This window comes from Sphingomonas faeni, from assembly GCF_003053745.1.
In the GTDB taxonomy this organism is placed as follows: Bacteria; Pseudomonadota; Alphaproteobacteria; order Sphingomonadales; family Sphingomonadaceae; genus Sphingomonas; species Sphingomonas faeni.
On record NZ_QAYE01000008.1, the window covers coordinates 57,672 to 113,438 of the forward strand.

The window sequence follows — 55,767 nt, forward strand, 5'->3', positions numbered from 1 at the left end:
ACGCTCGGACCTAGCCTCCAACGAGCGCAGGAACGGATTGCGCACTGCCGAGGAATAGAAACCGGTCGGCGAGAACTTGTGCAGCAGCACATCGCCTTCCTCGATCTGAGTCAGCGCGTCCTTCCACCCTTGCGGGATCGGGCTTTCGCGCGTCAGCAAAGGCCGCGTGCCGAACTGAAACGCGATCGTGCCGAGCTCCGGATTGTCGATCCAGTCGTTCCAGTCGCGCAGATACCAGACGCCGCCGGCCATCACGATCGGCACGTCGTCGCTGATGCCGCCTTCGCGCATCACGTCGCGCAATTCCTTCACGCGCGGATACGGGTCCTGCGGCTTCAATGGATCCTCGGCATTCGACAGGCCGTTATGCCCGCCTGCGAGCCACGGGTCCTCGTACACCACCGCGGCGAGCCACTCGGCCGCCTTCGAATACGCCCGCTTCCACAGCGCACGGAACGCACGGCCGGAACTGACGATCGGCAGGTAGCTGACGCCGTAGGACGCGGTGATCTCGGACAGCTTGTACGGCATGCCCGCACCGCACGTGACGCCGGCAACCTTGCCGCGCGTGCGCTCGAGCACGCCGTGCAGGATCCTCTGCGCGCCGCCCATTTCCCACAGCACGTTGATGTTGATCGCGCCCTTGCCGTCGGCGATCTCGTACGCCCGCTCGACTTGCTGGACCGCGCCCTCGATCGCGTACTGGACGAGTTCCTCGTGCCGGTCGCGTCGCGTCAGCGCCGCATAGACCTGCGGGATGATCTTGCCCTCGGGATCGTAGCTGTCGGCGTTGACCGCCGAGACGGTGCCGATGCCCCCGGCGGCAGCCCAGGCGCCGGCCGACGCGTGATTGGTCGCGGCAACGCCCTTGCCGCCCTCAACCAGAGGCCAGACTTCCCGACCGTTATAGACGATAGGCTTCAGGCCCTTGAACACGACGTCACCTCTCCCGGAAAATACGGCCCCCTATATCGCAAGGACGCAGCGCGCGAGCAATATTACGACCTAGGTTAGCGCACCCGGACGGTTCAGGGCATCTTCGTACAGCGCGCGATAGCGAGCGATCATAACCTCTTCGTCGAATTCTGCGCGCGCCTTGGCCTGGTTCGCGGCACCGACCGAGGCGCGCAAGGCGGGATCGGCGACCAGCGCCTGCAACGCATCGCGCAACCGAACCTCATTGGCGATCTCGGTAACGAACGGCAAATTCTCGGGCGAGACCATCCGCGTAATGTCACCGACCGGATAGCTTGCGATCGGCAAGCCCGCAGCCATCGCCTCGACCACCGAGATCGGAAACTGCTCGCTCCGCGACGACACCGCGAGCATGTCGAAATGGCCGATATAGCGGTAAGGGCGATCCAAGAATCCTGGCAGGACCAACTTGTCCGCCATCCCCATCGCCGCGGCGGCCTGGATAATGTTCGCGCGCTCCGGCCCTTCCCCGACGATCACGAGACGTATGCGACCCGACACGCCGCCGACCGCGCGAACGAGCGCGGTAAGGTCCTTCACCTCGCGCAGACCCGCAAGCGCGCCGATCACGACTTCCTTGGCGTTGGGCGTAAACCCCGGGATCGCCTTCGGCTCGGGCTTCTGCGCATAATAGGCGGTGCCGATCCCGTTGACGATCCGGTGCACGCGGTCGCGCGGCTGCTTCCAAGTCTTCAGCGCGATGCCTTCGAGCACCTCGGACGGCACCGCCAACGCATGCGCAGCGCCCAGCGCCAGCCGCCGATAGATGTTGCGCTCGATCTTGAGCCCGCTAGCCTCGTCCGCGTTGAAGCCATCCTCGTGATGCACCAGCGGCGGCGAACCTTTCGCGAACGCGCGCCGCGCCATCGCCCCGTCGATCGCACCCCAGTTGTACGTCAGCACCAGGTCGAACCGCCGCATATACTGCGCTATCGCCTCGTAGCGCGCGACCGAAGGCTTGCCCGTCAGCGGCGGCGGGTTCTGCGCGATCTCGTAGCGCACCCCCTTCGCGATCGAGTCCCGCGCGCTCAGGGCGTCCGGCACGCCCGACACGATGGTATGCTTCGCGCGGTCCCCGAACGCATTCATCAACCGAACCGCCCGCGCCTCCTTCCCGCCTAGGTCGAACGAGGAGTGGAGGTGGAGGATGTTGACGGGAGCGGCCATGCCCGACGCGATGCCGATTTTCACGAGCGCTTTCAAGGGCGCGTGCGGACTTACCGTGCGCGAGCGCTGCCAACACGACTACCTTCGATACAGTATTGCCGTCGAATCGGACCATTCGCCTAAGTCTTTATATCGATAGCCAAGCGGAACGGACAATGTTCGAATTGAGTTGGATGTGACGCCACCCGTAAAACAGTTGGACCGGAATACCGGCAACAAAAGGATGACCGTTATGGCTGCCTATGATTTCGATCCAAAACAGATCCAGAGTGCTCTCGATGCCGCTTCGCAACACGCAAAGTCGGCCAATATTGCTTCGGTTAGTGCGGAGACCGACGTTTCCAATGGCGGTGCATTGGTACTGGCCGGCGGGTGCATCAGCGTCACGGTCAACAACGGCCAGGTCTGCGTCAATCTGCCGCTAGGGTTCGGCTCGATCTGCCTGCCCATTCCGTCGATCTTCCCCAGCGGAACCGCAGCGCAGGCTTGCCTCGACATCTGCACGACATGGGGCATCCCTACCGGCGTGAAGGTCACGATCTCGGTCGCCGGCCATGTCGTCGTTTCGAAGTCGTTCGGCCGATGCTGACCCGACTTTCCAGGAGGGAGGCCGCACACTGCGGCCTCCCTCCTGGCTAGCGCTCAACCGGCGAACACGGCCTTCGCGATATGCGTGATCCTGCATGCGAGGTCGGCCTCGCCGCTGGCCACCACGTAGAAGTCACCCGCGTCGGCGATGCCCGTCGTGAAGACGACGTTGTCGAGGTACATGCTGTCCTTCAGCGGCTCGGTCAGCGCCGGGTTCGGCTCCAGCAATGCGGTATGCTCGGTCGCCACCGTGATCGACGGATCGTCCTTGTCGAGGATCGACCAATAGGTCCTGTAGATGCCGACCACGCCGGATGGCTCGACGCCGTGCCACAAGGTTAGCCACCCGCGATCGGTCAGGATCGGAGGCGCGCCGCCGCCCATCCGCGCGGTCGCGACGGTGGCAGCGTGTGGCCGGATGCCGGGCTTGTCGTGCGGCTTCCAGTGAAGCGCATCGGGTGAGCGCGACAGGTTGATCGACGGCCCGCTGCGCCATTCGCTGCCTGGTGGATAGGCGAAATACAGGTCGCCGAGCGGCCGGGTCTGCGCCCAATACTGCCCGTCGATCAGGCCTTCGAAGATCAGCATGTCCTTGTTCTGATGGTCGAGGACGATCCCTTCGAGCTGCCACTCGAGCGCGTCGGCGGACGAATACAACGTCGTTGAATGCCGCTCCGGGCTGACCGAACACGTCGTCATCAGATAGCGGTCGCCGACCTTTGATATCCGCGCATCCTCGACGCCGTAGCATTGGTACGACGTTCGCGGCGCGATCGCCCTGTCGTAATGCACAGCGACGACCGATCGTCCCTCGGCATCCAGCTCGACCGGCAGCAGCCACGACAAAGACGTCAATGCCATCACCTTCCACCCGCCCCCAGGGATCAGAAACTTCCGCGGATCCTTGGTATCCACCATCTGCAACGGCCAAGCATCGAGCAGATAGGCGCCGTCCTGCCAGCGGATCGCGTGGACATTGCCGTTCTTGACCGGCTGCTTAAGCGCTTCGGCAACGCGGACCATTAGCAGCAGATTACCGTTCGCCAGCCGCGTCATCCCGGGATTGAACGCGCCGAGCACATAGGTTTCCGCGCCGACCTTCCCCGCCAGCGGCGAGCGCGACAGGTCGATGTCGGCGGGGGTGAAGACGAGCTGATCGAACATGCTATTCTCCTTGGTGAGTATGCCGTATTCCCTCGCGAAAGCGGGGCCCCGGGGTCATGAATGCCGCCCTATGGTATCCTGGGCTCCCGCCTTCGCGGGAGAACTAGGAGGGAAGATCATTCCCCCTCAAGCGCGCGCGGAACGATAACGATCTGCTGGATTACCGATCGCGTCGGCTGGGTAAGCAGGAACTCGACCCCTGCCGCGATGTCCTCGCCACGCAGCATCTGCTCCGCCTCGATCATCTGGCGCTGCTTGTCGTCGGGCACGTCGGGATATTGCATGTCCGACCCGACCTTGCCCGGCTCGATTAGCGAAACCCGGATCCCCTTCGGACCCAGTTCCCGCCGCAATGCTTCGGAAAAACCCGCGATGCCAGACTTGATGCCGGCGTACACCGTCGAGCTTGGCCCGAGGATATGCGCGCTCAGCGAGCCAATGATGACCATGTCGCCGATCGGCGTCATCCGGTTTGCGGCATGATGCGCACTGAGCAGGTACGCGGTAAAATCGACCGCGATCGCGTAGCGAAGCTCGTCCTCGCTCATCTGCGTAAGGCCACCCGCCGCGACTGCCGCGTTGATGACGGTGATGTCGAACCCGCCGAGATACGCCTCGCCTGCATCAAAGAACGCGCGGACCTTGTCGGGATCGGCGAGTTCGGTGATCATCCCGTCGCCCTCGCCGACCTGTCGGATGTGCGCGAGCGCATCCTGCAGATACCGCTCGTCGCGCCCACAGATATAGACCTTGGCACCGTTCGCCGCGAGCATCACCGCGATCGCCCGGCCGATCCCCGTCGTACCCCCGGTAATGATCGCGCGACGACCCTTCAGCGGGCGGGCAGTCGTGTGGAGGTCGGCGCGTTCGGTCATCAAGTTTCCCGGCTTGTCAGTAAGGTCGACGCCAAACGCGCAGTCCCAGCCGGATGTCCCTAAGCGCGGATCGCCGCCCCCTCAAGCGCGCGCGCCAGCAACCGGTCGATCGGCTCCTGCAGCATCGTCTCGCTCAATGTCGGCGCGTGGCCGACACCCGGCACCGTCACCAGTTCCGCCTGATCGAGCGATGCCGCCATCCGCTCGGCCGTCGCCGCTGACAACAGGTCAGATCGCCCCCCGCGCACGATCAACGTCGGCACCTCACGCAGCGAGCCGAGCGCCTGCCACATGTCCGGCCCCGCCTCGTTCCCCGGCACGCGAAACGGTTCGGCGATCTTCAGATCATAGTCGAGCACGACCCGACCCGAACTGTTGAGCCGGTACAGCCGCTTTGCCATCGCCAGCCAGTCCTCGATCTGCCAGTCGGGATAGACGTCGGCGTTGTTCTCGGAAACGCAGCGGGCTGCATGCATCCAGGTTGGGAACACGCTCGCCTTGCCGACATAGCCGCGGATCCGCGACAGGCCCTGCGCGTCGATCTCCGGCCCAACGTCGTTGAGCAACGCCGCCATCATTCGACCGCGCGATGGCCCGGCCATCAGCATCGTCACGATGCCGCCCAGCGACGTGCCGAATGCGATGTACCGATCGATACCCTGGTCGGTCAGCAACGCCTCGACGTCCTGCACGTACGTCAGCGGGACGTACGACATCGGATCTTTCGCATACGCGCTCTCGCCGCGCCCACGAAAGTCCACCGCGATCAGCCGCCAGCGCCCCGCCAGCCTGGCCGCCAACGCATCGAAATCGCGCGCATTACGCGTCAGCCCCGCCATGCAAATGATCGGAGGCTGCCCTTCCGCGCCCCCCGGATAGTCCCTCGCGTGGAGCCGAAGCCCGTCGTTGGACCACCAATAGAGGTTTTCGTAAGCGGCCATGGTTGCGTCCTTCGGGTAGCGGCCACCATATCGCCGCATGCCTATCTCCCCGCAAGCCTATCGCCCCGAAGCAAAGCTCCTTGAGCTCGGCGAGGGCTTCTTCGATCCCGTCGCGCCTGCGGACTTCCCCGATACGCGAACCCGTTTCCGCAACGATCGCGCCGCCGCGCAAATCGGTCTCGACGCGCTGACGGATGACGAATGGACGCGCCATTTCGGCAGGTTCGAGCCGCTCCCCGACACGCTCCCCCAGCCGTTCGCGCTCCGCTATCACGGCCACCAGTTCCGCAATTACAACCCCGATCTCGGCGACGGCCGCGGTTTCACTTTCGCGCAGATGCGCGACGACCGAGGCCGGTTGATGGACCTCGGCACGAAGGGATCGGGCCAGACCCCGTGGAGCCGCGCCGGCGACGGCCGCCTCACGCTCAAGGGCGGTGTCCGCGAAATCCTCGCGACCGAGATGCTGGAAGCGCTCAACGTGCCGACTTCGCGCACGCTGTCGCTGATCGAGACCGGCGAAGAACTCCAGCGCGGCGACGAGCCAAGCCCGACGCGCTCCGCCGTCCTCGTCCGCCTAAACCACAGTCACGTCCGCATCGGCAGCTTCCAGCGCCTCGCCTACCACCGCGACGAAGCAGCTTTACGCAAGCTCGTCGGCTACACGCTGCGCAACCTCTACGACGAGGACAACGACGATCCGGTCCGCCTGCTCGACCTCGTCGTCGGTCGCACCGCGCGTCTCGCGGCGCGCTACATGGCGGCGGGCTTCGTCCACGGCGTGCTCAATTCGGACAACATCAACGTCACCGGGGAGAGCTTCGACTACGGCCCGTGGCGGTTCGCCCCGACCTGGGACCCGGCCTTCACCGCCGCTTATTTCGACCATCAGGGGCTCTACGCGTTCGGCCGCCAGCCCGAGGCAATTCACTGGGACGTGATGCAACTCGCCGTCGCGCTGCGCCATATCGCCGAGAGCGACCCGCTGGTGGCGGCACTCGACCAATTCGGCCCGCGCTACCAATCCGAGGTCACGCAGGCGATCCTCTGGCGCCTCGGCGTCCGCCCGCGCGATCCGGACACCGACCGCGACCTCGTCCAGGCCACCGAACGCGCGCTCCGTACTTCAAGCGTCGGTATTGACCGCTTCTTCTTCGATGCGTTCGGTGGGGAGTTGCCCGGCACCTACGACGAACCCTGGGCCGAAGTCCGCGCCGCAGTCGCGTCATACGAACCCCGGAAAGACCGCTCGCACCCCTATTGGTCGGGCGAGCCATGCAGCATGCTCATCGACGAGGTCGAAGCGATTTGGGCCCCGATCGCCGGGCACGACGACTGGACAGCACTAAATACAAAAGTGGCCGTGATCCGCGGCATGAGCCAGGCATTAGCCGATTAATTGGAATCAAACCCGATTTGGGGCAAGAGCGGCACCATGTCCGACGAGATCATCTCCTACGAGCCAGCCACCGGTGCGGTCCTCTGGCGCCACCCGATTGGCGACGTCGATGCCGAAGTCGCCTGTGCACGCGCCGGCTGGTCGAACTGGGCATCGAAACCACTCGCCTTCCGGATCGAGACGATGCGGCGCTTCGCCAACATCGTCCGCCAGCGCAACGACGCCTTTACCGACCTGATCGCACGCGAAACCGGCAAGCCGATCTGGGAAGCGCGCGGCGAGGTCGAGACGGTCATCGCCAAGGTCGACATCTCGGTCAGCGCCTATGCCGACCGCACAGCGCAACGTCGCCTGGAAGCAACGATGGGATCGCGGATCGCCGTCCGCCACAAGCCGCACGGCGTGCTGGCCGTGCTCGGGCCGTACAACTTCCCCGCGCATCTGCCCAACGGCCACATTGTCCCCGCGCTGATCGCCGGCAACGCGGTCGTCTTCAAGCCATCCGAAAAGACTCCCGCCGTCGGCGCGTTCCTTGTCGAATGTTTCCGCGCCGCCGGCGTCCCGCCCGAGTGTATCCGCCTCGTCATCGGTGGCCCCAACGAGGGTAAGGCGCTCGCCGCGCACCCCGATATCGACGGGCTGCTGTTCACCGGCTCGGCGCGCACTGGCCTCGCGCTCAACCGCGCGTTCGCCGACAAGCCCGAGAAGATCCTCGCGCTCGAGATGGGCGGCAACAATCCGATCGTCGTCTGGGACGCGCCCGACCTGCACACCGCCGCGGTGCTCATCATCCAATCGGCCTTCACCACCGCCGGCCAGCGTTGCACCGCCGCGCGCCGGCTGATCGTTGACACGAAGCTGTACGACCCGCTGGTCGCCACGCTCGACAAGATGGTCGGCCGGATCATTGTCGGCGAACCGCATGCGAACCCGGCGCCGTTCATGGGCCCGGTGATCGACAACGAAGCCGCCGAGCAGCTGACCGAAAGCTTCCTCGAACTGCTCACGCGCGGCGGCCGCCCGATCCGCCATCTCGAACGCCCGGTCGAGGACCTGCCGTTCCTGAAGCCCGCACTGATCGACGTCACGGACATCGCCGACCGCCCCGATATCGAGCTGTTCGGCCCGATCCTACAGGTCGTTCGCGTCGACGATTTCGACGCCGCGATCGCCGAGGCGAACAACACGCGCTACGGCCTGTCCGCCTCGCTGATCAGCCAGACGCCCGCGCTCTACGACCGCTTCTGGGCGAACATCCGCGCCGGCATCGTCAACTGGAACAAGCCGACCAATGGTGCCTCGAGCGGAGCGCCGTTCGGCGGCATCGGCTGGTCGGGCAATCACCGCCCCAGCGCGTACTACGCAGCCGATTACTGCGCCTATCCGGTCGTCAGCAGCGAGTCCGAAAGCGCGCGTGCGTCAATCGGGATCGGACTTGCCGACGGCTGATCACCTCATAATCTGATCCTCCCCCGCCAGGGGGAGGTGGCTGGCACTTGCCAGACGGAGGGGGAGGTAAGCGATTACGCCTCTTCCGTGTCCTCCCCCTCCGTCGCTACGCGCCACCTCCCCCTGGCGGGTGAGGATCGTCCGGTTCGCCGACAGCCACCTTGATCTACCAGCGCAAAAGCAATCCTACCTCCCGCCAAAGCATCATTCGGTTGCAGCGCAGCGCCCATCCGCCCATCTCCGGTCGCATGGCAAGCCTCCTAGACCCCACCGCCCGCGGGCGCGTCATCCTCGTCGGGGCGGGCCCGGGCGATCCCGGACTTCTAACCGTTCGTGCGGTCGAGGCGTTGAAGACCGCCGACGTCGTCGTGCATGACGGGCTGATCGATCCGCGCGTACTAGACATCGCACCGCCGGGCGCACAGCGGATCTCGGTCGCCAAGCAGCGTGCGCGTCACACGCTGCCGCAGGAGGCGATCAACGCCCTCATCATCGCGCACGTTAAGACCGGCGCGATCGTCATCCGCCTGAAGGGCGGCGATCCGTTCGTGTTCGGCCGCGGCGGCGAAGAGGTCGAGGCGGTCCGCGCTGCCGGTCTGCCCGTTGAAGTCATCCCCGGCGTCTCGTCCGCACTAGGCTGTGCCGCCGAAGCGATGCTCCCCCTCACCCACCGCGATCATTCGAGCGCGGTCAGCTTCGTTGCCGGCCAGTGCAAAGGCCTGACCGAACAGGATTGGTCGGGGCTTGCCGGCCAAGGCCGCACGCTCGTGATCTACATGGGCATCGCCACGGCAACCGAGATCGCAGACAAGCTGATGGCCGACGGCGTCGCCCCCGACATGCCCGTCGCCGTGCTCGAACGCGGCACGCTCAAAGGAAGCCGAGCAATCCGCACGTTGCTCGCCGATCTCGGTGCGATGGTGACGCGCGAGGCGGTGAAAAGCCCGGCAATCATCGTCGTCGGCGAAGTCGTCGAACTCTCCGACGCCGAAGACAAACTCGCCCGCTGGGCCCGCGTAGCAGAGGACGCCGCCGCATGAAGCTGTTGACCGGAAACGACCTTCCCACCGGCGATGTCGTCTGGTGGACCGGCAATGGCTGGTCGCGCCATATCGAGGATGCGGCCGACGTCGGCGTCGCGGGCGAAGCGATCCTCCAGGCGGAGGAAGGCGCACGTCGCGTCAACGTCCCCTATCTGATCGAGGCGACGCAGACCGACGAAGGCCCTCGCCCCGCCCACATCAAGGACCGCATCCGCGCTCTCGGGCCCACGATGCGGCCCGACCTGACCCTCAAACCCGCCGACCCCAACGCCGGCAGCTGGGTAATCTGATATGTATAAATACGACGAATACGACCAGGCGATCGTCGACCAGCGCGTCGACGAGTTCCGCGACCAAGTCCGCCGCCGCCTCTCGGGCGAGCTGACCGAGGACCAGTTCAAGCCGTTGCGGCTGATGAACGGGCTGTACCTCCAGCTGCACGCGTACATGCTGCGCGTGGCGGTGCCGTACGGGACGCTCGACGGCCGCCAGATGCGGATGCTCGGGCATATCGCGCGGAAATACGACCGCGGCTACGGGCACTTCACCACGCGCCAGAACATCCAGTTCAACTGGATACAGCTCGACCAGACCCCGGACATCCTCCAGGAGCTCGCGACGGTCGAGATGCACGCCATCCAGACCAGCGGCAACTGCATCCGCAACATCAGTTCCGACCAGTTCGCCGGCGCCGCCGCGGACGAGGTCGCCGACCCGCGTCCCTGGGCCGAGCTGATCCGGCAGTGGTCGACGTTCCACCCGGAATTCACGTATCTGCCGCGCAAATTCAAGATCTGCGTGATCGCGGCGGATGAGGATCGCGCGGCGATGCGGCTGCACGATATCGGCATCGGGCTGCACGTCCGTGACGGCGAACTCGGCGCGAAGATCTTCGTCGGCGGCGGCATGGGTCGCACGCCGATGATCAGCCACGAGATCCGCGACTTCGTCCCCGCCGACGACCTGATGAGCTATCTCGAGGCGTGCCTGCGCGTCTACAATCGCTACGGCCGGCGCGACAACATCTACAAGGCGCGGATCAAGATCCTGCTCCACGAGATCGGTCCCGACGAATATCGCCGCCAGGTCGAGGAGGAATTCGCCGCGGTGAAGGGGCTTGGCCTCGATCCTCCGCGGGCCGAGCTGGAGCGCATCACCAGCCACTTCGGCGCGCCAGCGTTCGACACGGACGCTGGCACGGACATAGATCGCAGCGACCCCGATTTCGCCGTCTGGCTCGACCAGAACGTCCGCCCCCACAAGCAAGATGGTTACGCTATCGTAACGATCAGCCTGAAGCCGGTCGGCGGCATCCCCGGCGACGCCTCGGCGGACCAGATCGACCTGATGGCCGACCTCGCCGAGCGCTACAGCTTCGACGAACTGCGCGTCACGCACGCCCAGAACATCGTGCTGCCACACGTTCATAGGCGTAACCTTCATAACCTTTGGACCGCGCTGAACGAGGCTGGGCTCGCCGAGGCCAATCTAGACCTGATCAGCGACATCATCGCCTGCCCCGGTCTGGATTATTGCAGCCTCGCCAATGCACGCTCGATCCCGCTCGCGCAGAAGATCGCGACGCGCTTCGGCAGTCTCGATCGCCAGCGCGATCTGGGCGAACTGAAGCTCAAGATCAGCGGCTGCATCAACGCTTGTGGGCATCACCATGCGGGTCACATCGGCATCCTCGGCGTCGACAAGAAGGGCACCGAGAATTACCAGCTATCGCTCGGCGGCTCTGGCGCGGAGGACGTGAGCCTCGCCAAGATCACCGGCCCCGGTTTCTCCGAAGACGGCGTGGTCGACGCGATCGAGCGCGTCACCGACCGGTACCTGCAGGTCCGCGATCCCGGCGAGCGCTTCCTCGACACCTACCGCCGCGTCGGCTTCGAGACGTTCAAGGAGGCGATCTATGGTTGAGTATCCGGACCAGACGCTGCTCCGCTTCCGCGACGACGAGCCGCATGACGAGCCCGCGGTGACGCTCGATTCGTTCATCGGCCAGAGCAACGCGGCAGCCGTGCGCCTGGAGGCGGGCGACGACGCGCGCGCGCTGTTGCCACAGATCGACCAGCTTGCGCTGATCGAGGTGAGCTTTCCGGGCTATCGCGACGGCCGTGGTTATTCGTCCGCGCGGATCCTGCGCGAGGCGGGCTATACCGGCGAACTTCGCGCGCAGGGCGATGTGCTGGTCGATCAGATTCCGCTGATGCGGCGGTGCGGGTTCGACAGCTTCGCACCGCAGGCGCCGATCGACATCGACGTGCTGCGCGCGAGCCTGGAGCGATACGATACGCCGTACCAGAAGGCGGCGGACGGCGCGGTGCCGGTGTGGAAGCTGCGCCATGGGTGAGCCCGCGCGCCAGCTCGACATGATCGACGTCACGCCGGCGTTCACGCGCGCCGATGCGATGGCGATGCAGGAGCGGTTCGAGGGCGTATCCGCGCAGGAGATGCTGTTCGAGCTGCTCGTCGGCGAGTTGCGCGGGCGGATCGCAGCGGTGTCGTCGTTCGGCGCGGAGTCGGCGGTGCTGCTGCACATGGTTTCGCAGGTCGATGTCGATGTGCCGGTGGTGTTCACGAATACGCAAAAGATGTTCGGCGAGACCTTGGCGTACCGTGACGAACTTGCGGAGAGGCTGGGGTTCACGGACCTGCGCGTGTTCCGTCCCGATCCGCGGCTGCTCGCGATCAAGGACAAGACGGGGTTGCGGTGGTCGTACGATCCGGATGGATGCTGCGACCTGCGCAAGGTTGAGCCGTTGCGGCGGGCGCTGGCGCCGTTCGATGCTTGGATTTCGGGGCGAAAGGGGTTTCAGTCCGGGACCCGTACTGCTCTCCCCCGCTTCGAAGAGGACGAGGGGCGGTTGAAGATCAACCCGCTTGCGGATTGGGACAAGGCCAAGCTCGACGCCTATTTCGCCGAGCATGAATTGCCGCGGCATCCGCTGGAGGCACAGGGCTACCTCTCGATCGGCTGCGCGCCGTGCACGACCAAGGTCGCGCCGGGCGAAGACCCGCGTGCCGGCCGCTGGCGCAGTTTCGACAAGGTCGAATGCGGCATCCACGCCCCCACCGATTACGATCCGATGATTTGATCCAATTCCCTCGCCCCTACGGGGAGAGGGAGGGAGGAGCCACTTGGCGACGGAAGGGAGAGGGGCGTTGGGATCCAGGTCCCGAGCCTCACACCCCTCTCCCTTCCCACCGCAAGCGCGGCGGGCCCCTTCCCGCTCCCCGGAGGGGAGAGGGACTCGATGGCTTCAATACTCGGCGAGATCCGAGAACTTGGTGATCGTCGGATCGAACTTCATCCGGACCTTGCCGGTCGCGCCGTGTCGCTGCTTCGCAATGATCAGTTCCGCCAAACCATACACCCGCTCCATCTCCGCCGCCCACGACGCGTGATCCTCGAAGATCTTAGAGCTGTCCCCCTCCGCCGGCCGCTTGGGCTCCTTCGACGCGACGTAATAATCCTCGCGGTACACGAACCACACCATGTCGGCGTCCTGCTCGATCGACCCCGACTCGCGAAGATCCGAGAGCATCGGCGTCTTGTCCTCACGCGATTCCACCGCACGCGACAGCTGCGACAGCGCCAGCACCGGGACGTTCAAGTCCTTTGCCAACGTCTTCAGCCCGCGCGAGATCTCCGAGATTTCCTGGACGCGGTTGCCGTCCTTGCTCTTGCCCGACCCCGACAGCAGCTGGAGGTAATCGACCACCACCAGCCCGATCTCGTTGTTGTGCCGACGCTGCAACCGGCGCACGCGCGTATGCAGTGCGCCGATCGACAGACCGCCGGTATCGTCGATGAACAGCGGCAAATTCTCAAGCTCGGCTGCGGCGGCGGCCAACTGCGCGAACTCGGTGCGGCTGATCTTGCCCATACGGAGCGATTCGGAACTGATCTGCGACTGCTCGGCGAGAATACGCGTCGCGAGCTGATCCGCGGACATCTCCAGCGAGAAGAACGCGACCTTCGCGCCGACCGAGTCCTTCGGCGCGATCCCGTCGGCCATGTCGCGCATCCAGCGCCGCGCGGCATTGAACGCGATGTTGGTGGCGAGCGAGGTCTTGCCCATGCCAGGACGGCCGGCGAGGATCATGAGATCGCTGTGATGCATGCCGCCGATCTTGGCGTTGATCGAATCGATGCCCGTAGTGACGCCCGACAGATTGCCGCCCGAGTTCAGCGCGCGCTCGGCCATCTTGACCGCCGCGGTCGTCGCCTGCGCGAACGACTTCACCGTATTCTCGGAGCCGCCATCCGCCGCGACCTTGAACAGCTCCTCTTCGGCGAGCTCGATCTGTGCGCGCGGGTTGACCTCCTCGGAGGTGTCCATCGCGCGATCGACCAGCGTGCGGCCGACCGACACGAGCGCGCGGAGCATCGCCAGGTCGTAGATCTGCTGCGCGAACTGGCGCGCACCGATCAGCCCCGCGCCGCTACCCGTCAGCCCCGCCAGATACGCCGGCCCGCCAAGCTCGCGCATACCCTCGTCCGCATCGAACATCGGCCGCAGCGTCACCGGCGTTACCAGCATGTCATTGCCACGCAGCGTCTTGATCGCCGCGAAGATGCGCCCGTGAACGGGTTCGAAGAAATGCCCGGGTTCGAGCTTGTCGACGAGATCGTCCGCGAGCCGGTTGTCGATCATCATCGCGCCGAGCATCGCGGCCTCGGCTTCGACGTTGCGGGGAAGCTGCTGCGGTTCGGGGACCGCGGGAACGGGGAATGCGAGAGTTGCCATGCACCGCACCTACGCGATGCGCGCGCGCGCGTCCAAGCAACGTGCGGTGGAATGATGGGGATAAGTCGTTCGTTCTTCTCTCCTCTGCTTCCCCCCTCCCTGGAAGGGAGGGGTCGGGGGTGGGTCGGTCTCCGGATCGTCGAACGGTTGCGGCCAGAGCTGGCCTACCCACCCCCTGCCCCTTTCTTCCAGGGAGGGGAGTCCGTTGTGCTCTTGGCTCCCGGGCGTTCAGACCAAGTGACAGGCGATACGACCCCCGCTATCGAACGCGAATGGCCGACCCGCGGATCATCGACGTGCAACTCGACGAGACCAGTCTCGGCTGGCGCTCGCCCGACGTAGAGCAGGAGCGGCGGATCGCGATCTTCGACCTGATCGAGGGCAATCACTTCGCCCCGCAGCGGGCCTATGCCGACGGTTATGCCGGGCCGTACAAGATCAAGCTCCAGTCGGAGGAAGGCCGCCTCGGCATCCATATCCACCGCGAAGACGACACGCATCTCGAGACTTTGGTGCTCGCGCTCGGGCGCTTCCGCCGGCCGATCCGCGATTACTTCGCGATCTGCGACAGCTACTACCAGGCGATCCGGCAATCCTCCCCCGCCCAGATCGAGACGGTCGACATGGCCCGCCGGGGCGTCCACAACGAAGCTGCCGAGCTGCTCAAGGAGCGTCTCGACGGCAAGATCGAGGTCGATTTCGACACCGCGCGACGGCTGTTCACGCTGATCTGCGTCCTCCACATCCGCAACTAGAAGACCCATGGCTCACGCACTTTTGAAATTCGCGGCCGCGCTGGCCGCGACCGGCTTCGTCGGTATCTGCGGCTGGACCGCGGCAACTGGCTGGCACCCGGACGTCAAGCAATACCCTCTGCAGGGCATCGACCTCGCCGAGAACCCCGGTCCCGTCGAATGGGGCACGGTGCGCGCGAGCGGTGCCGACTTCGCCTATATCGTCGCGACGTCGGGGACCGACCGGCGCGATCCGGCGTTCGAGGCGAATTGGGCGGCGCTGCCCGACGCCGGCCTGCGCCGTGGCGCGGTGCACGTCTATTCCTTGTGCCAGCGCGCGGACGCGCAGGCGAACGCGTTCAACACCTTCGTCCCGCGGACGTCGGACGCGTTGCCGACCGCGGTCGACGTCGCGTTCCACGATGATTGCACCGCGCGGCCGGATCGCGCGACGCTGATCGCCGACATCGCGCAGTTCGTGACGATGGTGGAGACGCACACCCGGCAGCCGGTGATGCTGCGGATCAGCAAGGCGGTGGATTCGAAATACACGCTGTCGGATGCCGTGCCGCGGCCGCTATGGGCGGTGGAGAATATCCTCAAGCCAGACTACACCGCGCGGCCGTGGCGGATGTGGCGGGCAAGCGACTTCCGCCGCATCGACGGGATCGAGGGACCGGTAAATTGGGACGTGGTGGCATCATGAACGAACAAGCAACGCAACTCGTGGCCGCAGCACGCGACGCCTCTCGCAACGCGCACGCGCCCTATTCGCGGTTTGCGGTCGGTGCTGCGGTGTTGCTCGACGACGGTACGGTCATCACGGGCGCGAACTTCGAGAACGCCAGCTACGGCCTGTCGCTGTGTGCCGAGACAGTCGCGATCGCCACCGCCAGCGCCGCAGGGCGGCTCCGCGATATCGTCGCGATCGGCGTAATCGGCGGCGCGATGGACGCAGACGGCCGCGCCACTGGCACGTCCCCCGTCAGTCCCTGTGGGCGCTGTCGCCAGGTCATCAACGAAGCCGCGCAGATGGGCGGCCGCGACCTGCCGGTGCATTGCGGCGCGGCAGAAGGCGATGCGATCCGCACGTATGTCGTATCGGATTTGCTGCCTGACGCGTTCGGCCCGGCGGACCTGGGGGTCAGCTAAGCCGCGCGTCCCACGGGGCCGCCGCCAGCCATTCGCGTACGCCGTTGGATTGCGTGGTATTCGACACGACCAAACAATAGGTCGAGATCCTCGCGGCTGACGTCAAGCGTTTCGCCGAGATCGGCGAGCGCCTTGTCGAGATCTTCGGCCCGGAGCGCGGCTTCGATCGGCGCCGGTACCGCAACGGGCACGCGGTGCGGATAGCTATGTCCTGAAAACCGGTGGAACAGGATTCCGCACGCCGTCAGTATGATGGCGTTCAGCGCGATCGGGACGAGCACGAACGCGAAGCCTGCATCGACGACCGCTGGGCCGCCAACGACCGCGGTCAACGCGACCGCACCGGCGGGCGGATGCAGCGACCGGGTCAGTGACATCATAAGGATCGCTGCGCCGACCGCGATCGGGGCGGCGAGTTCGGGCGCCGGTACGAGCATCCTGACGGCGACCCCGAGCAGCGCGGCGATGATATTGCCGCCAATGACCGACCAGGGCTGTGCCAGCGGGCTCGCCGGTACCGCGAACACGAGGACGGCCGCGGCGCCCATCGGCGCGGCGATCAGCAGGAACGCGCCGTGCGGGTGAACGACCGCCGCACTGATCGCGCTGGTCAGGCCGATGCCCAGCAGCGCGCCCAGGCAGGCCCGGAGTCGATCCCTGAGGTTTCCCCCTGCGAGAATAGGATCGAAGAGTTTGCGCATGCGAGACACCCGGTGGACAATGCCTGGTTCATATGGCGAGACCGCCGGCAAGTCACGGCGGCGGTCGGTCGCGAGGTGGACCGATTACTCCTGTACGGGCATTTCGTACAAGCCGCGGAACCGCTTGCTCGGCGCGAAGGCGCTTGTCTGGCCGATCACGGTTTCGCCCGCCCCCATGACCAGCACGCCGCCCGGCTTCATCGCCTTAGCGATCTTCGGAAACACCTCTGCCTTGGTGTCGGTGGACAGGTACAACAGCACGTTACGGCACAGGACGACGTCGAACTGTCCGGGCGGCGCTGGGTCGGATACCAGGTTCATCCGGCGAAACGCGACCATCCCGAGCAGTTCGGGCTTCGCCGCCCAATCGCTGCCGGTCGTGTCGAACCAGCGGATCATGCGACGCACCGGCAGCCCGCGCTGGATCTCGAACTGCGAGAAGCGACCGGATCGCGCGCGGGCGACGGCGGCATCGGATACGTCGGTGGCGACGATCTCGGGCATGGGGACGCCACCCGTATCGCGACGTTCGGCGAACTGCATCGCGAGCGAGAGCGGCTCCTGACCGGTCGAACAGCCCGCGCACCAGATCCGCGCACGACGCCCGTCACGCTCGGCGTCCGCGACCGCCTCGGCGAGCATCTCGAATACCTGCGCGTCGCGGAAGAACGACGTCTCCTGGTTGACGAGGGCGTCGACGATCGAGTCGCCGATCGAACGGTCGCTTCCCTGCAGCAATTGGGTCACCAACTGGTCGAGCGTATCGAGCTTGCGCGCGCGCAACAGCGGTTTCAGCGCGGTGTCGAGCCGCCATGAGCGATAGGCGGCGATCTGTTGACCGGTGCGCGCCTCGAGCAACGCGGTGAGGACGTTGATCGTGGCCTGCGACGCGGCGGGTGCGGGAGCGGCGCGCGACGTCATGGTCGGCGTCGCGTCGCCGCGAGGCGACCGATCGCGTCGGGGGCCAGCACTGCGTCGGCGATGCCCGAGGCGGCGATCGCGCCCGGCATGCCCCACACCACCGAGCTTTGCCGATCCTGGACGACGACGTACCCGCCGCTGTCGTGGACGCGCCGCGCCCCCTCCGCACCGTCGCGCCCCATACCGCTGAGCACGACTGCGAGCAGGCGCGGGCCATAGACGTCGGCGAGCGAGGCCAACATCGGGTCGACCGACGGCATGCACCCGCTAAGCGCGGCCTCGTGCGTCAGACGAAAGGCCGCGCCACCTTCGGACAGCTTCACAGCTTTGAGATGCGCGTCGCCGGGTGCGATGGTGATCCGGCCCGGTCGAATCCGCATCCGGTCGACTGCGACATCGCACGGGCGTCCGGCAAGCACTGCGATCTGCGCGGCGAAGTACGGCATGAACGACGCCGGCAGATGCTGAGTGATAACGATCGGCAGGCGGAACCCGGCGGGCATCTGACCGAACATCTGGCTCAACGCGTGAATGCCGCCGGTCGAGGCGCCGATCGCGACGATGTCATAGTCGTCGCTGGTCGAGACCGGGCGGATCGGCAACGGAGTGTCCGCGGGCGGCGGCGGCAAGACGGGAGCGCGCACGACCAGCGCAGGCGGCATCTGCGCCGGATACTCGCACAGCGCCTCGAGCTTGTTGACCAGTACCGACCCGAACCGCGTCGACAGGGCACTCGTGGACGGCTTGATCAGCGTCTCGGCGGCGCCGAGTGCCATCGCCCGCAAGGCGGTAGCCCCGCCTTCGTCCGCGCTGGACGACACGATCAGGACCTTCGCGCCCTGCCCCGCCGCGATCAGGTCGGGCAATGCGCTGAGCCCGTCGATCCCCGGCATCTCGATATCGAGCAGGAGGAAGTCGACCGTCGCGCGATCCAGGAATGCCAAGGCCGCCGCGACGTTGCCGACCGCGCCGACGACCGAAAACCGGTCGCTCGCATCGATCAGCCGCGCGATCACCGCGCGAACGACCACGGAATCATCGACGATCAGGACCCTTGCGGAGTCGAGCCCGTCGCGGTCCGCATGCCGCTCTGCAGGGTGGGTCCGGGTCGTCACGGCTAGGCCTGGATCAGGCCATGCCGACGATCTGGAGCTTCGATTCCAGCGTGTCGCGGTCGAACGGCTTCATCACATATTCGTCAGCGCCCGCCTCGATCGCCGCACGAATATACGCCATGCCGTTCTCCGTGGTACAGAACACGACCTTGGGGCGGCGCGGCACGTCAGCCTCGCGCAGCGCGCGGAGGAAATCCATGCCACTCATCACGGGCATGTTCCAGTCGAGCAGGATCACGTCCGGGATCGACGCCATGCAGGAGGCCAACGCCTCGCGACCATCGCACGCTTCGGTGACGGTGAAGTCGAGCGTCTCCAGGATGTGACGCGCGACCTTGCGGATCACCTTTGAGTCATCGACGACGAGACAGGTCTTCATGGAAAGCCTTCCAGGGGAAATCGTGGGGCCGGTCTAGCCGACAAAGCGTAAGCATCGGGTTAAGCTAAAGAAATATCAGGCTGCCAAACCGGGCGCCGGTACGACCGCGGCGAGATCCAGGATCAGCAAAGGCTCATCGTGGCGCTCGACGAGACCGCAGCCGACAGCGGCCCAGCCACCGTGCAGCGCCAGCCCCGACGACAGCGGCAGTCGCGTGAACGGTGCGACATCCTCCACCGAATCGACCAGGATCGCGTAATGATGCCCTTCGACCACGGTGATCACCGCGCGCCGCATGGTATCGGGCGTGCGGGACAGGCCAAGGGCGATGCCGGTATCGATCACTGTCACCACCCGGCTGCGCAACGCTGCCAGCCCGCGGACGACCGCATCCGCACGAGGGACGGCGACGATCTCGCCGATGTCGACCACCGAATCGACCTGCGCCGCCGCGATCGCGACACCGCGACCGGCGATATGCGCCACGAGAAACAGATCGGTCATACTGCCCTCCGTGCCGCCAGCGCTGCGATCAACGCGGGCCGGTCGTATCGATAGATACTCGCGTCATCGTCTCCGTCCGCGCTTTTGGATCGCCGCAAGGTCACCACCGGCGCTAGCGCTTCACACGGTGGCGCATCCTCCATCGCCAGCGCAACCGCCGCGGTCTCCCCCCTGGCGAGCGACGTGACGCAGCGATAGCCGGACGCCTCCAGCGCGGGTTTGAGGAACGTCTCCATCCAGCCGGAACCGTCGACCTGCAACAGACATACCGGCGGCGAGGCGATCATGACCGGCTGGCCGGAGAAGAGCGCATGCGGATCGATCAGTTCGACCTGTTCGCCGGCGATCAGTACGACGCCCGCGATCGGTCCTGACCCACGCGGAGGTGCGATCTCAAAGGGCAATTCGACGATCTCGATTGCCTCCGCGATCGCATACGCCATTTCGCTTTCGCCGTCGGTTAGGCGCAGTACCGCGACTTCGCGCCTCGAGGCGAAATTGCCGACCGCGTACAGAGGAATTATCGCGTCGCCGACCGATAACCGCATCGCGCCCGCAGACCAACGGATCGCCTCGGTCGACACCGGCTCGACACGATCGATGACGGCCAGCGCGATTGCGCGACGCTGGCCATCGAGATCGTCGAACAGCAGTGCCGGGATACCTGGCACGACCTCTTCGAGGATCACTGCGTCCGCAGCTGCGACTGGCGCGAATCGAAGTCCTGCAACCGCCGCGATGCCCGACGCGTCGAGCAGCAGCATCGGCAATCCGTTGTCGGGCAGCGTCATGCCAGCATAGACGCCGGTCGCCATCACCGCAGGCGACGCGGGTTTCACAACCAGTTCCTCGGTATCTAGCACGGTATCGACGCCGAGCGCGTAATCGCCCTCCCGCGTCGACACGATGACCAGCGTTGGCGGTGTGTCCTTAGTAAGTTTGAATAGGTCCCCGAGCGAGACAAGCGGCATTCGCTTGCGACGCACCGTCGCGGTCGCCGCGTCGCCGATCATGTCGAGCCGCACCTGATCGCCGCGCACCATGACGATCTCCTCGATCGCCTGTCGCGGAAGCGCGAACCGTTGCGTGCCGACGCCGACGATGATGGTCGACAGGATCGACAGTGTCAGCGGCACGTTGATAATGATCCGGAGGCCACGCCCGGGCGTATTGACCAACACGACCCGGCCGCCGATCTGCTCGATATTGGCGCGTACCACGTCCATGCCGACGCCGCGGCCCGAGGTTGCAGTCACCGTGTCGCGGCTCGACAGACCCGGCGCGAAGATCAATTGAAGCCGCGACGTTTCGCTCATCGCCGCCAGTTCAGCCGGCGTATACAATTTCTTCTCGGCAGCCTTCGCGACGATCCGCGCGACGTCGATGCCCTGCCCGTCGTCGCTTACCTCGATCAGGATCTGGTTGCCCGACTGGCGCGCCGAGACGACCAGTCGACCCGTCTCCGGCTTACCGGCCGCGCGGCGTGCCGTCGGCGTTTCGATCCCGTGGTCGATACAATTTCGGATGATATGGACGAGTGGATCGCGCATCAGCTCGATCATCTCGCGGTCGAGTTCGACGTCGGCGCCCTCGATGACGAGGTTGACCGCCTTGCACAGCTCCGCGCTGGTATCGCGCACCATCCGCGGCAGCGCGGAGAACAGCGCGTCGACCTTCTGCATGCGAGTCCGGGTGACGGTGTCGCGCATATCGGCAACCGTCAGCGACAGGCGTTCCAGCGCGGCCTCTACCTTCGGATCAACGTCGCTGTCGCGCAGCTGTCGGGCAAGCTCGTTGCGCGCGAGCACCATGTCGGACATGCCGCTCATCATGTGATCGAGCAGATCGACGTTCAAACGGACGCTGCGACTTGCGCTACGACCGACCGGCGCGGCGGCAGCCGGCGCGGTTTTCTGCGCGTCGGGGGCGAGCGCGGCGATCAACAGGTCCTCGCCTGAATCGTCCAATATCGTGCCGGAGTCGAGCCCATCGACGATCTGCGCGATCCGGTCGACGATGCCGAGTACCGCGTTCACGAGCGCGGTGTCGGGCGTCCGCTTGCCGTCGCGAACAGCGGCCAAGACGTCCTCGGCCGCGTGGCTCAGTCGCGCGAGCCGAGGCAGATCGAGAAACCCGCAGCTTCCCTTGACGGTGTGGACGAAGCGGAAGATCGCATCGAGACGGGCGCCATCGGCAGGGGCGAGTTCCCAAGCGACGATTTCACCGGAGATCGCCTCCAGCGTTTCGCGCGTCTCGGCAATGAATTCCTGTAACAGATCGTCCATGCCGGCCCCGCGTTCGAGGCCTGTCATGCATGGTGGAGGTTAAGGGCGGGTTAGCTCTGAGGGTACGCCCCCCCTTCTGGATACTCCCCCTTGCGGGGAAGGATCGTAAAAGACCGCGCCCTACCGCCCGTTGAAGACCGCGCCGAAGATCATGATCCCTTCGGCCGGTTCGGAGACGATCACCGTACCGCCTGCCTCCTTGACGAGCGTGTTGATCATGTACGCCGCCGCCGCGCGGGGGGTGACGTCGTGCACACCTTCGCCCTCGACCAGAGTACGGCGGATCTCGGGATCGAGAACGATCCGGCCGCCCTCGATCTTGACGACGATCTCGAGCTGGCCGTCATTCTCCTCGCCGCCGACCTCCATCGTGCCGCCGCGCACCAGCGATTCGGTCGCGACGAGAGCCAGGTTGAGCAGCACCTTGACCGCGGACTTCGGCATTGCCGGCGTCTCAACCGCCCACACGAAGGTGATCCGCTTGTTCTCGGCAACCAGCCCTTCGATCGCAGTGCGCGCCTCATGCGTGTCGACCAGTTCGCCGAACCCGCCCGCCGCGCCGAACGCCAGACGGAAGAACTTTAGCTTGCTGGCGGATGCGCGCGCGCTGTCCGCGAGCAGTTCCATGACGCGCTCGCGCATCGCCGGATCGGTCTCATCGGCGAGCAGTTCGAGCCCGTTGTTGAGCGCACCCACCGGCGACAGGAGGTCGTGACACAGGCGCGAACAGAGCAGGCTAGCGAAATCGACCGGGCTGACCGTCATGAAAATCCCCTAATTACAGTGCGTCTTCTGGCGGTGGCGCGAACGGCGCGCAAGTGTGGTTCGAGGCGGCGCCATACAGCGCGGCGCGGGGTGTAGATGGTCCCCCCCCGGCCTAGGCCGGGGTGGCGATATCGTTGATCTGCTCGATTGTCTCCTCGACAAACGCCCCCACCTCGTTCGATCGCCAAGCCCGAGCGGCGCCAGCGCCAAGGATGACCCAGACCGCTCCATCCCCCATCGCCTGCGCCGCATCCCGAGGTGACGGAACAGGCAAACCGGACGGATGCGAATGATAATGCCCGATTACCGCCAGCCCCCCCCCCCCCCCCCCCCCCCCCGAGCCCGTCGATGCGCCGTAAACAACGCAGTCGGATCGATCTCGAACGCTCGCGCAGGGTTTGGTGCCACGTTAGCGCACGCCTCCGCCATCTTAATCCGGCCCGCCGCCCCGAACAACAGTCCACAGACCTCCGCATCCGGCGACGCAGCCGCCTCTGCGACCAGTCGCCGCAGCAATTCGCTTGAAATCGTCACGCTCATCGCCACATCGGTAGGACATGGACCGGGGGGTTTCCATCGTCGAAGCATCGATCACACCGGCCACGGATGGCTGGAGGCTGGATCGTGCGCTTGCCGAAGTGCTTCCCGACATGTCGCGCGAGCGGTTGAAGGCGTTGATCGCCGCGGGCCAGGTGTCGCTCAACGGTCGCGAGTGGCGCGATTCGGCGAAGAAGGCCGCCGCAGGACAGGTTTTCGCGGTAGCGATCCCTCCGCCGACGCCGCTGCACAACGAAGCGCAGGATATCCCGCTCGTCGTCGCCTACGAAGACGACGACCTCATCGTGATCGACAAGCCCGCCGGGCTCGTTGTCCACCCCGCTGCGGGCAATTTCGACGGGACGCTGGTCAATGCGCTGCTCCATCACTGCGCCGGCAACCTGTCGGGCATCGGCGGCGTCGCGCGGCCCGGCATCGTCCACCGCATCGACAAGGACACGTCGGGGCTGATGATCGCCGCCAAGACGGACCGCGCACACGAAGGCTTGGCGAAGCAGTTCCACGACCACAGCATCGACCGCCGCTACAAGGCGATCGTCGGCGGTGTCCCGCGCCCGGCGAGCGGGACGGTTAACGCACCGCTCGCTCGGAGTCCGCAGAACCGCAAGAAGATTGCGATCGTCGAGGGCGGCAAGCGCGCGGTGACGCATTTCTCGACGATCACGGCGCTCCGCGGTGCAGCGTTGATCGAATGCCGCCTCGAGACGGGCCGGACGCATCAGGTGCGCGTGCACATGGCGTCGATCGGCCACGCCTTGTTGGGCGACCCGGTCTATGGTAGAACAAAGCAAGCTCAGAAGTCGCTGCTCGAAACGCTCGGTTTCCGCCGGCAGGCCTTGCACGCGGCGCATCTGGGGTTCATCCATCCGGTGAAAAGCATCGCTTTGGCGTTCGAAAGCGAAATGCCCGCAGACATGCAGGAACTGTTCACCCAGCTTCACGTATAGATAATCGGTCCCATGCCGCATTGCGGCAATTGGGGTCAGCAAAAAGGGATTACGACCATGGCAGCCCGCTCCAACGTTCCAGCGACGATTCCTGCGCTCGGCAGCGAAGCAGGGCTCAATCGCTATCTCGCCGAGATCAAGAAATTCCCCCTCCTGAAACCCGAGCAGGAATATATGCTCGCCAAGCGCTTCCAGGAGCATGGCGACACCGAGGCCGCGGCGCAGCTGGTGACGTCGCATCTCCGTCTCGTGGCGAAGATCGCGATGGGCTATCGCGGCTATGGCCTGCCGACCTCGGAGCTGATCTCCGAGGGCAATATCGGTCTCATGCAGGGCGTGAAGAAGTTCGAGCCCGAGCGTGGCTTCCGTCTCGCCACCTATGCGATGTGGTGGATCCGCGCTTCGATCCAGGAATATATCCTGCGCTCGTGGAGCCTCGTGAAGATGGGCACCACCGCCGCGCAGAAGAAGCTGTTCTTCAACCTGCGTCGGATGAAGAGCCGTCTCGATGCGTTCGAGGACGGCGATCTGCGTCCCGAGCATGTCACCAAGATCGCGACCGACTTGGGTGTCGCCGAGACCGACGTCGTCAGCATGAACCGCCGCATGGCGATGGGTGGCGATACGTCGCTCAACGTGCCGATGCGCGAAGACGGCGAAGGCCAATGGCAGGATTGGCTGCAGGACGACGCGCCGTTGCAGGACAAGATCGTCGCCGACGCGCAGGAGGCTGACGTTCGCCACTCGATGCTGGTGTCGGCGATGGACGATCTCAACGAGCGCGAGCAGCATATCCTGACCGAGCGTCGCCTGACGGATGATCCCAAGACGCTCGAGGAACTGTCGCAGGTTTACGGTGTGTCGCGCGAGCGCGTGCGACAGATCGAGGTGCGCGCGTTCGAAAAGCTGCAAAAGGCGATGATGCGAATCGCCGGCGAGAAGCGCCTGCTGGCGGCGTAAAATGGTGCGCACCGTCGTCATCGGCGGCGGTGCGGCCGGGATTGCAGCGGCACGGACGTTACATGATGCGGGGCAAGAGGTCCTACTGCTAGAAGCTAGCGACCGTCTCGGCGGCAGAGCCCATAGCCTTTCCCTGAAAAGCTTGTTCCCCCGCGAAGGCGGGGGCTCAGACTGGACCCCCGCCTTCGCGGGGGAACATGTAGACGCCGGTTGCGGCTGGCTGCACTCTGCCCAGCGCAACCCGTGGACCGAAATTGCCGAGGCGGCGGGCTTTACGGTAGACCGCTCCGACGCGAACTGGCGCACTCAGTGGCGGGACCTCGGCTTCCCACCCGAAGATCAGTCAGCCTCTGCCACAGCTTACCAAGATTGGAACGAGCGCGCCCTAGCCGCCCTTGAAGGCCCCGACCGCCCGCTGTCCGACTTCATCGCCCCCAACGACAAATGGTGCCCGAAGATCGACGCGATCTCCGGCTACGCAAACGGTGCGAACCTTACCCAAGTGTCGCTCCACGACTGGGCCGCATACGAAGAGGCTGCTACCGACGACAACTGGACGGTGAAGGAAGGCTACGGCACACTCGTCGCCAGCCGTGCCGCTGGCCTGAACATCCGCCTCTCGACCCCGGTAACGCGCATTGACCGCAGCGGTCGTCGTCTTCAACTCGACACACCGGCTGGAACGATCGAGGCGGACCACGTGATTGTCTGCGTCCCCACTACCGTCCTCGCCAAGTCGCAGATCGTCTTCGATCCGCCGCTCCCCGACAAGCACGCCGCCGCCGCGGACCTCCCGCTCGGCCTAGCGGACAAGGTGTTCTTCTACGTCGACCGGCCCGAATGGCCGACCAACGCGCACCTGGTCGGCAACCCGTACAGCGCTTGCACCGCCAGCCACCGCCTTTCTCCGTTCGGCTGGCCGATCGTCGAGAGCTTCTTCGGCGGCGACTGCGCAGAGATGCTGGAGGACGGCGATGCGGCACAGTTCGCGATCGACGAACTGGTGGGGTTGCTCGGCAGCGACTGGCGAAAGCGCTTCACCCCGCTGGCTGCAACCCGCTGGCGGCACGAACCTTATATCGGCGGCAGCTACAGCCACGCACGCATCGGCCGAGCCGGGCAACGCGCCGTCCTCGCCGCATCGGTTGACGGCCGCATCCACTTCGCTGGCGAAGCTTGCCACGCGTTCGACTTTTCCACCGCGCACGGCGCATATGAAACCGGCGTTGCGGCCGCGCACGCGGTGATTGGCGAGGCCGCGCCGATCGCATAAGAAGTGCCGATGGGCTTCTTTCGCATTTTCGCCAAGATCATCTGCGGGTTCGTCCTGGTCACGGTCGCCTGGGTCGGGCTGTACCGGTTCGTGCCGGTGCCGTTCACTTGGACTATGATGGGCGATCTGATGTCAGGGCACACGATCACCAAGGACTGGATGCCGCTGTCGGAGATGGACCCGGACATGGCGCGTGCGGCGATCGCGGGCGAGGATTCGCGGTTCTGTTCGCATCATGGCTTCGATTTCAAGGCGATGGCGGGCGCGGCAGCGCGCAATGCGCAGGACGGGCGAATCCGCGGCGGCTCGACGATCAGCCAGCAGACCGCGAAGAACGCGTTCTTGTTCCAGGGGGGCGGCTATGTGCGAAAGGCGTTCGAGGCGTATTTCACCGTGCTGATCGAGACGCTGTGGGGGAAGCGGCGGATCATGGAGGTGTACCTCAACATCGCCGAGACCGGGATCGGCACGTATGGCGCGAACGCCGGGGCGATCCGGTATTTCAATCACGACGCTTCGCGGTTGTCTCCGACCGAGGCGGGGCGGATTGCCGCTGTTTTGCCGTTGCCCAAGAAGCGGGCGGCGATCGATCCTCATGGTTTCGTGCGGAAGCATGGGAATACGCTGTCGCGGCGGGTTTCGGTTGTCCGGAACGATGGGTTGGACGGGTGTTTGCGATCCTGAACCACGTCGTCACCCCGGACTCGTTCCGGGGTCCACTGTTCCGCAAACTCATCGGCCGTGGTCGCGCGGACGGGTGGATGCCGGAACAAGCCCGGCATGACGGAGTGTTTGGGGCGACCACTCCTCCCGCCATTTTGTTCTCCCGCGAAGGCGGGAGCCCAGGCTGGGTCCCCGCCTTCGCGGGGAAACAGTCTAGTTTACTGCGTCGACTTCTCGACCGCGTCGCCGGCCTTGTCGGCCGCACTGCCGACGCTCTTTGCCGCCGAGGTGATCGCGGCGTCCTTGCTGTTCTGCGCGCCTTGTCGGCTGAACAGGTAATAGCCACCGATCAGCGCCGCGATTAACAACACGACGGCGATCAGTGTGCCGCCACCGCCGCTCCGGCGCTCGATAACGGTGGTGTGGGTGGTCGGGGTTTCGACGATACGCTCTTCGGCCATTGTGACTCTCCCTGATTACTGGAGAGCGCAACGCCGACCGAAGAGCAATTGTTCCCGTGCCGAAACGAACCCGATTTGGTTCAGAACGGTAGCTTGAAGCCCGGTGGCAACTGCAATCCGCTGGTCATCTTCGACATTTCGCTGCCGGACACAGCATCCGCCTTCGCCCGCGCATCGTTGAACGCTGCGGTGAGGAGGTCCTCGAGCATCTGCTTCTCGCTCACCTGCATCAGCGAATCGTCGATCGCGATGTTGATGATGCGGCCCTTGGCGGAGGCCTTGATCTTGACGAGGCCACCGCCGGATGCGCCCTCGACCTCGATCGTGTCGAGATTGGCCTGCGCCTTTTCCATCTCGTTCTGGACGTTCTGCGCCATGGCGAGGATTTCATCGATATTCTTCATGCGTTGCTCCTTTGACCTGGCCACGATTCGAGCTGGGCGTCGGGAAACGCTGCCACCGCGGCCTTCATGATGGGGGATTCGAGAATAGCCTGGCGCACCGCGGCATCGGCGGCGTCCTGCGCCTCGCGCAACGTCGGCTCGCCGGGAGCGTCGACGATCGAGACCTTCCACGCGGTCCGCGTCACGCTCTTCAACAGCGTGTTGAGCTCGGCGAGCGTGTCGGCCGAGACCGGGCGGCTGCCGCTGAGGACGAATTCGGGCGGTGCATAGCTCACGACGCGGGCGCCGTGGCGCAACCGCGCGGCGATCGCGAGACCGCCCGATTCGTCGAGCAGGTCGACCAGCGCCTCGAACGTCGGCGGCAGGATCGGGCCGGTCGCGAGGGGTTCGGGCGCCTTCGCAGCGGATCTCGCGTTCCAAGGCGGTGCTTCGCCGGACGGAGGTGCAGGTGGTGGCGGCGGTGATGATGGTGCCGCCGAAGGAGCCGCGCCGCTGGCGATCTGCCGCGCCAACTCGCCGGGGTCGGGCAGCGTCGAGGCGTAGATCGCGCGCAACAGCGCCATCTCGGCGGCCTCGATCGGCAGCGCGGCCTTCGCGACCTCGTCATGGCCCTTGAGGAACAGCTGCCACAAACGGTGAAGCGCGGGATAGCCGAGCGATGCCGCCCATTCCTCGCGTGCCGCACGCTCCTCCATCGGCTGCGCGGCGTCCGCCGGCGTGCCGACCTTGGTCAGCGTGATGCCGTGGACGGTTTCGAGCAGCGAGCGCAGCACCGACAGCGGGTCGACGCCGTAATCATATTGGCGGCGCATCGAGGCGAGCGCCCCTGCCCCGTCGCCGGCGAGGATCAGCGTAAGCAGATCGCGCACCGCGCCGCGATCCGACAGCCCGAGCATTTGGCGCACCGCATCTGCCGTTACGCCGCCGCCTTCAAGCCCGGCATGCGCGATGGCCTGGTCGAGGATCGACAGCCCGTCGCGTGCGGAGCCTTCCGCGGCGCGGGCGATCAGCATCAGCGCCTCGGGATCGGCGGTGACGCCCTCTTCGGTCGAGACCCAGGCGAAGTGCTTGGCGAGCTGTTCGGCGGAAATACGGCGCAGGTCGAAGCGCTGGCAGCGCGAGAGGACCGTCACCGGGACCTTGTTCACTTCGGTGGTCGCGAACAGGAATTTCACATGGGGGGGCGGCTCTTCCAGCGTCTTCAGCAGCGCGTTGAACGCGTTCTTCGACAGCATGTGGACTTCGTCGATGATGTAGATCTTGAAGCGCGCGGTGACCGCCGAATAGCGCGACGCGTCGATGATCTCGCGGACGTCGTCGACGCCGGTGTGGCTGGCGGCGTCCATCTCGATCACGTCGATATGACGGCCCTCGGCGATCGCGCGGCAGGGTTCGCAGACGCCGCATGGGTCGATCGTCGGGCCACCGTCGCCTTCGGGGCCGATGCAGTTGAGCGCCTTGGCGATCAGGCGTGCGGTCGACGTCTTGCCGACACCGCGGACGCCGGTCATCAGGAAGGCGTGCGCGAGCCGGTCGCGCTTGATCGCGTTGCCGAGCGTCTGGACCATCGCGTCCTGCCCGATCAGCTCGGAAAAGGTCTGCGGACGGTATTTGCGCGCGAGGACGCGGTAGGCGGGGGCATCCGGTGTTTTAGCCGGCTGCGGGGGTTCGCCCAGGTCGAAGGAATCTGACATTGCGGTCGTCATAGCGGGTGCTGCCCGTGCTGTCGAAGGGGTCGGAAGTTCACAAAGTTCACACGCTGGGAAGGGTCTGCACTTCGACGTGCCCGGAGGCTGGCGATTGGATTGTCGGAACCTGTGATGTGGGCAGTGCCGGTCATGCGCGGCTTATGCCACAGCGCCGCGGCGTAGGACAATGATTTGGAACGTTGCGGGAACATCGGGCGTGGTTTTGACCCGGTTGCGCCTGGATTACTGGTTAGCTGAGAAGTTTAGAAATGCGCTGCGGCTTAGCCGCATCGTCAGACGGCGCTTTGCGCCGCTGGCCGCGCTCACATGTCGGAACGACATGTTCGCGGTGGGAGCCGGGACGACCCGTAGCTGAGTCGTTGTGGCTGCTTCCTTCCGGATCTGACCAAGTTGGCGACGACCACGTCCGCCCGACTCCCGCGGCGCATATGGCGGGGTCGGGCGGGATGATCAAGCCGCTTTAGCTTGAAGCGGGTTCAGCGCCCCGGCTCAACGGTTGTAGCGGACCGTGCGGCAGACGCGCTGGCGATGATGGTTGCGATAGACGTTGCGGCAGACCTGGCGCGTGCGGACGACATGGCGACGGTAGCCGGGGCGGCGGTCGTCATGGCGAACGACGGTGCGCTCATGGACGACGGTGCGCTGCGCCGAGGCTTCGGCCGCGATGCCGACGGGCGCGAGGCCGGTGAGTGCGACGAGACCGGCGGCGGCGATGGTGAACAACTTCATGATACTCTCCTTTTGGGTGCGGGGCCTCCCGACCCCGGCAACCTATGTTATCAAACTAAAGGCGTTCGTTACGGTTCCGTACTAGCGGCGGAAGCAGCGACGAACCGGGCCGTAATAGCCACGCTGTATCCGGCAGACGACGCGCGAGCGGCCGTATCCGCGGGGTCCCCGATAGCCGTAGCCGCCGCCACGATAGCCGTAGTCGCCACGATACCCGCCGCCATAGCCACGATAGCCGCGATCCCTGCCGCGCCAGCCGCGGTCACCGTGCCAGCCGCGATTGCCATGCCATCCGCGGTCGCCGTGCCAGTCGCCGCCGCGGCGGGGGCCGTCCCAGCCGTGGCGTTGCGCATCGGCGGGGGCCGAGGCGAACAGCGTCCCGGCGGCCAGCGCGCCGGCGGCGAACATTGCGATGATCTTCATGTCCGGTACTCCTCTCAAGACCTCGTACATTGAGGCGATGAGGGGATAATCCGCTCCCGGCCGTGCACGTTCCCTGAACCGGCCGTTGTCTTCCTGTAAGCTTTGCTGTCGTTTATTCCGGGATGCGGACGGTCAAGCCGTCGAGCGCTTCGGTCAGGCGGATCTGGCAGGCGAGACGACTGGTGCGCGTTGCGTTGTGCGCGAGATCGAGCATGTCCTCCTCGTCGTCGCTTGCTGGCGGCAGGCGGGCGAAGTCCGCGGGGTCGACGATCACGTGGCAAGTCGCGCAAGCGAGCTGGCCTTCGCAGGTACCTTCGAGCGGCTGGTTATGCGCCTGTGCGGCGTCGAGCAGGCGGTCGCCGGGGGTTGCGACGGTCGTCGTTGCGGTGCCGTCGCGGGCTATGAAGCGGACGATCATGGCCATTGCGCCTCGGCTGCGGCAACGATCGCATCGATCGCGTCGCGGAGTTCGGTTTCGGTTGTGTAGCGGCCGAAGCCGAGGCGGATGCTCGAGCGCGCCTGCACTTCGGTAAGGCCGATCGCGCGGAGGACGTGGCTGGAGCGGCCAGATCCGCTCGCGCAGGCGGACCCGGCGGAGAAGGCGATGTCGCGAAGGTCGGACATAAGGCGGTTCACGTCGAGGTTTGCGCGGCGGAGGTTGAGGTTGCCGTGGTAGCGATGTTCGGTCGAGCCGTTGATCGTCCAGCCGGGGCCGAGGCGGTCGAGCGCGAGCGACCAGAGGCGGTCGATGTGTGCAGCGTCCTGGTCTTTGCGATCCGCCATGAGTTGTGCGGCGGCGCCGAAGCCTGCGCAGAGTGCGGGTGACAGCGTGCCCGAGCGGCCGGGGGCTTCCTGCCCGCCGCCGTGCATCAGCGGCGCGAGGTCGATGCCGTCGCGGATCCAGAGTGCGCCGATGCCCTTAGGGCCGTGGATCTTGTGAGCTGAGATGGCAATCATATCGCAGCCAGATGGGATCGGAACGCGTCCGAACCCTTGGACAGCGTCGCAGAGCAAGGGCGCACCGGCAAAATCGGCCAACATGCTTAGGTCCTCAATCGGCTGGACCACCCCGATCTCGTTGTTGACCAACATGGCGGCAATCAACGAAACGCCGGGCATCGCTGCGTCAAACGCCGCATCGCGTTTGACGATGCCATTTGCACTAACCGGCAGCCGGGTCACGACACGCTTATCACTCTCGAGCGCCGCAACACTGTCGAGCACAGCAGCGTGTTCGGTGCCGATCGTCACGATATCGCCGGGTGCGGTTCCCTTGATGGCCCAGTTCAGCGCCTCGGTCGCGCCGCTGGTGAACGCAACGCGGCCGCCCGGGGGGAGCAACGCCGCAATCTGATCGCGCGCCACTTCAACCGCCGATTTGGCACGGCGGCCTTCGCGGTGTGGGGAATGCGGGTTGGCGTGCTGTGATTCGAGCCAGGGGAGCATTGCGGCGAGCGCTTCTGGCGCCAGCGGGGTGGTCGCCTGATAGTCGAGGTAGGTCATGCCCCCAGTCTCGCAGGGCGCTTTATGTCCGCCGCAATTCGCGTCCAGGCTTCGGCGAACTTCGCGACATCGTCCGGTGTCGTGGTCCAGCCAAAGCTGACGCGGACTAATTCGGCGGCGGCTTCGGGGGGATAGCCCATTGCGGCGAGGACGTGGCTTGGGCGCATGCTGCCCGACGAGCACGCGCTGCCCGCGGAGACGGCGAACCCGGCCATGTCGAGGCGGATCAGCTGGGCGGCGGAACTAACGCCGGGCATGCGGTAGGAGGCGATCGTGGGGATGCGGGGGGAGTTTTGCGCGACGATCTCGCCGCCGCCTGCGAGGATGGCTTGGTCGAGTTTGGCGCGAAGGTTGGCCATGTCGGCGAACCAGTCGCAAGGCGCTTCGAGTGCGGCGGCAAAGCCGAGCGCGCCGGGCAGGTTCTCGGTGCCGCCGCGGTAACCGCGCTCCTGCCCGCCGGTCGGGTCGAGCATCCCGAGATCGCGGACCAGCAGCGCGCCGATGCCGGGAGGGCCGCCGAGCTTGTGTGCGGAGACGATGATAAGGTCGGCTTCGGGGAGCGGGAGCTTGCCGGCGGTTTGGGAGCAATCGGCTATCCAGAGGCCGGTGGGGCGATCCTGGAGGACGCCGGTTTCGCTGTTCGCGGATTGAAGTGCGATCGTCTGGGTTCCCTCCCCGTTCGTGACGGTACCGCCGGCATCGACCTCCAGCATCACCGGCTGCTCGGCCGCGCGGAGGACCGCATCATGCTCTACCGCCGCCACCGCGACACCCGGGCGGCCACGCAGCGCCAGCGCTGCGGACTCGCTCGCGCCGCTGGTGAGGATCACCTGATGCGGCCAGTCCAGCGCCTGCGCGATCCGCTTCCGCGCGCCCTCCAGCGCAGCCCGTGCCGCCCGCCCCTCGGCATGCGGCGATGAGGGGTTCGCCCAGCGCGCCATGCCTTCCATCACCGCCGCGATCGCCTCGGGGCGCATCGGCGTGGTGGCGGCGTGATCGAGGTAGATACGCGAGTCGTTACGGGCCAGGGTCGGTTCCAATTGCGAAAAGGGGCTCGAACCCTATATAGCGTCGATAATCCGGCACTCCACCCGAGTGCGTATCCCAGCTCGCGAGTGCCTATGCCAGAAGTCATTTTCCCCGGTCCCGAAGGCCGTCTCGAAGGTCGTTTTGCGCCGGGACCACGTCCGCGTGCGCCCGTCGCGATGATCCTGCACCCGCATCCGTCGGCCGGCGGCACGATGAACAACGCGATCGTGCAGCAGTTGTACAAGACTTTCCAGCGGCGTGGCTTTGCGACGCTCCGGTTCAACTTTCGCGGCGTCGGCAAGAGCCAGGGCGTGTTCGATAACGGCGTTGGCGAACTGAGCGATGCGGCGAGCGCGCTCGACTGGGTGCAGAGCTTCCATCCTGAAGCGCAGACGACCTGGATCGCGGGTGTCAGTTTCGGCGCGTGGATCGGCATGCAGCTGCTGATGCGCCGGCCTGAGATCCGCGGGTTCATCTCGGTGGCACCGCCGGCGAACCTGTACGACTTCACGTTCCTCGCGCCGTGCCCGTCCTCGGGCATCATCATACAGGGCGAGGCCGACGAGGTCGCGACGCCTGGGGCGACGCAGAAGCTGGTGGATAAGCTGCGGACGCAGAAGCACATCACGATCCATCATGATACGATTCCGAAGGCTAACCACTTCTTCGAGCATGAGATGCCGGAATTGATGGGGTCGGTGGACAAGTATCTGGATATGCGGTTGGACCCGAACTCTCCGATCCGGTGATTTCCCTTCTTCCCTTGGGGAGAAGGTGGCGCGCCAGCGTCGGATGAGGGGGAGTTGGGGATCGATACGCTCTCCCCAACTCCCCTCTCCCTTCCCACCGCAAGCGCGGCGGGCCCCTTCCCTCTCCCCGGAGGGGCGAGGGAGTCAGAGTGTCCAGATGGCTACGTTGGCTAGCAGGACTGCGGCCATTATCAGCATCAGAACGCCTTTTTTCGTATCGCGCTTCTTCACGATCAGCGCGATGCCGCCGATCAGGCAGGCGAACATGCCCAGCATTGCTATTGCAGGCGCGGCGGCGGCGATGGATGTCAGTGCGGGGTTCATGCAGCTATTGCCTTCGCGTAGGCGGCGAGGTCGACGTTGCCGCCGGACAGGATGACGAGCAGACCGGGTTCGAGCTTCACCTTGCCGGAAAGGACCGCCGCCAGCCCGACCGCGCCGCCGGGTTCGATCACCAGACGCAATTTCTCCGCTGCCCAGCGCTGCGCCACGGCGATCTCCGATTCACTGACCGCTACGCCTGTAGCGTCGCGGCGGGAGAGGACGTCGAAGGTCAGTGGCGATACGCGCAAGGTCTGGAGCGAATCGCAGGCGGTCGGCGGCGGGTTGGGGCCGACGGGTTCGATCCACGATGCCTCCAGCGACCGCCGCATGTCGTCCCAGCCTTCGGGCTCGACGACGGTGATCGCGCTGTCCTTCAAGGCCAGCGCGATCCCTGCCGACAGGCCGCCGCCACCGCAGGGGATGACGATGCGGCTCGGCACGCCCAACCCGAGCGCCGCCATTTGCGCGGCCGCTTCGATCCCCGCGCTCCCTTGCCCCTCAATGATCCACGGATCGTCGAAGCTCGGCACCAGCGTTGCGCCCCGCGCTTCGGCCAGCACTGCGGCGATCGTCTCGCGGCTTTCGGTGGCGCGGTCGTAGGTGACCACCTCCGCGCCCAGCGCCAGGGTCGACTCGCGCTTCAGGCGTGGCGCGTCCGACGGCATCACGATCGTCGCTGCGATGCCCAGCCGTTTTGCCGCCCACGCCACCCCCTGCGCGTGATTGCCCGACGAGAACGCGACGACGCCTTTTTGTCGCGTCGCCTCGTCCAATGCGGTGAGCCGATGCCACGCGCCGCGAATCTTGAAGGCGCCGATTGGTTGCAACGACTCGGCCTTGAAAGCGACCGTTACGCCCTTGATTTCACTGATGAACAGCGGCGTCGGCGGGAGGATGCGGGCGATCTTTTCCGCGGCGTCCCGCACACCCGCTCGCGTCGGTTGTCGCAAAATCGTCACACACCGTCTCCTATCCGCCAAACGCTATTTACATGGGGGGCGCGTAACCCTAGATCGCGCTTCCGCTGCCCCATGGGACTTCCAACCGCAAGGCAGTGTTTTTGTAATTTGTCTCAGGACATTGGAGGTCCCTTGAATTGGTCAAGCATCATATCGCGCTGGGGTTAGCGAAAGCCCATTCGACCGCCGACACCTCCCACATCGGGAGCGGCATCGACATCGCTAAAGGGCGTCCGGTCAATCCGGTCACGCTCGTTCGTCCGCACGCTGCTGCGCGCGCCGCTCGGTTCTTCGTCGAGAAGTTCCCGGGTCGCTCGATGTATGCGGTGAAGGCGAACCCGTCTCCCGAACTCCTGCAGATCCTGTGGGACAATGGCATCACGCATTACGACGTGGCGTCGATCGCCGAAGTGCGCCTGGTCGCACGGACGCTTCCCGAGGCCACGCTGTGCTTCATGCACCCGGTCAAGGCCGAGGAAGCGATCGCTGAGGCGTATTTCACGCACGGCGTCCGCACCTTCAGCCTCGACAGCCTGGAAGAGCTCGACAAGGTCGTTCGCGCCACTCGCGAAGCTTCCGATCTGACGCTCTGCGTACGGTTGCGCGTGTCTTCGGAGCATTCGAAGCTGTCGCTGGCGTCGAAGTTCGGTGCGGCACCGCATGAAGCCAAGGAGCTGCTGTTCGCGGCGCGCCAGGCAGCGGACGCACTCGGCATCTGCTTCCATGTCGGTTCGCAGGCGATGACCCCGGAGGCCTATTCGAACGCGATGGAGCGCGTCCGTGCGGCGATCGTCGAGGCGGCGGTCACGGTCGACGTCATCGACGTCGGCGGCGGCTTCCCGTCCTCGTATCCCGGCATGGAGCCCCCGCCGCTCGAGCATTTCTTCGAGACGATCCATCGTGCGTTCGAATCGCTGCCCGTCAGCTATTCGTCCGAACTGTGGTGCGAGCCGGGCCGGGCGCTGTGCGCGGAATATTCGTCGATCATCGTGCGCGTCGAGAAGCGTCGCGGGACCGAGCTGTACATCAACGACGGTGCGTATGGCGCGCTGTTCGATGCGGCGCATATCGGCTGGCGTTTCCCGACCGAGCTGCTTCGTGAGCCGGACAGCCGCGCGAAGGACATGGAGTTCAGCTTCTATGGTCCGACGTGCGACGACATGGACTATATGGTCGGCCCGTTCATGCTGCCCGCGGACACGCAGGCCGGCGATTATATCGAGATCGGCATGCTCGGCGCCTACGGTTCGGCGATGCGGACTGCGTTCAACGGGTTCGGATCGGACGAGACGGTGATCGTGACGGACGAGCCGATGGTCTCGCTGTATGATGAACGCTTCCAGGACCTCGCGTCGAACGTCGTCAAGCTGTAACCAACACTAAGTAATCGTTCGCTCTTCGTCTTCCCCTCCCGCTCGCGGGAGGGGACCGAGGGGTGGGCGCGCGTTTTCCACATCCGGCGCGTTCGCGGTGAGCGGGCGCCCACCCCCTAGCCCCCTCCCGCAGGCGGGAGGGGGGATCAGGAGAAATTAGACATGACCGAAGACACCCGCATCGACGCGCAGCGCAAGGCGGAACTCCTTTCCACCACCGTCGAGCATATCGACATCACCAGCTTCGACGCGCGGCCGATCGTCGACGCGATGAAGAAGATGTCGTTCACCAGCCGCGATCTCGGCCGTGCGACCGACATCTACAACCAGATGCTGGCCGACAAGGACTGCACGATCTTCCTCGTGATCGCGGGCTCGACGAGCGCCGGCGGTTGCATGGACCTTTATGCCGAACTGCTGCGCAACAACATGATCGACGGCATCGTCGCGACCGGCGCGACCATCGTCGACATGGATTTCTTCGAGGGCCTCGGCCACAAGCATTATCAGGCGCTCGAAGTGCCGCACGACGACGTGCTGCGCTCGCTGATGATCGACCGGATCTACGACACGTACATTGACGAGGAAGAGCTCCAGCACGTCGATCACACGATCTTCGAGATCGCCGAGACGCTCGAGCCACGCGCCTATTCCAGCCGCGAGTTCATCCGGGAGATGGGCAAGTACCTCGTCGAGCACGGCAAGAAGGAGAACAGCCTCGTCAAGCTCGCTTACGAGCATGACGTGCCGATCTTCTGCCCGGCGTTCGTCGATTCGTCGGCGGGCTTCGGCCTGGTCAAGCATCAGGTCGACGCGGTGAAGGCGGGCAAGCCGTACATGGTCCTCGACGCGATCGCCGACTTCCGCGAGCTGACCGAGATCAAGATCAAGGCAGGCACCACCGGGCTGCTTATGATCGGCGGCGGCGTGCCGAAGAACTTCATCCAGGACACCGTCGTCTGCGCCGAGATCCTCGGTCACGACGACGTCCAGGTGCACAAGTATGCGGTGCAGATCACCGTCGCCGACGTGCGCGACGGTGCATGCTCGTCCTCGACGCTGCAGGAAGCGGCTTCGTGGGGCAAGGTGAACACGGGGATCGAGCAGATGGTGTTCGCCGAGGCGGGTTCGGTGATGCCGCTGCTGGCGTCGGATGCGTATCATCGTGGGCTCTGGAAGGACCGTCCGGTCCGCAAGTGGGGCGCAAGCTTCGACTAGGCCTGAATCTACGATCCTCCCCCGCAAGGGGGAGGTGGCAGGCGCTCGCCTGACGGAGGGGGAGGACAAGGAGCCGACGTAATTGCCGCCGCCCCCTCCGCCGCTTCGCGCCACCTCCCCCTGGCGGGGGAGGATTAGAGATACCGTTGCCCCCTCCGGGCAATTGATGCAGCCTCCTCCGGATAACCGGGGGAGGCTTTTTCATGCACAGCGACATCCTGCGACCAATGGTCGTGCTGATCGCGTGGACGCTCGTGATGCTGGGCTGGACGCTTGCGACGCGGTTGCCGGCGATGAAGGCGGCCGGCGTCGACATGGCCAAGCTCGTCGGCACCAAGGCGTCCGACGCGGATCGATCGCTGCCGCCCCAAGTCCAGTGGAAAGCGCACAACTACAATCACCTGATGGAACAGCCGACACTGTTCTACGCGGCGTGCGTCGTTCTCGCGCTCAGCGGCACGGGCAACGGCGTCAACGCAAGGATCGCCTGGGCCTATGTCGGGCTGCGGATCGCGCACAGCCTTGTCCAGGCAACCAGCAACCGCGTCAGGGCCCGCTTTCTCTTCTTCACGCTGTCGAGCCTGATGCTCGTTGCGCTCACGCTGCATGCCGCGCTCGCCGTGTTTTGAGAAAGCCCGCGAATAATCGCCGATCGCGGCGCCCGCCCCTCCCCGAACGCAATCCGATCGTCTAGGATTTGGCCATGACCTTCGATCGCCGTTCGCTGCTCACCCTCCCCCTCGCCGCCGGGCTGGCGCTTCCTGCATTCGCGCGAAGCGGTGCGCAGTTCACGGCTGCTCAGCCTCGCGCGACGGACGTGCCGATGTGGCCGCCCGCGGAACGGTTCGCGCTATGGCCAGGTATCCCGCCAGGCGCGCCGAACCCGCTGCCGGTGCCGCAGCCGCGCATGCCGCGCTACCCCGACGGGTATCGCGATTTCCAGATGCGCGGCGTGGTGCGGCCCGAGGTCGGCGTGTTCCGCCCGGCTCGGCCAGACGGGCGCGCGGTCCTGATCGTGCCCGGCGGCGGCTATTCGATCACGTCGCTGCGCAACGAGGGCATCGACGTAGCGCGCGTCCTGAACGGTTTCGGCATCGCCGCGTTCGTGCTGAGCTACCGCCTGCCCGGCGAAGGCTGGGCGGACCGCGCCGACGTCCCGCTCGCCGACGCACAGCGCGCGATGCGGTTGATCCGTGCCAATGCGCGCGTCTACGGGATCAGGGCGGAGAAGCTCGGTGTTCTCGGTTTCTCGGCAGGCGGGCACCTTGCGGGGTCTGTGGCGGTTCTTCACGAGTTCAAGGCGTATCGCCCTGTCGATGCCGCCGACCGGCACTCTGCGCGTCCCGCCTGGGCGGGGCTCATGTACGCGGTCTCGAACATGGATCCCGGCCGTAGTCACGGCGGATCGCGTGCGAACCTGCTCGGTCCCGATCCGCTGCCCGCGGTCCAGGCGCGTTATGCGATCGACCGACAGTTGAAGGCTGGCGACCCGCCACTGTTCCTCGTGCATGCCGAGGACGACAACACGGTCCCGGTCGCCAACAGCGTCGATACGCTTGCCGCCGCTCGCCGTGCAGGCATCCCCGCCGAGGCGCATTTCCTCCAGCATGGCGGACACGGCTTCGGCACGCGCCTGTCGCCTCGTTCGCCTGGGTCGTTGTGGCCGCAATTGTTCGATCGCTGGATGGGCGAACTGGTCGCTGGCTGACGACGGTGGGTCAGCATAACGGACCTATCCGTCGTGACCAACGTTTGTCCTGAAAGATCAGGAGAGCGCGATGACTAGTCCGCATGCCGAACCCCGCGATGTCTTCCATGAAAATGGCGAGGTCGTGATCGACGGGCCGGACGGGGCAGTCATCGCTATGACGCCCGAAGCGGCGTTGCGTACCGCCGGTCGGCTGGATGAGGCAGCGCTAGACGAATTGATAGCGCGGGCGCAGCGATCTGGTGATGCGGATTGAGCCGATCGGTCGCGCCGGTCAGCGAGACGTAACCGCCAGTCGACCGTCTGAAGTGATCGTGGCGGTCACGTGCAGATAATCGTCTATCCGCGGATGAAGCGTATCGAGCCGGTGGCTCGTTCCATGAGTCGCCGTGATCACCAGGACATCCGCACCCGCTGCCTCGCCAGCCGTGATGCCAGCAGGGGCATCCTCGAACACCAGGCAATCGCTCGCCGAGACGCCGAGTCGTTCGGCTGCGACCAGGAAACAATCGGGTGCGGGCTTGCCGTTGGGGATGTCGTCCGCGGCAATCATCGTCGCGGGGATCGGCAGGCCGGCGGCCTTGAGGCGGACTTCGGCTAGCGCCCGAGGGGCAGACGTGACGATCGTCCAGCGCTCCGGGGGCAAGCTGGCCAGGAATGCGGGGGCACCGGCGATCGGTTCGATATCGCCGACGTCGAGCATCTCGGCGGCGGTGATCGCGGCTGCCTCGGCGACCGGGTCGACGCCGGGGAGGTTGAGGCGTCGGACCGTCTCGACCGATTGCACGCCGTGGATCGTCGGCACGAACGTTGCTGCGTCGAGGCCGTGTGCGATCGCCCATTTGGTCCAGGTTCGCTCGGCGGACGCGATCGATGTGAGGATCGTGCCGTCCATGTCGAACAGGAATGCGGCGTAGGTGTGGGTCGGGAGGATCATTCGGGTGCTCGTGGGGGAGGTTGGGCGGTTGATCAAGGAAGTTTGGTTCAGCGATCCGCACCACCCCGGCGAAGGCCGGGGCCCAATTGGCATGTCCTAGGTAACGGCGCGCCGCCCTTATTCAATATCGTCCCCCACTTGGGCCCCGGCCTTCGCCGGGGTGGTGGTGGTTTGTGGGAAGCGGCGCAGCCTCAATCAACCACACAAAGAAAAGGCCGCTCCGGTTTCCCGAAGCGGCCTGTATTCCTACACCAAGCTAAAGCTTAGATGTCGTCACCGAGTGCGCCCTTGACGCTGCCCTTGACGTTCTGCGCAGTGCCCTTGGCCTGCTGCGCTTCGCCTTCGGCTACCAGCTTCTCGTTGTCGGTCGCCTTGCCGACGGCTTCCTTGACGTTGCCTGCAACCTTGTTGCCTGCTGCTGCGACCTTGTCGGTGAACTCGCCCATCAGAGCCTCCACTTGCTTATGCGGGCCCGCCAACCGGGCCGCTTGAACTTGCTCTGGTATAACGGCCGTCTTTACCGTGGGTTCCGTGACGTTTGCGTCATGACCTGCTTTGCGATCAGGCGGGTCAGATCAACCCCGCCAATGGGCTCGAGGGATCGGCATAGCGACGCTGTCCCATCCGCCCCGCGCGGTACGCGAGCCGCCCCGATTCGACCGCGGCCTTCATCGCGGCGGCCATCATCAGCGGGTCCTTTGCCTCGGCGATCGCGGTGTTCATCAGCACGCCGTCGCAGCCAAGCTCCATCGCCACCGCCGCATCCGACGCGGTGCCGACGCCGGCATCGACCAAGACGGGCACCCCTGCCCCCTCGACGATCAGCCGGATCGTCACGCGGTTCTGGATGCCGAGCCCCGAACCGATCGGTGCGCCCAGCGGCATGATCGCGACCGCGCCGGCGTTCTCGAGGCGCTTCGTCGCGATCGGATCGTCGACGCAATAGACCATCGGCTTGAAGCCTTCGTTGGCCAGGATCTCGGTGGCGCGGAGCGTCTCGACCATGTCGGGATAGAGCGTCTTCGCCTCGCCGAGCACTTCGAGCTTCACCAGCTCCCAGCCGCCCGCCTCACGCGCCAGCCGCAGCGTGCGAATCGCCGACTCGGCATCGAAGCAGCCGGCGGTGTTGGGGAGGTAGGTGATCTTCTTCGGGTCGATGAAGTCGGTCAGCATCGGCGCGTTGCGATCCGACACGTTGACGCGGCGGACGGCGACCGTGACGATTTCCGCGCCCGATGCCTCGACCGCGGCGGCGTTCTGCGCGAAATCCTTGTACTTGCCGGTGCCGACGATCAGCCGCGACTTGAACGTCTGGCCCGCGACCGTCCAGCTGTCCTCGTGGTCGCCGCCTCCGACGAAATGCACGATCTCCAGGTCGTCGCCATCCTCGACCATCACGTCCGCCAAGGTCGAGCGCGGCACGACCTCCATGTTGCGCTCGACCGCGATCTTCTCCGGCACGAGCCCCAGCTCGGTAGCGAGCCCTGCGAGGCTGAGCCCGGCGGAGACGCGCTTGTGCTCGCCGTTGACGGTGATCGAGACGGTGCCATCGGAATGGGGCATGCAAAACTTTCCGTTCGTTTCGAGCGAAGTCAAAAACCACCCGTCCGCTGCCGGTCTCATGTCTCGACTTCGCTCGACACGAACGGGTAAGAGTGGGACGACGCATATAGGGGGTCGTTTGCCGACCCCGCAACCAGGAGCTGCCCTTGCCCGAGACCGTCACTGCGACAGTGTTCGTCCTGAACGGCCCCAACCTCAACCTGCTGGGAACGCGCGAGCCGGAAATCTATGGCGACGAGACGCTCGACGACATTGCCGGGATGCTGGAGGACCGCGCCCGCGAGCTCGACCTGGAGATCGACATGCGCCAGTCGAATCACGAGGGGCACCTCGTCGATTGGATCCAGGAGGCGCAGGCGCGCGGTGCGAAGGCGGTGATCCTCAACGCGGGTGCGTTCACGCATACCTCGGTCGCGGTGCACGATGCGATCAAGGGTGTGAAGACGCCGGTGATCGAAGTGCATCTTTCCAATCCCCACACCCGTGAATCGTTCAGGCATGTGAGTCTGGTCGGTCAGGCGGCGAAGGGCACGATCGCGGGTTTCGGCGCGCTTTCGTATCTGCTTGCGCTTGAAGCCGTCGCACGGTTCTGACAGGAGGCCCCGCCATGAACGATACAACTGAAAACACGGGCGCAATGCAGGTCGACGTGACCCTGGTGCGCCAGCTCGCCGAACTGCTCGACACCACGCAGCTGACCGAGATCGAGGTCGAGGACGGCTCGCGCCGGATTCGCGTCGCGCGCAAGGCCGCCCAGGCAGCGCCCGTCGCGCATTACGCGCCGGCGCCCGCTCCTGCCCCCGTCTCGGCGCCACTGTCGATTCCGCAGGCCGAGGTCGGCGCGTCCGCTCCGGCGATCAGCGCGAGCGCAGTCAAGTCGCCGATGGTCGGCACGGTCTATCTCGCCGCCAATCCCGAGGCGAAGCCGTTCTCGACCGTCGGCCAGAAGGTCAACGCCGGCGACACGCTGCTGATCATCGAGGCGATGAAGGTGATGAACACGATCGTCGCGCCGTCGGCCGGCACGGTGACCGCGATCCTGGTCGAGAACGGCCAGCCGGTCGAGTTCGACCAGCCGCTGGTCGTGGTGGAATAATGCCGCAAATCAAGAAGCTGCTCATTGCGAATCGCGGCGAGATCGCGCTGCGGATCCACCGTGCCTGCCATGAGATGGGCATCAAGACGGTCGCGGTGCACTCGACCGCCGATGCCGACGCGATGCACGTCCGGCTCGCCGACGAGGCGATCTGCATCGGACCGCCGTCCGCCGCAGACAGCTATCTGAACATCCCGAACATCATCTCGGCCGCCGAAATTAGCGGCGCGGACGCGATCCATCCGGGCTACGGCTTCCTCAGCGAGAACGCGCAGTTCGCCGAGATCGTCGAACTGCACAACATCCTGTTCGTCGGACCCAAGCCCGAGCACATTCGGACGATGGGCGACAAGGTCCAAGCGAAGCGCACCGCGGGCGCTCTCGGGCTGCCGCTCGTCCCCGGGTCTGACGGCGCGATCAGCGACATCGCCGAGGCCAAGCGCATCGCCGAGGACATCGGCTATCCGGTGATCATCAAGGCCGCTAGCGGCGGCGGTGGTCGCGGGATGAAGGTCGTCAACGATCCCGACGATCTCGAAACGCAGATGCAGCAGGCCGGCAGCGAGGCGAAGGCCGCGTTCGGCGACGCCACCGTCTACATGGAAAAATACCTCGGCAATCCGCGGCATATCGAATTCCAGATCTTCGGCGACGGTGAGGGTAACGCGATCCACCTGGGCGAGCGCGACTGCTCGCTCCAGCGCCGCCACCAGAAGGTGCTTGAGGAAGCCCCCTCGCCGATTATCACCGCCGAAGAGCGCGAGCGGATGGGCGGGATCGTCGCCAAGGCGATGGCCGACATGGGGTATCGCGGCGCGGGGACGATCGAGTTCCTGTGGGAAGCGGGCGAATTCTACTTCATCGAGATGAACACCCGGCTTCAGGTCGAGCATCCGGTCACCGAGATGATCACCGGGCTGGACTTGGTGCGCGAGCAGATCCGCGTGGCCGAGGGTCATCCGTTGACGCTCCGCCAGGAAGACGTCCAGTTCCGCGGTCATGCGATCGAGTGCCGCATCAACGCCGAGGACCCGCGCACGTTCGCGCCGTCGCCGGGGCTGGTGAAGGTGTATCACGCGCCGGGCGGGATGCACGTCCGCGTCGATAGCGGGCTGTATGCGGGGTACCGCGTGCCGCCTTACTATGATTCGATGATCGCCAAGTTGATCGTCTACGGGACGACCCGGCAGGGCGCGTTGCGGCGGTTACGGCGTGCGTTGGAGGAGATGGTGATCGAGGGCGTCACGACGACGATTCCCTTGCATCGTGCGTTGCTCGACGATCCCGAGTTCCAGGAGGGTGCGTATACGATCAAGTGGCTGGAAGAGTGGTTGGCCAAGCAGGGGGCGTGAGCGCCTGACTTCACCCCTCCCTAGAAGGGAGGGGCCGGGGGTGGGTCGGCTCGGGGCGGGCCGGACGTTCCCTCGAAACCGACCCACCCCCTACCCCTCCCTTCCAGGGAGGGGAGTTTTAACGGAGCATTCGTGAAGGCGACGATCTACCACAACCCGCGCTGCTCGAAGTCCCGCGAGGCACTCGCGCTGCTGCAAGGGGCGGGGGCGGACGTCACGATCGTCGAATACCTAAAGAACCCGCCCTCCCGCGCGGAGCTCGTCCGCCTCTACGACCGCGCGGGCATGACGCCGCGCCAGGGGCTTCGCATGGCCGAGGACGGCGCCAAGGCCGTCAAGCATGGCGATGCCGAGGCGATCCTCGATGCGATGATGATCGATCCGCTGCTGATCGAGCGCCCGCTGGTCGAGACCGACAAGGGCGTCAGGCTCGGCCGCCCGATTGCGCGGCTGCACGAGATCCTGTGATCGGCTCCCCTGCCCTTGGATTGCGCACGCACCGCCTAGGTGCCGGAATTTCGGGCAGTGAAATCAACGATATTCCGCGGTTGCCCGAGGGCGCTGCGGCTGGCACGCTTGGTGCAAGGCGCCCTTCAGGGCGGACGGCTCGCTCGCAAGGGCGAGGGTTTCAACGACAATCGGGGGCGTACCTGTGAAAAAGATCGAAGCCATCATCAAGCCGTTCAAGCTGGATGAGGTGAAGGAAGCGCTGCACGAGATCGGCGTGAGCGGCATCACCGTGACCGAGGCCAAGGGTTTTGGCCGGCAGAAGGGCCACACCGAACTGTACCGCGGCGCAGAATATGTCGTCGACTTCCTGCCCAAGGTGAAGCTCGAGGTCGTCGTCGAGGACGGGCTCGCGCAACGCGTCGTCGAGGCGATCGCCGCGGCCGCACAGACCGGCCGGATCGGCGACGGCAAGATCTTCGTCATCCCGGTCGAGAGCGCGCTTCGCATCCGCACCGGCGAGCGCGACGACGACGCAATCTAGTTCCTAGCCACGCATATTGCGTTGACGACGAGTGACGACATCGTCATTTGACGCGACGCAACATTGTGTGGAAATTTCGTTCCATACCGCAATTAGATTCCCCGCATGATGCGGCGGAAATCTCAAAACGAAGGGCAAGCATCATGGCGAATTCGGCCTCCGACGTTCTCAATATGATCAAGGACCAGGAGATCGAGTGGGTCGATCTGCGGTTCACCGATCCCAAGGGCAAGTGGCAGCATCTGACGATGGTCGCCAGCCTGATCGGCGAAGACGAGCTGACCGACGGCCTGATGTTCGATGGCTCGTCGATCGAGGGCTGGAAGGCGATCAACGAGAGCGACATGACGCTCAAGCCCGATCTCGACGCGGTCTATGTCGATCCGTTCTCGGCGACGCCGATGATGATCCTGATCTGCGACATCGCCGATCCGTCGACCGGCGAGCTCTACGCGCGCGATCCGCGCTCGACCGCCAAGCGCGCCGAGGCGTATCTGCTGACCACCGGCGTCGGCGACACCGTCTATGTCGGCCCCGAAGCCGAATTCTTCATGTTCGACGACGTCCGCTTCGAGAACAGCTATTCGACCAGCTATTACAAGATCGACGACATCGAGCTGCCGGGCAATTCGGGTCGCGAATATGAGGGCGGCAACCTCGGCCACCGTCCGCGCGCCAAGGGCGGTTACTTCCCGGTCGCACCGGTCGACTCGGCCGTCGACATCCGCGGCGAGATGGTCTCGACGATGATCGAGATGGGCCTGCCCTGCGACAAGCACCACCACGAGGTCGCGGCCGCACAGCATGAGCTGGGTCTGACCTTCGGCACGCTGACGCAGACCGCGGATCGCATGCAGATTTACAAGTACGTCGTCCACCAGGTCGCGCATGCGTACGGCAAGACCGCGACGTTCATGCCGAAGCCGATCAAGGAGGACAATGGTTCGGGGATGCACACGCATTTCTCGATCTGGGAAGGCAAGACGCCGCTGTTCGCCGGCAACGGCTATGCGGGCCTGAGCGACATGTGCCTGTATTTCATCGGCGGCATCATCAAGCATGCCAAGGCGGTCAACGCGTTCACCAACCCGTCGACCAACAGCTACAAGCGCCTCGTCCCCGGCTACGAAGCGCCGGTGCTGCTCGCCTATTCGGCGCGCAACCGCTCGGCATCGTGCCGCATTCCGTACGGCACCGGCCCCAAGGCGAAGCGCGTCGAAGTGCGCTTCCCGGACGCGCTGGCCAACCCGTATCTCGCTTATGCGGCGCTGATGATGGCGGGCATGGACGGCATCCTCAACAAGATCCATCCGGGCGAGGCGATGGACAAGAACCTGTACGACCTGCCGCCGGCAGAGCTCGCGCAGGTCCCGACTGTCGCGGGTTCGCTCCGCGAGGCGCTCGAATGCCTGCTGGCGGATCACGACTTCCTGCTGAAGGGCGACGTGTTCTCGAAGGATCAGATCGAGAGCTATGTAGAGATCAAGTACGCCGAGGTCGCGCGTTGGGAGATGACGCCTAGCCCGGTTGAGTATGACATGTACTACAGCGGCTGAGCTGCCGAGCCGGCAGCGGTGCGCGAGAGCGCACAGCCGCTGTCGGCCGGCGTCGCGTGTAGCGACGACCGACGGCGTGGCTTTGCCACGTCGCTGAATTGAGAAGAGGGCGCGCGGAGCAATCCGGGCGCCTTTTTCCGTGGATCCTCCCCTGCAAGGGGAGGTGGCTGGCGCAGCCAGACGGAGGGGTATCGCCGCTCTTGATAGGGCGGATACCCCTCCGTCAGCCAAGAAGCTGCCACCTCCCCTTGCAGGGGAGGAACAAGTTTCGTGCGTCCGCGCCAACAATGTTTCCCGCGAAGGCGGGGACCCAGTCTGGGCTCCCGCCTTCGCGGGAGAACAAGAGGGGGTAGCCTCGGTTAACTTCGCGCCTTGGGTCCGATTGATCGACCGCTAGAGCCACCCATATCCCAATCGCAACGCACCGCCCCCAAAACCCAAGGAACACCCGTGACCGAAGACAGCGGCAACAGCGCCGGACGCGCGATCCCCAGCGGCCGCCTCGCCCGTCTCGGCGTCTTCGGCAAACTCGCTGGCGGCGTCGCCGGCGGAGTCGTCGCAGAAGGCGCCCGCCGTCTCGCCAACGGAGAACGCCCCAAGATCGGCGACCTCCTCCTTACCCCCGCCAACGCCACGCGCGTCGCCGACCGGCTCTCTCACCTCCGCGGCGCAGCGATGAAGCTGGGGCAGATGATCTCGATGGACGCGGGCGACATGCTGCCGCCCGAACTCGCGACCATCCTCGCGCGCCTGCGCAACAACGCGAACCACATGCCGCCGCAGCAACTCGACCGCGTGCTCGCCGCCGAATGGGGCAAGGACTGGCGCCGCCGGTTCGCGCATTTCCAGGCGCACCCTGTCGCCGCCGCCTCGATCGGCCAGGTCCACCGCGCGCGCCTGCCCGACGGCACCGAGCTGGCGATCAAGGTCCAGTATCCCGGCGTGAAGGAGAGCATCGACGCCGACGTCGACAACGTCGCGACGCTGCTGCGCGTATCGGGCATGCTCCCCAAGTCGCTCGATATCGCGCCGTTGCTCGACGAGGCGAAGAAGCAGCTCCACGAGGAGGCCGATTACCTCCGCGAAGCGCAGATGCTCGCGCGCTACGGCGACCTGCTCGCCGACCAGTCGCAGTTCGTCGTGCCCGCGCTCTACTCCGAGCTCACCACGCCACGCGTCCTTGCGATGAGCTTCGTCACCGGTGTGCCCGTCGAGACGCTGGAGACCGCGCCGCAGGACGTCCGCGACCGCGTGATGCACGACCTGATCTCGCTCGTGTTGCGCGAACTGTTCGACTGGCGGCTGATGCAGACGGATCCGAACTTCGCCAACTACCGCTGGCAGCCCGAGGCGGAAAAGCTCGTTCTGCTCGATTTCGGCGCCGCCCGCCCCCTTCCTGCCGAGACCGGTGAAGGGTATCGCCGCCTGCTCACCGCGGCCCTCGCCGGCGACCGCGACGCGGTCCGCGAAGCCGCGATCGCCGCCGGCTTCCTCGGCGAAGCGGCCGTTCTCCAGCATCGCGCACTGGTCGACCGGATGATCGACGTCATCCTCGTCGAACTCTCCAAGCCTGGCCCGTTCGACTTCGGCGATCGCGCCTTCGTCGGCGTGCTCCGCGAACAGGGCACCGAGATCGCACGCGACCGCGATACTTGGCACCTGCCCCCGATCGACACGCTGTTCGTCCAGCGCAAGATCAGCGGCACCGCCCTGCTCGCCGCTCGCCTCAAGGCGCGGGTCGACATTCGCACGATGGTCGCCGCTTATTGTGGCGACACGTCATCGTGAGGATTAGTGCAGTTTCAGTGCCCGCTTCACGCCGGCCCAGCTGACGTACTTGAAGTTCTGCGTGGCTGGGGCGTTGTCGCCGTCCTGTGCGACGAACAGGCCCTGGGGGTAGGCGGGGCCAAAGTTGCCGAGCATCAGTTCGATTCCGTCGGTATCGCTGGTCCCGTCGATCGCGCCCCCGCCGATGCGGAAGCGCCCGGCATAGGTGACGCCCGGCAGGCGGTAGAGCGTGTAGGCGTTGTCGCCCTGGCTCGACACGACGAGATAGCCGCCGTTCCTGCCCGACGGGGCGAGCGCTAGGCCCTCCGCGTCGGCGACCAGCGTCTTGCCGTCGACCTTGGAGATCGCGGTTGCGGTGACCGGAGCGGTTGGGTCTGCGTCGAAGCGCCAGAGGCCGACATCTTCTTCCGCCACATAGAGCTGCCCGGTGCGGTCGTCGACGACGCAGCCCTCGGACTGGGTGCCGAGCTTCATCGAGCGGACCGTCGCGACCTTGGGCGTTGCGCCGGAGAGGTCGATCGCGACCTGGTCGATGCGGCCGTCCTTTAGCACGATGAAGCCGAACAGCGCGTGGTCGCGCGCGCGGGTCCAGAGGCACATGCCGTAGGCCTCGCCCGGACCGACCGGGAAGCGGCCGAGCGGGATGAGCTTCGCCGCCGCCGTGTCGAGCGTGAACAGAGAGACGTGTGCGGTGGCGATGTCGGCCCGGTCGCTGGCAGCGGCGATCACGCGCGTCCCGACATCGCGCAGATCGACGTTGTTGAGCCGCGCGGCCGGGGTGAAGCTGAGGCGTTTCCCCGTCAGGCTGTAGACGTGGATGCCCGCCTTCTTGTCGGTGCCGATGACGAGGCTCTTCGCCGGATCGGAAGCGTTGCGCCAGATCGCGGGATCGTCCGCGGCATCGGCGGCGGTGTCGACCGGGGCGGTCTCGGCGGTCGCCGCGACTGTCGGCGCCTCGACTGCCACCGGGGTCGAGGTGGTCGCGCATCCCGCGAGCAGTAACGCAGCAAAGGGAAGCGCGCGCATCAGAACGTCACCCGCACGCCGCCGGTGTAGCGCCGGCCGAACGTCTCATGCTCGATCGTGTAGGCCGACGATCCGACATAGCGACGGCCCGGACCGTTCAGGAGGTTGGCAAAATCGCCGTAGATCTCGACATTGCCGTTGATCGCATAGCGGACGGACGCGTCGAGTTCGTTGTCCTTCGCCCAGTAGAAATCGCCGCCGTCGACGCCACGGACCGTGCCGCCTACGTCCGCCACCGCACCGATTGCATCGAGCCATGCCGACCGGTTCTGGTACGAAACGCGGGCCGAGAAGCCGTATTTCTCGTAATAGGCGATCAGATTGTAGATCGCATCCGATGCGCCGGGCAGCGGCACCTTGCGCGTCGGCGAATCAAGGCCGGCGGGCGTATCGGCGCGGCTCTTGTTGATCGTAGCGTTCAGCTGGACACCGAAGCCCCCCATCCATTCGGGCAGGCCCAAGGCGGCGGTGAATGGATCGAGCTGTTGCTGGATCGCTCCCTCGATCCCCATGATGTACCCTTTTCCGCCGTTCACGACGGTCGAGAACTGATACTGCGAACGATCCAAGCCACCGCTGTTGAGACTCGATCGACCGAATGTCTGGCGCGAGTCGAACAGGACGTTGGTGACATCCTTGTAATAGGCACCGATCGACAGGAAACCGCGCGGCATCGTGTAGTATTCGACGTACAGATCGACGCCCTTGGCCTTTTCCGGTGTAGCATCGGGATTGCCACTGGAGACCGTTGCATCGGCATCATTGTAGGTGATGGTGGGACGGAGCTGGTCGTAATCAGGCCGTGCCGCGCCAGTGTTGAACGACAGCCGTGCCTTCATCCGATCGTTGACGTCCCAGTTCAGGTGAAGGCTGGGATAAACGAGCGTCTGGCTCGACTTTGCATCGACCGACGTCGCCACGTTGGTGGCACCGTTTATCAAGAACCCCCGCCCGTCGTTGCGAATATGCTCGACGCGCGCTCCGCCGATGACGCTGCCCCAGTTCGTTGTCGCGGTAGCCATCCCGTAAGCCGAGTAGACCTGCTCTCCGACTTCGTAGAAATTGGCGTCGACGGGGCGGTAGCTGCCGACGCTCTTTGCCTGATCGATCAGTCCGAGGACTTTGTCGCGGTCGAAATACTGGAAGGTGTAACCGAGCGGAATCTCACCCTGGAACCCGCCGGTCTTTGCGATCGCTGCGTAGCCGGTAGGGATCCCCGCTGCCGCAAACTGCGCGGCGCTGGTAAGTTCCAGCAGGTTCTCGTTCGCGGTCTTTGTGCGATCGTCGTAGCGTACGCCCGCCGCGAACACCGTCTGCGCGCCGAACACTGAGGCTTCGCGGCTGATGTCGAGCTTGGCGGTATAGGCTTCGGTCACATCCTGCGCCTTCAGCGACCGCAAGCGGGCCAGGGTGCGCGGGAAGTCTTCGATCGCCGTGACCTGCGCGCCGCGCGAGAAGGTGCCGTCGGCGTTGCGGATCGTGCGGAACAGCTGGACCTTGGCGAGCTGTGGGTCGGTCAGGTCATAGCCGACGGTCAGGCGGTTGGCGGCGTTCGCGCCGTTGGTGCCGAACGACGGGCTGTCGTAGTTCAGCTGTGCGGGCTGCGTGCGATCGTCGATGGAGCGCGTGAAGTTGCCGCGCCATTTGACGTTCCAGGCGCCAAGTTCGTGATCGCCGCCGACCGTGTTCGTGAACACCGACTGCTTGTATTTGCGCACGGTGAAGTTCGAGTTGAGATCGATGCCGTATACCGTGCCCAGCAGCGGCGTGTTGCCGGTGCAGACGTCGGCATAGCCGGTCGTGCTTGTCGCGGGTCGTGCGTTGACGGTGCAGGCAGCGGTGCCGTTGGGCGTGCGCGACTGCTGGTCGTCGAGGTCGAAGATGTAGTTGTTGCGCTGTTCGTCGTCCTGGAACGCCGAGTAGATCGACTCCGCGAAGAGCTTGTGGCCGGGCGCCGGGCGCCAGTCCAGGCGGGTCGACAGCGAGTAGTTCTTGCGCGTCAGGCGATACAGCTTGTTCTCCGTCTCGCGCGCCCATTTGCGGGTTTCGAAACCCGGGCGCAGATCGCGGTCGACCGCCTCGAAATCGGTCTCGAAATTGTCGGTGACCATGCCGCGGCGATACAGGCTGGCGGACGAGACAATGCCGAACTCGCCGATGCCCGTGTCGATCCGGTCGGAGATGACGAGCGATCCCTCATATTCGGTCTTCTTGCCGAGTTCGACATGACCGACGCCGCCTTTCGCCTGCACCTTCATGCCCGGATAATCGAACGCCGAACGCGTGATGATGTCGACGTTGCCCGCGATCGTCTCGCCGGTCATGTCGGGGGTGACGGCCTTGCGCACGATGATCTGCGAGGCGATCGCCGAGGGGATCGAATCGAAGCGGGCGTCGCGGCCTTCGGGGCTGACGACGTTGATGCCGTCGATCGACAAGGTGGTCCAGTTGATCGGCGCGCCGCGCAAGGTGATGTAGCGCGCCTGGCCTTGGTCGCGCTGGACGCCGACGCCGGGAAGGCGGCTGACCGCCTGCGCGATGTTCTGGTCGGGGAGGCGACCGATCGAATCGGAGGCGATGACCGAGACGAGCGAGGGGCTGGTGCGCTGGATCTGGAGCGCTGCGGCTTCGGACTCTGCGATTGGCCGCGAGCCGGAAACGACGATCTCGTCGCCCTCGCCCGCGTTCGCGCCGACTTCGGTGGTCATCGCGACGTCGAGCGTTACGGCGGCATCGGCGACCGTGACGGTCCGGTGGGCGTCGGGGAAGCCGACATAGCGGATCACGAGTTCGTGCGTCCCGGCGGGAACACCGACCAGCGAGAACCGCCCGGTGCGATCGACCACGGTCGACAGGTCCAGCGCAGGGATCAAGACCGATGCACCGTCGAGATAGTCGCCGCTGCCTGCCTGCGACACGGTACCGGTGATGCTCCCGAGCGCACGCGGCGCGCCGACCGGGGTCGCGGCATCGGGACGCGCATAGGCGCTGGTGGCGGTCAGCGAAGTCAGCGCGCAGCCGGTGAGCAGCGCATGCGCGAGGACGCGACCGCGGACGCGGGTCGACAGGTTCGATTTCATGGTATTCCCCCGGGTGGTCCCGACTTCTTCAGCCGGCTTGGGAGGCGCGGTAGCGGCCGTGCATGGCACCGACGTTACTTTTGCATGACAGACGCGTGACAGCGAAGTCATCCGGGATTGCCTCACGTACGCGCGAGGGAAATCCCACATTAAACCAACGTTAAAATCGCCGGACACGCGATTCTTATATTCGTAACGGACGTGCCACGACCGCCGCCTATCGCGCCCCTCAAGGCAAAGACTGCCGAAAAAGGGAAACTCTCGATGTTGAATTCAGCAAGCCTGCGCTTGCGGCTGCTGGCCGGCGCCGCCCTGACGGTCGCGATCGCGTCGCCAGTGTTCGCAGCCCCCGCGCCGACCGCCGCCAAGGATACGGCGTCCGCTGCCGCCGCTGCCGCCCCTGCCGCAGACCCCGCGATCGATCCGGCCCCCGCCACTGCGGAGCCCGCCGACCAGACCGGTCTTGGCGAGATCGTCGTCACCGCGACCAAGCGCGAGACGAACCTTCAGAAGACGCCGATCGCGATCAACGTCCTGAGCAGCCAGGCGCTGACCGACCGCCACGTCCAGAGCCTGTACGATCTCGCCGACGGCGCAGTGCCGTCGTTGCGCGTCGCGACGTTCGAGGCGCGCCAGTCCGCGCTGACGATCGGTATCCGCGGCATCGTTCCGCTCGACGCCAACCAGCCCGCACGCGAGCAGGGCGTCGGCGTCTATATCGACGGTGTCTATCTCGGTCGCCAGCACGGCCTGAACGCGGCACTGTTCGACGTCGACCGGATCGAAGTGCTCAAGGGCCCGCAGGGCACGCTGTTCGGTCGCAACACCGAAGGCGGCGCGCTCAGCATCGTCACCAAGGGCCCGAGCGGCAAATGGGGCGGCAGCGCAACCGGCGGGATCGCGAACTACGGCAGCTATAACGGTACGCTGCATGTCGACCTGCCCGAAACGTACGGCGTGTCGCTGAAGCTCGACGGCGTCATCCAGCATCAGGACGCGACCACCAAGAACCCGCTCGAGGACCAGACCGGCTTCAACTATTATCATCGCCGCGGTTTCAAGGCGACCGCACGCGTCCGCCCGATCTCGGGCATGACCGCCGATTTCAGCTATGATAACGGCTACGACTCGAACAGCCCGTTCTACAGCCAGTTGCTCAACGTGAACCCGAACGGGTGCAAGGCCGGTGCGCAATCCGCGTCCCCTGCTTGCGCGCTGCCCGGCACCAACTACACGACGCTGACCGGCAGCGTGAAGCCGCTGCCGAGCCAGGTCGTCGTCAACGGCGACAGCCGCATGAAGGTCGCCGACATCGGTGTCCCTCAGCAGCCGAGCATCGACAAGACGCACGGCTTCACCTCGAATATCCGCTGGGACGTCGCACCGGAGATCGAACTCCGTTCGATCACCGCGTGGCGCGGCGTGAATGCGACCCAGTATGACAACAGCGGCGGCTATCACCGCGTGCCCGTCGTTGCCGCTGGCTGCGTTGGCAGTGCGTGCAACTTCAGCCGCTACAGCCTCGCCGACCTGCACCAGAACCAGTTCAGCCAGGAATTCCAGGCGGTCGGTACGGTCGGCCAGTTCGACTACGTTGCCGGGCTGTATTACTTCAACGAGCACATCAGCGACGACGCGGCGACGCCGAACTCGCTGGCGTTCAATTCGGCGCTGACGACGATCTCGGTGCTCGATCCCTGCACCGGGTCGGGCGGGTTCGGCTCGCTCGTGGGCTGTCGCTCGATCGATCGTGCCTCGGAAGTGCATTCGAAGAGCTATGCCGGCTATGGCCAGGTCACTTGGAACGCGACCGACCGCGTTCACCTGACCGCCGGTGGCCGCTACACGCGCGACGAGAAGCAGGGCGTGCTGCATTTCTCGCGTAACTTGAACTACGACACGGCGACCCAGGCCCAGTTGACCGCAGCCGGCTATGCGCCGCTCGACGCCACCTGGAACCGGTTCAATCCGATGGCGACGCTCGCCTATGACGCCAGTGACACGGTCCACGTCTATGCAAAATACGCGACCGGCTACCGTGCCGGCGGTGCCAGCTCGCGGACGTCCAACTACCAGACGTTCAACCCCGAGGACGTGAAGTCGTACGAGATCGGCGCGAAGACCGATTTCTGGAACCACCGTGCGCGCCTGAACCTTGCCGGCTACATCATGGATCGCAAGAACAGCCAGGTCGACATCAGCTCGATCCAGACGACCGCGTCGGGCAGCTTCAACAACCTCGTGACGATCAATGCGCCCGGTATCACCAAGATCCGCGGTATCGAGGCCGACTTGACCGTGCAGCCGGTTGACGGCCTGACGCTGACTGCGGGCTATGCCTATACCTACACGAAGATCCCGCCCGTGCTGATCGCGTCGACCGGCGTGTATCAGAACTTCTACATCGTCTTCACGCCGCGCAATGCCGCCAACGGATCGGTCGACTACACGATGCCGGTCGGCGACATGGACCT

General features: G+C 65.5%; 58 protein-coding genes and 1 other RNA gene (2 of these 59 running past the window's edge). 29 read left to right on the forward strand and 30 right to left on the reverse strand.

Going from position 1 to position 55,767, the window contains the following annotated elements:
* Positions 1–936, reverse strand: partial view of an NAD(P)H-dependent flavin oxidoreductase gene (locus C8J25_RS14695; RefSeq protein WP_056063082.1) — the 5' portion only. Its footprint begins 468 nt before the window's first position; the window shows 936 of its 1,404 coding nt (coding positions 1–936); its start codon is at positions 934–936; the stop codon falls past the left edge of the window.
* Positions 937–1,005: 69 nt separating this feature from the next.
* Positions 1,006–2,142 carry a glycosyltransferase gene (locus tag C8J25_RS14700; RefSeq protein ID WP_107955350.1) on the reverse strand — a complete coding sequence of 379 codons (1,137 nt, stop codon included), beginning with the start codon at positions 2,140–2,142 and terminating at the stop codon, positions 1,006–1,008.
* A gap of 232 nt (positions 2,143–2,374) precedes the next feature.
* Between C8J25_RS14700 and C8J25_RS14705 the strand changes: the two genes are divergently transcribed.
* A complete protein-coding gene (locus tag C8J25_RS14705; protein ID WP_133019117.1) occupies positions 2,375–2,731 on the forward strand; it encodes a hypothetical protein in 357 nt (118 codons plus the stop codon).
* A 53-nt stretch (positions 2,732–2,784) separates the two neighbouring features.
* On the opposite strand, the gene C8J25_RS14710 is transcribed toward C8J25_RS14705, so the two are convergent.
* The 3 genes from C8J25_RS14710 to C8J25_RS14720 form a co-directional block, all read right to left on the reverse strand.
* Positions 2,785–3,894 (reverse strand): glycoside hydrolase family 130 protein, encoded by a 1,110-nt coding sequence (locus tag C8J25_RS14710; RefSeq protein ID WP_107955129.1) that lies wholly within the window; start codon positions 3,892–3,894, stop codon positions 2,785–2,787.
* A 116-nt stretch (positions 3,895–4,010) separates the two neighbouring features.
* Positions 4,011–4,769: an SDR family oxidoreductase gene (locus C8J25_RS14715; RefSeq protein WP_107955131.1), complete on the reverse strand. Its 759-nt coding sequence runs from the start codon at positions 4,767–4,769 to the stop codon at positions 4,011–4,013.
* 59 nt (positions 4,770–4,828) lie between these two features.
* The gene (locus C8J25_RS14720; RefSeq protein ID WP_107955351.1) at positions 4,829–5,710 is read right to left on the reverse strand and encodes an alpha/beta fold hydrolase; all 882 of its coding nucleotides are present in this window, start codon (positions 5,708–5,710) and stop codon (positions 4,829–4,831) included.
* Between the two features lie 37 nt (positions 5,711–5,747).
* On the opposite strand from C8J25_RS14720, the gene C8J25_RS14725 reads away from it, so the two are divergent.
* The 7 genes from C8J25_RS14725 to C8J25_RS14755 all read left to right on the forward strand — a co-directional run bounded on the left by C8J25_RS14725 (position 5,748) and on the right by C8J25_RS14755 (position 12,702).
* Positions 5,748–7,109, forward strand: a complete 1,362-nt coding sequence (locus tag C8J25_RS14725) for a protein adenylyltransferase SelO family protein (protein ID WP_107955133.1) — start codon at positions 5,748–5,750, stop codon at positions 7,107–7,109.
* A 36-nt stretch (positions 7,110–7,145) separates the two neighbouring features.
* Positions 7,146–8,558 (forward strand): succinylglutamate-semialdehyde dehydrogenase, encoded by a 1,413-nt coding sequence (gene astD / locus C8J25_RS14730; protein ID WP_107955135.1) that lies wholly within the window; start codon positions 7,146–7,148, stop codon positions 8,556–8,558.
* 248 nt (positions 8,559–8,806) lie between these two features.
* Positions 8,807–9,598, forward strand: coding sequence for a uroporphyrinogen-III C-methyltransferase (gene cobA / locus C8J25_RS14735; protein WP_107955137.1), 792 nt, complete (start codon positions 8,807–8,809; stop codon positions 9,596–9,598).
* Positions 9,595–9,891, forward strand: a complete 297-nt coding sequence (locus tag C8J25_RS14740; protein ID WP_107955139.1) for a DUF2849 domain-containing protein — start codon at positions 9,595–9,597, stop codon at positions 9,889–9,891. Before cobA ends, C8J25_RS14740 begins: the two co-directional genes overlap by 4 nt.
* 1 nt (position 9,892) lies before the next feature.
* Positions 9,893–11,524: a nitrite/sulfite reductase gene (locus C8J25_RS14745; protein ID WP_107955141.1), complete on the forward strand. Its 1,632-nt coding sequence runs from the start codon at positions 9,893–9,895 to the stop codon at positions 11,522–11,524.
* Complete coding sequence (locus C8J25_RS14750) at positions 11,517–11,957, forward strand: DUF934 domain-containing protein (protein WP_056050673.1); 441 nt, start codon at positions 11,517–11,519, stop codon at positions 11,955–11,957. The genes C8J25_RS14745 and C8J25_RS14750 overlap by 8 nt, the downstream gene beginning before the upstream one ends.
* Complete coding sequence (locus tag C8J25_RS14755; protein ID WP_107955143.1) at positions 11,950–12,702, forward strand: phosphoadenylyl-sulfate reductase; 753 nt, start codon at positions 11,950–11,952, stop codon at positions 12,700–12,702. The genes C8J25_RS14750 and C8J25_RS14755 overlap by 8 nt, the downstream gene beginning before the upstream one ends.
* 165 nt (positions 12,703–12,867) lie before the next feature.
* Here C8J25_RS14755 and C8J25_RS14760 read toward each other — a convergent pair whose 3' ends face one another.
* On the reverse strand, positions 12,868–14,358 hold the full coding sequence (locus C8J25_RS14760) for a replicative DNA helicase (protein WP_056050676.1): 1,491 nt from the start codon (positions 14,356–14,358) through the stop codon (positions 12,868–12,870).
* A 272-nt stretch (positions 14,359–14,630) separates the two neighbouring features.
* Here C8J25_RS14760 and C8J25_RS14765 point away from each other — a divergent pair, with 272 nt between their 5' ends.
* Genes C8J25_RS14765 through C8J25_RS14775 form a run of 3 tightly spaced genes read left to right on the forward strand, consistent with a single transcriptional unit; the run spans position 14,631 to position 16,244 of the window.
* A complete protein-coding gene (locus C8J25_RS14765; RefSeq protein ID WP_056050677.1) occupies positions 14,631–15,113 on the forward strand; it encodes a UPF0262 family protein in 483 nt (160 codons plus the stop codon).
* Between the two features lie 7 nt (positions 15,114–15,120).
* Entirely contained in the window at positions 15,121–15,798 is a 678-nt protein-coding gene (locus C8J25_RS14770) for a glycoside hydrolase family 25 protein (RefSeq protein ID WP_107955145.1), read from the forward strand.
* Positions 15,795–16,244, forward strand: coding sequence for a cytidine deaminase (locus tag C8J25_RS14775; RefSeq protein WP_107955148.1), 450 nt, complete (start codon positions 15,795–15,797; stop codon positions 16,242–16,244). Before C8J25_RS14770 ends, C8J25_RS14775 begins: the two co-directional genes overlap by 4 nt.
* Here the strand turns inward: C8J25_RS14775 and C8J25_RS14780 are convergent.
* The 8 genes from C8J25_RS14780 to C8J25_RS21340 form a co-directional block, all read right to left on the reverse strand.
* Positions 16,241–16,945 carry an HPP family protein gene (locus C8J25_RS14780; RefSeq protein ID WP_107955150.1) on the reverse strand — a complete coding sequence of 235 codons (705 nt, stop codon included), beginning with the start codon at positions 16,943–16,945 and terminating at the stop codon, positions 16,241–16,243. The genes C8J25_RS14775 and C8J25_RS14780 overlap by 4 nt on opposite strands.
* An 84-nt stretch (positions 16,946–17,029) precedes the next feature.
* Positions 17,030–17,866 (reverse strand): CheR family methyltransferase, encoded by an 837-nt coding sequence (locus C8J25_RS14785; protein ID WP_107955152.1) that lies wholly within the window; start codon positions 17,864–17,866, stop codon positions 17,030–17,032.
* On the reverse strand, positions 17,863–18,981 hold the full coding sequence (locus tag C8J25_RS14790) for a chemotaxis protein CheB (RefSeq protein ID WP_107955154.1): 1,119 nt from the start codon (positions 18,979–18,981) through the stop codon (positions 17,863–17,865). The genes C8J25_RS14785 and C8J25_RS14790 overlap by 4 nt, the downstream gene beginning before the upstream one ends.
* A gap of 13 nt (positions 18,982–18,994) precedes the next feature.
* Positions 18,995–19,360 carry a response regulator gene (locus C8J25_RS14795; RefSeq protein WP_055878033.1) on the reverse strand — a complete coding sequence of 122 codons (366 nt, stop codon included), beginning with the start codon at positions 19,358–19,360 and terminating at the stop codon, positions 18,995–18,997.
* 75 nt (positions 19,361–19,435) lie between these two features.
* A complete protein-coding gene (locus C8J25_RS14800) occupies positions 19,436–19,864 on the reverse strand; it encodes a chemotaxis protein CheW (protein WP_107955156.1) in 429 nt (142 codons plus the stop codon).
* Positions 19,861–22,149, reverse strand: a complete 2,289-nt coding sequence (locus C8J25_RS14805; protein WP_107955158.1) for a chemotaxis protein CheA — start codon at positions 22,147–22,149, stop codon at positions 19,861–19,863. Before C8J25_RS14805 ends, C8J25_RS14800 begins: the two co-directional genes overlap by 4 nt.
* 120 nt (positions 22,150–22,269) lie before the next feature.
* A complete protein-coding gene (locus tag C8J25_RS14810) occupies positions 22,270–22,914 on the reverse strand; it encodes a histidine phosphotransferase family protein (protein ID WP_107955160.1) in 645 nt (214 codons plus the stop codon).
* Positions 22,915–23,026: 112 nt separating this feature from the next.
* Complete coding sequence (locus C8J25_RS21340) at positions 23,027–23,188, reverse strand: MPN domain-containing protein (protein WP_341871540.1); 162 nt, start codon at positions 23,186–23,188, stop codon at positions 23,027–23,029.
* Between the two features lie 283 nt (positions 23,189–23,471).
* Between C8J25_RS21340 and C8J25_RS14820 the strand changes: the two genes are divergently transcribed.
* The 4 genes from C8J25_RS14820 to mtgA are packed head-to-tail and all read left to right on the forward strand — an operon-like array spanning position 23,472 to position 27,336.
* Complete coding sequence (locus tag C8J25_RS14820; protein WP_107955162.1) at positions 23,472–24,419, forward strand: RluA family pseudouridine synthase; 948 nt, start codon at positions 23,472–23,474, stop codon at positions 24,417–24,419.
* A gap of 57 nt (positions 24,420–24,476) precedes the next feature.
* The gene (rpoH, locus tag C8J25_RS14825) at positions 24,477–25,379 is read left to right on the forward strand and encodes an RNA polymerase sigma factor RpoH (RefSeq protein ID WP_056048373.1); all 903 of its coding nucleotides are present in this window, start codon (positions 24,477–24,479) and stop codon (positions 25,377–25,379) included.
* A 1-nt stretch (position 25,380) separates the two neighbouring features.
* Positions 25,381–26,652 (forward strand): flavin monoamine oxidase family protein, encoded by a 1,272-nt coding sequence (locus tag C8J25_RS14830; RefSeq protein WP_107955164.1) that lies wholly within the window; start codon positions 25,381–25,383, stop codon positions 26,650–26,652.
* 9 nt (positions 26,653–26,661) lie between these two features.
* Positions 26,662–27,336, forward strand: coding sequence for a monofunctional biosynthetic peptidoglycan transglycosylase (gene mtgA / locus C8J25_RS14835; RefSeq protein WP_107955166.1), 675 nt, complete (start codon positions 26,662–26,664; stop codon positions 27,334–27,336).
* 197 nt (positions 27,337–27,533) lie between these two features.
* Here mtgA and C8J25_RS14840 read toward each other — a convergent pair whose 3' ends face one another.
* From C8J25_RS14840 to C8J25_RS14880, 9 genes are all read right to left on the reverse strand, one after another.
* A complete protein-coding gene (locus C8J25_RS14840; RefSeq protein WP_107955168.1) occupies positions 27,534–27,776 on the reverse strand; it encodes a hypothetical protein in 243 nt (80 codons plus the stop codon).
* Between the two features lie 80 nt (positions 27,777–27,856).
* A complete protein-coding gene (locus tag C8J25_RS14845; protein WP_107955170.1) occupies positions 27,857–28,180 on the reverse strand; it encodes a YbaB/EbfC family nucleoid-associated protein in 324 nt (107 codons plus the stop codon).
* Complete coding sequence (locus C8J25_RS14850) at positions 28,177–29,874, reverse strand: DNA polymerase III subunit gamma/tau (RefSeq protein WP_107955352.1); 1,698 nt, start codon at positions 29,872–29,874, stop codon at positions 28,177–28,179. The genes C8J25_RS14845 and C8J25_RS14850 overlap by 4 nt, the downstream gene beginning before the upstream one ends.
* Before the next feature lie 341 nt (positions 29,875–30,215).
* Positions 30,216–30,309, reverse strand: an RNA gene (ffs, locus tag C8J25_RS14855) — signal recognition particle sRNA small type.
* Positions 30,310–30,378: 69 nt separating this feature from the next.
* Positions 30,379–30,618 (reverse strand): hypothetical protein, encoded by a 240-nt coding sequence (locus tag C8J25_RS14860; protein ID WP_107955172.1) that lies wholly within the window; start codon positions 30,616–30,618, stop codon positions 30,379–30,381.
* A gap of 81 nt (positions 30,619–30,699) precedes the next feature.
* Positions 30,700–31,041, reverse strand: coding sequence for a hypothetical protein (locus tag C8J25_RS14865; protein ID WP_208622612.1), 342 nt, complete (start codon positions 31,039–31,041; stop codon positions 30,700–30,702).
* A 112-nt stretch (positions 31,042–31,153) separates the two neighbouring features.
* Positions 31,154–31,459, reverse strand: a complete 306-nt coding sequence (locus C8J25_RS14870; protein ID WP_107955353.1) for a 2Fe-2S iron-sulfur cluster-binding protein — start codon at positions 31,457–31,459, stop codon at positions 31,154–31,156.
* Positions 31,456–32,544 (reverse strand): cysteine desulfurase family protein, encoded by a 1,089-nt coding sequence (locus C8J25_RS14875; protein WP_107955174.1) that lies wholly within the window; start codon positions 32,542–32,544, stop codon positions 31,456–31,458. The genes C8J25_RS14870 and C8J25_RS14875 overlap by 4 nt, the downstream gene beginning before the upstream one ends.
* On the reverse strand, positions 32,541–33,584 hold the full coding sequence (locus C8J25_RS14880) for a cysteine desulfurase family protein (RefSeq protein WP_279628764.1): 1,044 nt from the start codon (positions 33,582–33,584) through the stop codon (positions 32,541–32,543). Before C8J25_RS14880 ends, C8J25_RS14875 begins: the two co-directional genes overlap by 4 nt.
* An 81-nt stretch (positions 33,585–33,665) precedes the next feature.
* Here C8J25_RS14880 and C8J25_RS14885 point away from each other — a divergent pair, with 81 nt between their 5' ends.
* Positions 33,666–34,322 carry an alpha/beta hydrolase gene (locus C8J25_RS14885; RefSeq protein WP_056048342.1) on the forward strand — a complete coding sequence of 219 codons (657 nt, stop codon included), beginning with the start codon at positions 33,666–33,668 and terminating at the stop codon, positions 34,320–34,322.
* A 144-nt stretch (positions 34,323–34,466) separates the two neighbouring features.
* Here C8J25_RS14885 and C8J25_RS14890 read toward each other — a convergent pair whose 3' ends face one another.
* Positions 34,467–34,646 carry a hypothetical protein gene (locus C8J25_RS14890; RefSeq protein WP_056063000.1) on the reverse strand — a complete coding sequence of 60 codons (180 nt, stop codon included), beginning with the start codon at positions 34,644–34,646 and terminating at the stop codon, positions 34,467–34,469.
* On the reverse strand, positions 34,643–35,605 hold the full coding sequence (locus C8J25_RS14895; RefSeq protein ID WP_208622613.1) for a threonine ammonia-lyase: 963 nt from the start codon (positions 35,603–35,605) through the stop codon (positions 34,643–34,645). Before C8J25_RS14895 ends, C8J25_RS14890 begins: the two co-directional genes overlap by 4 nt.
* Positions 35,606–35,742: 137 nt before the next feature.
* On the opposite strand from C8J25_RS14895, the gene C8J25_RS14900 reads away from it, so the two are divergent.
* The 5 genes from C8J25_RS14900 to C8J25_RS14920 all read left to right on the forward strand — a co-directional run bounded on the left by C8J25_RS14900 (position 35,743) and on the right by C8J25_RS14920 (position 40,160).
* Positions 35,743–36,978 (forward strand): type III PLP-dependent enzyme, encoded by a 1,236-nt coding sequence (locus C8J25_RS14900; protein ID WP_107955178.1) that lies wholly within the window; start codon positions 35,743–35,745, stop codon positions 36,976–36,978.
* Between the two features lie 162 nt (positions 36,979–37,140).
* Positions 37,141–38,196 (forward strand): 1,9-bis(guanidino)-5-aza-nonane synthase, encoded by a 1,056-nt coding sequence (locus C8J25_RS14905; RefSeq protein WP_107955180.1) that lies wholly within the window; start codon positions 37,141–37,143, stop codon positions 38,194–38,196.
* Positions 38,197–38,399: 203 nt separating this feature from the next.
* A complete protein-coding gene (locus tag C8J25_RS14910) occupies positions 38,400–38,825 on the forward strand; it encodes an MAPEG family protein (protein WP_107955183.1) in 426 nt (141 codons plus the stop codon).
* A 74-nt stretch (positions 38,826–38,899) separates the two neighbouring features.
* On the forward strand, positions 38,900–39,904 hold the full coding sequence (locus C8J25_RS14915; RefSeq protein WP_107955185.1) for an alpha/beta hydrolase: 1,005 nt from the start codon (positions 38,900–38,902) through the stop codon (positions 39,902–39,904).
* Positions 39,905–39,974: 70 nt separating this feature from the next.
* Positions 39,975–40,160, forward strand: coding sequence for a hypothetical protein (locus C8J25_RS14920; protein ID WP_107955187.1), 186 nt, complete (start codon positions 39,975–39,977; stop codon positions 40,158–40,160).
* 18 nt (positions 40,161–40,178) lie between these two features.
* Here C8J25_RS14920 and C8J25_RS14925 read toward each other — a convergent pair whose 3' ends face one another.
* The 3 genes from C8J25_RS14925 to thiS all read right to left on the reverse strand — a co-directional run bounded on the left by C8J25_RS14925 (position 40,179) and on the right by thiS (position 42,404).
* Positions 40,179–40,841, reverse strand: a complete 663-nt coding sequence (locus tag C8J25_RS14925; RefSeq protein WP_107955189.1) for an HAD-IA family hydrolase — start codon at positions 40,839–40,841, stop codon at positions 40,179–40,181.
* A gap of 263 nt (positions 40,842–41,104) precedes the next feature.
* A complete protein-coding gene (locus tag C8J25_RS14930) occupies positions 41,105–41,287 on the reverse strand; it encodes a CsbD family protein (protein WP_056050734.1) in 183 nt (60 codons plus the stop codon).
* 124 nt (positions 41,288–41,411) lie between these two features.
* Positions 41,412–42,404, reverse strand: a complete 993-nt coding sequence (gene thiS / locus C8J25_RS14935) for a sulfur carrier protein ThiS (RefSeq protein WP_082441445.1) — start codon at positions 42,402–42,404, stop codon at positions 41,412–41,414.
* 146 nt (positions 42,405–42,550) lie between these two features.
* On the opposite strand from thiS, the gene aroQ reads away from it, so the two are divergent.
* From aroQ to C8J25_RS14970, 7 genes are all read left to right on the forward strand, one after another.
* Positions 42,551–42,997 carry a type II 3-dehydroquinate dehydratase gene (gene aroQ, locus C8J25_RS14940; protein WP_107955190.1) on the forward strand — a complete coding sequence of 149 codons (447 nt, stop codon included), beginning with the start codon at positions 42,551–42,553 and terminating at the stop codon, positions 42,995–42,997.
* A gap of 14 nt (positions 42,998–43,011) precedes the next feature.
* Positions 43,012–43,500, forward strand: coding sequence for an acetyl-CoA carboxylase biotin carboxyl carrier protein (gene accB, locus C8J25_RS14945; RefSeq protein WP_107955192.1), 489 nt, complete (start codon positions 43,012–43,014; stop codon positions 43,498–43,500).
* A complete protein-coding gene (accC, locus tag C8J25_RS14950; protein ID WP_056050740.1) occupies positions 43,500–44,852 on the forward strand; it encodes an acetyl-CoA carboxylase biotin carboxylase subunit in 1,353 nt (450 codons plus the stop codon). The genes accB and accC overlap by 1 nt, the downstream gene beginning before the upstream one ends.
* A gap of 132 nt (positions 44,853–44,984) precedes the next feature.
* Positions 44,985–45,320 carry an arsenate reductase family protein gene (locus C8J25_RS14955; RefSeq protein WP_107955194.1) on the forward strand — a complete coding sequence of 112 codons (336 nt, stop codon included), beginning with the start codon at positions 44,985–44,987 and terminating at the stop codon, positions 45,318–45,320.
* A gap of 184 nt (positions 45,321–45,504) precedes the next feature.
* Complete coding sequence (locus C8J25_RS14960) at positions 45,505–45,843, forward strand: P-II family nitrogen regulator (protein ID WP_055875939.1); 339 nt, start codon at positions 45,505–45,507, stop codon at positions 45,841–45,843.
* Between the two features lie 143 nt (positions 45,844–45,986).
* Positions 45,987–47,399, forward strand: a complete 1,413-nt coding sequence (glnA, locus tag C8J25_RS14965; RefSeq protein WP_093399201.1) for a type I glutamate--ammonia ligase — start codon at positions 45,987–45,989, stop codon at positions 47,397–47,399.
* A 450-nt stretch (positions 47,400–47,849) separates the two neighbouring features.
* Positions 47,850–49,187, forward strand: a complete 1,338-nt coding sequence (locus C8J25_RS14970) for an ABC1 kinase family protein (protein WP_107955196.1) — start codon at positions 47,850–47,852, stop codon at positions 49,185–49,187.
* Positions 49,188–49,190: 3 nt separating this feature from the next.
* Here the strand turns inward: C8J25_RS14970 and C8J25_RS14975 are convergent, their stop codons facing one another.
* Both C8J25_RS14975 and C8J25_RS14980 read right to left on the reverse strand, forming a co-directional pair.
* Entirely contained in the window at positions 49,191–50,213 is a 1,023-nt protein-coding gene (locus C8J25_RS14975; protein WP_107955198.1) for a phytase, read from the reverse strand.
* The gene (locus tag C8J25_RS14980) at positions 50,213–53,293 is read right to left on the reverse strand and encodes a TonB-dependent receptor (protein ID WP_167397728.1); all 3,081 of its coding nucleotides are present in this window, start codon (positions 53,291–53,293) and stop codon (positions 50,213–50,215) included. The genes C8J25_RS14975 and C8J25_RS14980 overlap by 1 nt, the downstream gene beginning before the upstream one ends.
* Before the next feature lie 264 nt (positions 53,294–53,557).
* Here C8J25_RS14980 and C8J25_RS14985 point away from each other — a divergent pair, with 264 nt between their 5' ends.
* A protein-coding gene (locus C8J25_RS14985) for a TonB-dependent receptor (RefSeq protein ID WP_107955355.1) crosses the window boundary here: on the forward strand, positions 53,558–55,767 show its 5' portion. 322 nt of this gene lie beyond the right edge of the window; only the first 2,210 of its 2,532 coding nucleotides appear in the window; it begins with the start codon at positions 53,558–53,560; the stop codon falls past the right edge of the window.

Coding starts and splice junctions, on each gene's coding strand:
- C8J25_RS14700 (WP_107955350.1), bottom strand. CDS start 2,142: ATGGCCGCTCCCGTCAACATCCTCCACCTCCACTCCTCGTTCGACCTA.
- C8J25_RS14705 (WP_133019117.1), top strand. CDS start 2,375: ATGGCTGCCTATGATTTCGATCCAAAACAGATCCAGAGTGCTCTCGAT.
- C8J25_RS14710 (WP_107955129.1), bottom strand. CDS start 3,894: ATGTTCGATCAGCTCGTCTTCACCCCCGCCGACATCGACCTGTCGCGC.
- C8J25_RS14715 (WP_107955131.1), bottom strand. CDS start 4,769: ATGACCGAACGCGCCGACCTCCACACGACTGCCCGCCCGCTGAAGGGT.
- C8J25_RS14720 (WP_107955351.1), bottom strand. CDS start 5,710: ATGGCCGCTTACGAAAACCTCTATTGGTGGTCCAACGACGGGCTTCGG.
- C8J25_RS14725 (WP_107955133.1), top strand. CDS start 5,748: ATGCCTATCTCCCCGCAAGCCTATCGCCCCGAAGCAAAGCTCCTTGAG.
- astD (WP_107955135.1), top strand. CDS start 7,146: ATGTCCGACGAGATCATCTCCTACGAGCCAGCCACCGGTGCGGTCCTC.
- cobA (WP_107955137.1), top strand. CDS start 8,807: ATGGCAAGCCTCCTAGACCCCACCGCCCGCGGGCGCGTCATCCTCGTC.
- C8J25_RS14740 (WP_107955139.1), top strand. CDS start 9,595: ATGAAGCTGTTGACCGGAAACGACCTTCCCACCGGCGATGTCGTCTGG.
- C8J25_RS14745 (WP_107955141.1), top strand. CDS start 9,893: ATGTATAAATACGACGAATACGACCAGGCGATCGTCGACCAGCGCGTC.
- C8J25_RS14750 (WP_056050673.1), top strand. CDS start 11,517: ATGGTTGAGTATCCGGACCAGACGCTGCTCCGCTTCCGCGACGACGAG.
- C8J25_RS14755 (WP_107955143.1), top strand. CDS start 11,950: ATGGGTGAGCCCGCGCGCCAGCTCGACATGATCGACGTCACGCCGGCG.
- C8J25_RS14760 (WP_056050676.1), bottom strand. CDS start 14,358: ATGGCAACTCTCGCATTCCCCGTTCCCGCGGTCCCCGAACCGCAGCAG.
- C8J25_RS14765 (WP_056050677.1), top strand. CDS start 14,631: ATGGCCGACCCGCGGATCATCGACGTGCAACTCGACGAGACCAGTCTC.
- C8J25_RS14770 (WP_107955145.1), top strand. CDS start 15,121: ATGGCTCACGCACTTTTGAAATTCGCGGCCGCGCTGGCCGCGACCGGC.
- C8J25_RS14775 (WP_107955148.1), top strand. CDS start 15,795: ATGAACGAACAAGCAACGCAACTCGTGGCCGCAGCACGCGACGCCTCT.
- C8J25_RS14780 (WP_107955150.1), bottom strand. CDS start 16,945: ATGCGCAAACTCTTCGATCCTATTCTCGCAGGGGGAAACCTCAGGGAT.
- C8J25_RS14785 (WP_107955152.1), bottom strand. CDS start 17,866: ATGACGTCGCGCGCCGCTCCCGCACCCGCCGCGTCGCAGGCCACGATC.
- C8J25_RS14795 (WP_055878033.1), bottom strand. CDS start 19,360: ATGAAGACCTGTCTCGTCGTCGATGACTCAAAGGTGATCCGCAAGGTC.
- C8J25_RS14800 (WP_107955156.1), bottom strand. CDS start 19,864: ATGACCGATCTGTTTCTCGTGGCGCATATCGCCGGTCGCGGTGTCGCG.
- C8J25_RS14805 (WP_107955158.1), bottom strand. CDS start 22,149: ATGGACGATCTGTTACAGGAATTCATTGCCGAGACGCGCGAAACGCTG.
- C8J25_RS14810 (WP_107955160.1), bottom strand. CDS start 22,914: ATGACGGTCAGCCCGGTCGATTTCGCTAGCCTGCTCTGTTCGCGCCTG.
- C8J25_RS14820 (WP_107955162.1), top strand. CDS start 23,472: ATGGACCGGGGGGTTTCCATCGTCGAAGCATCGATCACACCGGCCACG.
- rpoH (WP_056048373.1), top strand. CDS start 24,477: ATGGCAGCCCGCTCCAACGTTCCAGCGACGATTCCTGCGCTCGGCAGC.
- C8J25_RS14830 (WP_107955164.1), top strand. CDS start 25,381: ATGGTGCGCACCGTCGTCATCGGCGGCGGTGCGGCCGGGATTGCAGCG.
- mtgA (WP_107955166.1), top strand. CDS start 26,662: ATGGGCTTCTTTCGCATTTTCGCCAAGATCATCTGCGGGTTCGTCCTG.
- C8J25_RS14840 (WP_107955168.1), bottom strand. CDS start 27,776: ATGGCCGAAGAGCGTATCGTCGAAACCCCGACCACCCACACCACCGTT.
- C8J25_RS14845 (WP_107955170.1), bottom strand. CDS start 28,180: ATGAAGAATATCGATGAAATCCTCGCCATGGCGCAGAACGTCCAGAAC.
- C8J25_RS14850 (WP_107955352.1), bottom strand. CDS start 29,874: ATGTCAGATTCCTTCGACCTGGGCGAACCCCCGCAGCCGGCTAAAACA.
- C8J25_RS14860 (WP_107955172.1), bottom strand. CDS start 30,618: ATGAAGTTGTTCACCATCGCCGCCGCCGGTCTCGTCGCACTCACCGGC.
- C8J25_RS14865 (WP_208622612.1), bottom strand. CDS start 31,041: ATGAAGATCATCGCAATGTTCGCCGCCGGCGCGCTGGCCGCCGGGACG.
- C8J25_RS14870 (WP_107955353.1), bottom strand. CDS start 31,459: ATGATCGTCCGCTTCATAGCCCGCGACGGCACCGCAACGACGACCGTC.
- C8J25_RS14875 (WP_107955174.1), bottom strand. CDS start 32,544: ATGACCTACCTCGACTATCAGGCGACCACCCCGCTGGCGCCAGAAGCG.
- C8J25_RS14885 (WP_056048342.1), top strand. CDS start 33,666: ATGCCAGAAGTCATTTTCCCCGGTCCCGAAGGCCGTCTCGAAGGTCGT.
- C8J25_RS14890 (WP_056063000.1), bottom strand. CDS start 34,646: ATGAACCCCGCACTGACATCCATCGCCGCCGCCGCGCCTGCAATAGCA.
- C8J25_RS14905 (WP_107955180.1), top strand. CDS start 37,141: ATGACCGAAGACACCCGCATCGACGCGCAGCGCAAGGCGGAACTCCTT.
- C8J25_RS14910 (WP_107955183.1), top strand. CDS start 38,400: ATGCACAGCGACATCCTGCGACCAATGGTCGTGCTGATCGCGTGGACG.
- C8J25_RS14915 (WP_107955185.1), top strand. CDS start 38,900: ATGACCTTCGATCGCCGTTCGCTGCTCACCCTCCCCCTCGCCGCCGGG.
- C8J25_RS14920 (WP_107955187.1), top strand. CDS start 39,975: ATGACTAGTCCGCATGCCGAACCCCGCGATGTCTTCCATGAAAATGGC.
- C8J25_RS14925 (WP_107955189.1), bottom strand. CDS start 40,841: ATGATCCTCCCGACCCACACCTACGCCGCATTCCTGTTCGACATGGAC.
- C8J25_RS14930 (WP_056050734.1), bottom strand. CDS start 41,287: ATGGGCGAGTTCACCGACAAGGTCGCAGCAGCAGGCAACAAGGTTGCA.
- thiS (WP_082441445.1), bottom strand. CDS start 42,404: ATGCCCCATTCCGATGGCACCGTCTCGATCACCGTCAACGGCGAGCAC.
- accB (WP_107955192.1), top strand. CDS start 43,012: ATGAACGATACAACTGAAAACACGGGCGCAATGCAGGTCGACGTGACC.
- accC (WP_056050740.1), top strand. CDS start 43,500: ATGCCGCAAATCAAGAAGCTGCTCATTGCGAATCGCGGCGAGATCGCG.
- glnA (WP_093399201.1), top strand. CDS start 45,987: ATGGCGAATTCGGCCTCCGACGTTCTCAATATGATCAAGGACCAGGAG.
- C8J25_RS14975 (WP_107955198.1), bottom strand. CDS start 50,213: ATGCGCGCGCTTCCCTTTGCTGCGTTACTGCTCGCGGGATGCGCGACC.
- C8J25_RS14980 (WP_167397728.1), bottom strand. CDS start 53,293: ATGAAATCGAACCTGTCGACCCGCGTCCGCGGTCGCGTCCTCGCGCAT.